Below are 55907 nucleotides of genomic sequence, written 5' to 3'. Positions count from 1 at the left end.
ACGCTGCGGAGATTCAGCGGTTGCGCAAGGCGATCCGGGTGCATCCGTGCCATGCGTGTGAAGACCGCGAGATTCACGCTGTTGCTGCGGCGAAGATTCTGCGCTTGGAGCGGGAGTCGCAACGGGTGGAGGCGTCGGTGTTGGGGCGCGCGAATTCGCTCGGTGTGCAGTTTGATCACGTCTGCGATGTGCTCACGGAGTTGGGATACCTCGACGGTGAGGAGCTCACCGAGGCTGGGCAGATGTTGCGACGCATCTACAACGAGCTCGACCTCGTCGCGGCGGAGGCGATTCGTCGCGGGATTCTGAATGAGCTTGACCCGGCGCAGCTCGCTGCCGTGCTGAGTTCGCTGGTGTACGAATCGCGCCCTGGCCGCGACGCGGAGCACCCCCGCATGCCCGACGCGGCCAGCGAGCGCACCCAGAGCGAGCTTCGGAATCTGTGGCGTGAGGTGGGCATCATCGAGCGGCGCCACCGTCGCGATCGTGCTCGCGACCTCGACATTGGTTTCGCGTCTGCGGTGTGGCGCTGGGCGAGCGGCCAGGAACTGGCGAAGGTGCTGCGCAACTCGTCGCTCGCGCCGGGCGACTTCGTGCGCTGGGTGCGCCAGGTGATTGACCTCTGCGGCCAGGTGGCTCAGGCCGCCGGCCCCGGCGACCTCCGCCGCACCGCCCGCCTTGCGATCGACCAGATGCGCCGCGGCGTCATCGCCGCCGAGATGGGCGACGACTGACTGCCGTTTCAACCGGTGATTGAGTAGCCCGCGTAGCGGGCGTATCGAAATCACCCACCTTGAACTTCAAAATCCGTACGCAGATTGATCTAACACCCCTAAATCAGGCCCTTCATCGCATCTGCGTACGGATTATGAAGTTTTTTCGCGCGGCACGCCCCGATACGGCCCTTCGGGCCTACTCGACGGTCGGGTGTTGGCCGCCCCCCGGTGATTGAGTAGCCCGCGTAGCGGGCGTATCGAAATCCCGTCTCGCAATGACGACAGCCACACCACCTTATCGGCGGGGGCGCTACGTTATTCCCCATGGGTGTTTCCGTGCGCGTGATTCCTTGCCTCGACGTTGATGGCGGGCGTGTAGTCAAAGGTGTGAACTTCATGAACCTGCGGGACGCGGGTGACCCCGTCGAACTCGCTGCCAAGTACAACGACGAGGGCGCCGACGAACTCATTTTCCTCGACGTCTCAGCCTCCTCCGAGGGGCGCAGCACCACCCGCGATGTCGTGCAGCGCTGCGCGGAGAACGTCTTCATCCCGCTGGGTGTCGGCGGTGGCGTTAGGTCCGTGGACGACGTCGACCAGCTCTTGCGCTGCGGAGCCGACAAGGTGAGTATCAATACCGGCGCGCTCGCCCGCCCCACCGTCATCGACGAGATCCGAGAGCGGTTCGGCCGGCAGGTGCTCATCCTCTCGCTCGACGCCCGACGAGATCCCCCCATGCCGTCGGGATTCGGCGTCACCACCCACGGTGGCACCAAATCTGCCGGCATCGACCTGCTCACCTGGGCGCGCGACGCGGCCCGTCGCGGCGTTGGAGAGATCCTGCTCAACTCGATGGACGCCGATGGCACGAAAGACGGCTTCGACATCGAGATGATCAAGGCGGTGCGCGACGTCGTCACCTGCCCCATCATCGCCTCCGGCGGCGCTGGCACCGTCGAGCATTTCGTCGACGCAGCCCGTGCCGGAGCCGACGCCGTGCTCGCCGCAAGCGTGTTCCACTTTGGCACCTTGCGCATCACTGACGTCAAGGAAGGCTTGCGTTCGGCAGGCTTCGAAGTTCGCTGATCGCCTCTCCGCCCGGCGATAGGATGGCAGCATGGATTGCCTGTTTTGCAAAATCATCGCCGGCGAGATTCCGTCGAAGCTCGTCCACGCCGACGAGCACGCCGTCGCCTTCCTTGACATCGCGCCTTGGCAGGTGGGGCACACGCTGGTGGTGCCCCGTCGCCACAGCACCGACGTGCTTGAAGACGACGCCGTGCTCGCCGAGATCGCCCCGACGGTGGCTCGTGTCGGCGCGCTGTTGAAGCAGCGCCTCGGCGCGACGGCGGTCAATGTGCTGGCCAACGCGGGCGCCGACGCCGGCCAGGAGGTCTTCCACACCCACATCCACGTCATTCCGCGCTACGCGGATAACCCCGGAGTCCCCGCCATGCGCGGCGAGGTGACAGAATCCGTCGACGACACCCACCGCCGCATCGTTGATGGCGCTGACAGCGGCGAACTCGTCGGCAAATGGTCCACATCCTGAGACATGGTTGACGATGATGATGGTCATGCGCGAGAGTTGCCGCATGACCACTCGTCACCTCGTAATTATCTAGCAGCGCTTCGCCCGAAACGATCGAAGCGCTCCCTCGTGTGCCACCTGGCCTCGGGGGTTTTTTATTAGGTGACACAAGCAGAAGGGAATCCCATGGCTAAGCAGGACGGTGAACTGCTCACGGGTGCGCAGGCACTTGTCGAGTCGCTGGAGCGCGTGGGCGTACAGGTAGCGTTCGGCATTCCTGGGGGAGCCATTCTTCCCGCCTATGACCCGCTCATGGATTCCTCAATCCGCCACATCCTCACCCGGCACGAACAGGGTGCTGGGCACGCTGCGGAGGGCTACGCCATGACCTCAGGTGAGGTGGGCGTGTGTATCGCGACGTCGGGGCCGGGCGCGACGAACCTCGTCACTCCCATCGCCAACGCCTACATGGATTCGACGCCGCTCGTCGCGATCACGGGGCAGGTGAACTCGGCCGCAATTGGCACCGACGCCTTCCAGGAGGCCGACATCCACGGCATCACGATGCCGATCACCAAGCACAGCTTCCTCGTGAAGCGCACGGAAGACATCCCGCTGGCCATTCAGGAGGCGTTCCACATCGCGAGCACGGGACGCAAGGGGCCGGTGCTCGTCGACATTGCCAAGGACGCGCTCGCGAACACCGCGGAATTCCGCTGGCCAGAAGAAATGGACCTGCCGGGCTACAAACCGACGGTCACCCCGCACGGTCGTCAGATCCGAGCAGCAGCAAGGCTGATCTCCGCGTCCAAGCGCCCGGTGCTCTACGTCGGAGGCGGAGTTATGGCCGCCAAAGCCTACGACGAGCTGGCTCAGCTCGCTGAGATGACTAACATTCCGGTGGTCACGACGCTGATGGCTCGCGGCGTGTTCCCGGACAGCCACGATCTCCACATGGGTATGCCGGGCATGCACGGCACCGTCGCAGCGGTGGGGGCGCTCCAGAAGGCCGACCTCCTCGTCGCGCTCGGCACCCGGTTCGACGACCGCGTCACCGGGCTCGTGTCCAGTTTCGCACCGGGGGCGAAGGTCATCCACGCGGATATCGATCCGGCGGAGATTGGCAAGAACGTTCCCGTCGACGTGCCCATCGTCGGCGACGTGAAACTCACCCTGCAAAGCCTGATCGAGCAGCTGCGCACCCAGAAGGCCCCGGACACCTCCGCGTGGGTGGCGCTTCTGCGCGGGATGAAGGAGCGCTACCAGCCTCGCTGGGATGAGCCCGCCGACGGCAAACTCTCCCCGCAGGAAGTGATTCAGCGGCTTGGGCAGCGCGCACCGGACGACACGATTTTTGTCACGGGCGTGGGGCAGCACCAGATGTGGTCCGCGCACTTCCTGCCGCACGAGAGGCCTCACTCCTTCCTGAACTCCGGCGGCGCGGGCACGATGGGCTTCTGCGTTCCCGCCGCGATGGGTGCGAAGGTGGCCAACCCCGACCGCACAGTCTGGGGCATCGACGGTGACGGGTGCTTCCAGATGACCAACCAGGAGCTCGTCACCTGCGCGGTGAACCAGATTCCGGTGAAGATCGCCGTCATCAATAACAACGTGCTGGGCATGGTGCGGCAGTGGCAGAGCTTGTTCTACGAGGGCCGCTACTCGAACACCGACCTCCTCACCGAGAACTGGCCCAACTTCCCGATGCTGGCCGAAGCGATGGGCTGCGCCGCGTTTCGTGCCACCAACGAGGAAGAGATGGAGGACGCGATCAGCAAGGCGATGGAGATCAACGATCGCCCCGTCGTCGTCGAATTCGTCGTCGAGAAGGACGCCATGGTGTGGCCAATGGTGCCTGCCGGCGTCAGCAATGATGAAATCAAAGTGGCGCGTGACATGGCGCCCGAATGGGAAGAAGAGATCCTGTGAACACGCACACGCTCAGCATCCTGGTGTCAGACCGCCCGGGCGTCCTGACGCGCATCGCCGCGCTGTTTTCCCGTCGGGGGTTCAATATCGAGTCTCTCGCCGTCGGCGAGACCGAGCGCGAAGGGATTTCGCGCATGACGGTCGTCGCGAATGTCGACGACGAGGCCGCGCTCGAGCAGATCGTGAAGCAGCTCAACAAGCTGATTGAGGTGCGTAAAGTGCTCGAACTCGAATCCAACGCCGTGCGCAGGCAGATGATCTTGGTGAAGGTGAAGGCCGACGTGACGAGCCGCAGCCAGATTATCGACGTCGTGGGCCTCTTCCGCGGCAAGGCTGTGGACGTGTCCAACGACTCCATCACGATCGAGGCCACGGGCAGCACAGACAAACTTGAGGCGCTGCTCAATATGCTGGCACCGCACGGCATTCAAGAGCTTGCCCAATCCGGCCATGTCGCGCTGGGGCGCGGCGCGAAGGCCATGTCCATCAAGTCCCACAAATAAGTTAGGAAACACACATGGCAGAGATGTTTTACGACGACGACGCTGACCTTTCGGTGATCCAGGGCCGCCACGTGGCCGTCATCGGCTACGGTTCGCAGGGTCACGCTCACGCGCTCAGCTTGCGCGACTCGGGCGTGGACGTGCGTGTCGGTCTGCGTGAGGGCTCCAAGTCTGCGGCGAAGGCAGAAGCCGAGGGACTCCGGGTGCTCCCCGTCTCGGAGGCCGTTGAGGAAGCGGATCTCATCATGGTGCTCGCTCCCGACCAGGTGCAGCGCACCCTCTACGCGGAAGAGATCGCCCCGCACCTCGCGGAGGGCGACGCGCTGTTCTTCGCGCACGGCTTCAACATCCGCTACGACTACATTCAGCCCCCGGCCGGTGTGGACGTGTGCATGGTGGCGCCGAAGGGCCCGGGCCACATCGTGCGTCGTGAGTACGTAGATGGGCGCGGTGTTCCGGCCATCATCGCTGTTGAGAAGGATGAGTCGGGGAACGCTTGGCCGCTCGCGCTTGCGTACGCGAAGGCCATCGGTGCTCTCCGCGCTGGCGGCATCAAGACCACCTTTACTGAGGAGACCGAGACGGACCTCTTCGGCGAGCAGGCTGTGCTGTGCGGCGGCGCGTCGGCGCTGGTGCAGGCCGGGTTCGAGACGCTCGTCGAGGCTGGATACCAGCCCGAGATCGCCTACTTCGAGTGCCTCCACGAGCTCAAGATGATCGTCGACCTCATGATCGAGGGTGGCATCACCAAGCAGCGCTGGTCGATCTCTGACACAGCGGAGTACGGCGACTACGTCTCCGGCCCGCGCGTCATCGACGATCACGTGCGTGAGAACATGAAGGCCGTGCTGGCGGACATCCAGTCGGGCGCGTTTGCGAAGCGCTTCATCGACGACCAGGACGCCGGCGCCCCTGAGTTCAAGAAGCTTCGCGAGGAGGGCCAGGGCCAGCAGATTGAGTCCGTAGGCCGCGAGCTGCGCAAGCTCTACTCCTGGTCGAAGGTCTCCGACGATTACAGCGAAGGCGAAGCCGGCCGCTAAGTGTCGTCGAGAGCCGTGACCGGCTCCCAATTAACCCGATATCCACACGCGTTTGTCGAAACAGCTCATTTTGGGCCGATTTCGCAAACGCGTGTGGATATTGGGTTACACAGCCTCGTGTACCCCGGCGGTGTGTTCACCGTTCGTGACACACTGAGCTCGTGAACGACGAGGTGAACGAGGGTGTGATCCCATGGTGCGGATGATCGACGTCGCGCAGGAAGCGGGCGTGTCAGTGGCGACCGTCTCGCGCGTGCTGAACGGCGCGAACGTGCGGCCGGAAGCCCAGGCAGCAGTGCGAAGCGCCGTCGAGAAGCTTGGATACGCCCCGAACCGTGCCGCGCGGACGCTGCGACGACGCACATCGGACGTGGTGGGCCTCATCGTCGCGGATATCGAAAACCCGTTCTTCACCACCTTCGCCAGAACCGTGGAAGACAAAGCCCACGAGCAGGGGCTCTCCATCGTGCTGTGCAACTCCGACGAGGATCCTGCCAAGGAAGCGCGGTACCTCCAAGTGGCCATCGATTCGCAGATGGCGGGAGTGATCGTCTTTCCCGCGTCCGACTCCACCGACCTGCGGCCGCTTGTGGAGCGCGGCATGGCCGTCGTCGCCGTCGACCGCGAGCTGCCGGGGGAGTACCCGTCGGTGCGGTTCAACAACCGAGAACTTGGAACAGTGGCGACGAACCACCTCGCCGAGGCGGGTTGCACACGCATCGCCTGCGTGACTGGCCCGTCGAGGCTCTCCACGGCGGAGAAGCGTGCCGAAGGGTGGCGTGAAACTCTGAAAGAGCGTGGCTACCTCGTCGACGGTGACTTGCTCATCCATGCCGACTTCCGCGTCGAAGGCGGACGCCACGCCGCGGCGCAGCTGCTCGACCTTCCAAACCCACCAGACGCCATTCTCGCGACGAATAACCTGGCCGGGGTTGGGGTGTTGAGGGAGCTCGCTGCGAGAGGGGACTCCGACACCATTGTTGGCGTCATTGGGGAGTTGCCGTTTGCGACGTCGATGTCGGGTCAAGTGCAAATCACGCCGCTACCCGTCGGTGAGTTGGCGCGCGAAGCGTGGTTGCTGCTGCAAAGCCGGATGACGTCGGGTGGCGACACTGCAAACACCGTGATTATCGACACGCCGGCACCCCAAATGTGGGGATGATTCGGCACCCAACCTTGTAGCTGTAATCGATTTCTGTCATGATTGCAGTGAGTGAGTTCTCGGCTTGCTGTATCGCTGCCGTCGAGAACTCGACGCGAACGGAAGAGGTATCACATGTCTGCACCAGCCACGAAAGCAGCCACGGGTTCGTTCGACGACGCCGTCGCCGCCGCCCAACGCGCCATCGAGATTGAGATCGCCACGCTGCAGCGGCAGATCGATCCGCTCAAGGCGGTGCTGCCGCAGCTGCTCGAACTCATCGTCGGCATGCGCGGCAGGCTCATCATGACGGGCATCGGCAAGTCGGGGCACATCGCCTCGAAGATGGCCGCCACCTTCGCGAGCACCGGCACCCCGTCGTTCTTCGTGCACAGCACGGAAGCCCTGCACGGTGACGCAGGCATGGTGACGGAGGATGACGTGGTCATCGCCATTTCCAACTCCGGCAAGACCGCGGAAGTCGTCCGCTTCGTGCAGGTGCTGAACCACCGCAACATTCCCGTCGTGGCCATCACTCGCGACGAATCCTCGCCGCTGGCCAAGGGTGCGCAGATCACCATCAAGCTGGCCATGGACACAGAAGCCGACCCGCTGGATCTGGCCCCCACCGCATCCACGACGGCAACCCTCGCGATCGGCGACGCGCTCGCTGCCGCACTCATGACCCACAGCGGCTTCACCAAGGACGACTTCGCCCTGCACCACGTCGGCGGCTCGCTCGGCCAGGCGCTGGATGCCGACGATCTCGTCCCCGGGAGCAAGGCATGAGCGACGTTTGCATCGTGGGGTCCTTCATGATGGACCTCATCGCCCGCACCCCGCGATTCCCCAAGCCGGGGGAGACCATCACCGGTTCTTCGTTCACGATGACGCCCGGTGGCAAGGGCTTCAACCAGGCCATCGCGGCGGCGCGTGCGGGTGTCTCGGTGGCGATGGTCGGACGAGTCGGCGACGACGCTTACGGCGAGGAGTTCCGCACCTGGCTGGAGCGCGAAGGAGTAGACGCGTCCGGGGTGAGCATCGACGGCGAGGTGGGCACCGGTGTCGGTTTGCCGATGGTCGACGACGAGGGGCAAAACTGCATCGTCATCATCCCGCGTTCGAACCTCGAGCTCCACGCTGAGCAGGTGCAGGAGCAAGCGGAGCAGATTCGCGCGGCGCGCGTGGTCGTGATGCAGCTGGAGGTTCCAGACGACGCGAACCAGGCCGCCGCGCAGATTGCGCACGATGCGGGCAAGACGGTGATCCTCAACCCCGCGCCCTTCCGCGAGATCCCCGTCGAGATGCTTGAGCACGTCGACCTCCTGCTGCCGAATGAGAGCGAACTCGCTCAGCTGGCCGAGTCGATCGGCATCAGCACGAAGTGCAGCATCGACGAGGTGGCGCAGGCTGTGCACGCGAAGATGAACCTGGACCTCATCGTCACGCTCGGTGAGGAGGGGGCGCTCGTCGTCGACGACGAGGGCACCCAGACGGTCCCGTCGCTCAAGGTGAAGGCCGTGAACACCGTCGGCGCCGGCGACACCTTTACTGGCAACCTCGCGGCGCTGCTCGCGCAGGGAATGCCGCTTCGCGAGGCCGCTGCGCGCGCAAACGTGGCCGCGGCGTGTTCAGTGACGCGTGTGGGCAGTGCGGATTCCGCGCCCCGGCACGACGAGCTGGACGCGTGGGTCGCGTCCCTGACAGCGGACGCACAGTAATGCTGCGGGGGATAGACCCGGCCATCAGCCCGGACTTGTTGCACATCCTCGCGCAGATGGGTCACGGCGACGAGCTCGTGATCGCCGACAGGAACTTCCCCTCCTACCGCATTGGTCAGCGCGTCGTGGATGCACGCGGCTACGACGCGCCGCAGATGGTTGCCGCCGTGTGTTCTCTGCTGCCGCTCGACGTCGCCGTCGATCAGCCGGCGCTACGGATGGCGACGACGGAGGGCCCCGACGACATCCCGCCGGTGCACGCGGACGTGATCGCTGCAGTGCAAAGCTACCTGGCCCCGGGGCAGTCGGTGGGCACCATCGAGCGTTTCTCGTTCTACGATCGCGCTGCGAAGGCATTCGCCGTCGTGGTCACCGGTGAGCAGCGCCCATTCGGCGACTTCGTACTGGTGAAGGGCGTGCTCTGAGTTCTGCCTGCACCGTCGCGTCGACGCGTTGGCCGCGTGGCCGATATCCTTGCTGAGAGAGAAGGAGACGGCCATGGCGATTTTCCTGACGGTTGGCATCGTCGGTTTGGTGATCGTCGCGGCGTCGCTGCTGTTCGGCGAGATCATCGAAGGGGTGTTTGACCTCGATTTCCTGGGCGGCGATCTCTTCTCCGTCCCCAGCCTTGCGGCGTTCCTGGGTGCCTTCGGGTTTGGGGGAGTGATCTCTCTCAGCATCGTGGACATCACGGGAATTGCCGTCGTCGTTGGCATCATCGCTGGAGTGCTGGCGGCGTGGGGTGCGACGGCGCTTACCCGTGTGTTGAAGCGAGGGGAGAACGCCGCCACGTTCCGCTCGGATTCTCTCGTCGGTGCCACTGGGCGCGTCATCACGGACATCCCGGAGTCAGGCTACGGCGAGGTGCGCATCTTCGGCACCGGAGGTTCGCGTAAGCGTTCTGCTCGGGCCGATACGGCGATCCCCGCGGGTACCGAGGTCTGGATTTCGAGTGTCCTGTCGCCCACGGCTGTCGAAGTCACCTCGGTCGAAGAACTACCACCGCCACCATCCATCGGCTCCGGCCCTCACCCTGGTTAAGGAAACACTATGCCCGAACTTCCACCGATCGTCTTGGGTATTGGCGGCGCAGTGCTGCTCGTCGTGCTCATCCTCTGGCTCATTGCGAGCCGCTACAAGGTATCTCGTCCCAACGAGGCCTACATCATTACTGGTCAGAAGGGTAAAGCAGTCACGAACCCCGAGACGGGCTTGGTCTCCACCGACCTGTCCGGCCAGAAAGTCATCATGGGTGGCGGCGTGTTCGTCATCCCGTTCGTGCAGCGTCTACACGTGCTGGACTTGTCGTCGCGCCGCATCATGGTGACGATCCGTAACGCCGTGTCCGGGCAGGGCATCAAGCTCAACGTCGACGGCGTCGCGATCGTCAAGGTTGGCGGCAATGAAGACTCCATCCGTGCCGCAGCGCAGCGCTTCCTCATGCAGCAGGAAGAGATCGAGACGTTCACGCAGGAAACCCTCGCAGGTTCGCTGCGCTCTATCGTGGGTTCGCTCACCGTCGAGCAGATCATCCGTGACCGCGCCGCCTTCGCGCAGCGGGTTGCCGACGAATCTGAGGCGTCGCTCACAGGTCAGGGCCTGGTGCTCGACACCTTCCAGATTCAGGACATCACCGACGACGGCACCTACCTCTCCGACCTCGGTCGCCCCGAGTCCGCGAGGGTTGGCCAGTTGGCTGCCATCGCCGAAGCCGACGCTCGCCGTGAGGCGGAGCAGGCGCGCATTGCCGCGTCGCAGGAGATCGCCATCTCCGAGCGCGCTCTGGTGCTGAAGGAAGCCGAGATTCAGGCCGAGACGGACGCCGCGAAGGCGCAGGCCGCGGCATCCGGCCCGCTGGCCCAAGCCGACCGTGACCAGGCCATTCTTACCGAGCAGGAGAAGGTGGCCGTGCGGCAGGCTGCGCTGAAGGAGCGCCAGCTCGACACCGAGGTGCGCAAGCCTGCGGACGCCAAGCGTTACGAGATTGAGACGGAGGCGCAGGCGAGGCGCCAGGCGTCCATCTACGAAGCGGAGGCGCGCAAGGCCGCGTCGATCGCTGATGCTGAGGCCGATGCCGAGCGTCAACGCCTCTCCGGTGAGGGCGAGCAGTCTCGTCGCCAGGCGCTCGCGACCGCCGAGGCATTCGAGGGTGCGAAGCGCGGTGAGGCTGAGAAGGCTCGGCGTATCGCGGAGGCCGAAGCTGTGCGCGCCGAGGGCGAGGCGAAGGCAGCTGCGGTTGCCGCCGTCGGTACCGCGGAAGCGGAAGCCATGGACAAGCGCGCCGAAGCCTTCGCGCACTACAACGAGGCAGCCGTGCTGCAGATGCTCATCGAGGTGCTGCCGCAGGTGGCGGAGAAGGTGGCCGCGCCGCTCAGCTCCATCGACAAGCTCACCGTCGTATCCACCGACGGTGCCTCCGCGCTGCCCAAGACGGTCAACGACAACATGTTGCAGACTGTCGAACTGGTGAAAAACACCACCGGCATCGATCTGCTGGACGTGTTGAAGCAGCGCGTTGGGAAGGCCGACGTCGTGGCAGGCGAAACCGAGTAGCCAGGCGCAGCGCTTCGATGCGCGGGTGCACCTCGAGATGGCGCTTCTAGGGGCGTAACAGTGTCGGCGGAGAAGGTTGATGTGGCAGGCGCAAGCGGCCACGGAAGGACCGTTGGTTACTGAGGCGAGGGAGCATTCGCATCGAGTTGGAGAGTTTGTTCCTGAGCCTGCGACAGCAGCTGCCCGGTGGGCTGTTGCCGTTCGCGGGGTGGTCGCATCGAGACCATGCACAAGACCATCTATCTCTAAGCCAGAGGCGGGTTGAAGCGTGAGTTGCAGACCGTGACTCGGCCTTCCTCATCCTTGGATGGTTCGACCGGAGTTTGAATCCGGTCGAAGCCACTCAGAAGACTCTCATCGAGAGGCTCGGGGCGCGCTTCCGGCATCACTGCGCGCGAGGCTGACTTGGAATCGAGGGGAAGGAGATGACCACTCATCGCAACGTGAGCGTCCCTACTGGCATTGAGGTCTACTTCGCGGCCCGGCACTTGCGCTGGTAACGAGACAGCAACGAAAACACCAACAGCCTGCTGCGTCAGTTCTTCCACAAGGGCACCGACCTCAGCCGCTACAGCCAATAAGACCTTGACTACGTCGCCGACCAATTGGACCGCCGACCCCGCAAAAGCCTCGAATACGTCACCCAACACGAAGTACTGTCAACCCACCGGTTGCGATGATCCTATGAACCTGAGCCGGGTGGCGGCCCTATGAACAGCTGGTCGGCAACGTAGCGCTCTTGGCTAGCCCTGGCGATGCTGTCGAAGCTTGCTGATCGCAAACCAGAGCGTGTAGCTGATTGTTACGAGCGCTAGCAGCAGCCATACGGCGATCAAACACCATTCTATCGTCGACGGCGCACCGCTGATTTGCAATCGATCTGCTCTGTCCATGGCTTGGTTCAACAACACTGAAAGTATGCATCCGAGTGCAATGAGGGCAGCCCAGAGGCCCAAGCCGATCTTGCGTCGTGTATCCACGGGAGCGCATCCTTTCTAGCTGGGGTTACACCCAGCGCGAACAGTTGCTGACTAGTCTACGTTTGGCTTCCCAGGGCCCATACTCCAAACCGACCTGAGTGGTAACGCAACGCGCATCAAAGTGGCAGGCGAAACCGAGTAGTCAGCCGCGGCTCGCCTGCTACGACGTGGCGACCGGGCGCACTTCGAGATATTCGATCATTGCCTCGGGCGTCGCGTCGACGGCGAGTCGGACGAGATCGGCGATGGCGCCCGGGCGAATGTACTTGTCCTGCCGGTACGGGTTGCCGTCGCGCTCCTGCATGGCGCGCTGCATGTCGGTGTCGACGCGTCCGGGGTGGATCGAGGTTACGCGAATGGTGCCGCGTTCCTCCTCGCGCAGCGCGTCGGTGAAGGCGCGCAGCGCGAACTTCGAGCCGCTGTAGAGTGCGCCGTTCGCTCGGGAGCGTATGCCCATGCCGGAGTTGATGGTGAACACATGGCCGCGGGCTTCCCGCAGCTTGGGCAGCAGCAGCGTGGTGAGCTGGGCGACGGCGAACAGATTGATCTCGAAGATCTGCCGGAAGTCGTCGCGCGTGGTCTCCGCGATGGGCTTGGACGCTTCGATGCCGGCGCTGTGGATGAGCACGTCGCAGCGCTCCACCTGCTCCGCAGCCGCGGCGAGTGCGGCGTCGTCGTTGAGGTCGGCGACGAACGGCGAGGCGTCGTCCAACTCGTCGACGACCTTCAGCACGCTCTCGGGGTTGGTGCCGCCGACGAAAATGTGGTGCGTGCGTACGAGTTCGCGGGCGATGGCTGCGCCGATGCCGCGCGAGGCTCCGGTGATGACTGCGACGGGTTTCATGCGATCCTTCCTGCGATGCGGTCGCCGACCTCGGTGGTGCGCACCGGGCCTGCTCCGCGTTCGCTGATATCTTCTGCGACGGCGGCTTGCACGCGCGCCGCTTGTTCGTGTTTGCCCAGGTGATCGAGCAGCAGTGCCATCGAGGAGATGGCTGCGGTCGGGTCGGCGATGCCCTGGCCTGCAATGTCGGGTGCCGAACCGTGGACGGGCTCAAACATGCTCGGGAATTCGCGCGACGGGTTGATATTTGCGCTGGCGGCGAGCCCGATGCCACCGGTGACGGCGGCGGCGAGGTCGGTGACGATGTCGCCGAACAGGTTGTCGGTGACGATCACGTCGAACTGCGCCGGATCCTTCACCAGCGCGATCATGGCCGCGTCGATGTGCAGATAGTTCGTCTCGACGTTGGGGAACTCCTCGCCGATCTCAGCGACGACACGGTTCCAGAGCTTGCCCGCGTTGACGAGCACGTTGTGCTTGTGGAGCAGCGTCAGCTTCCCCCGACGACGGCTGGCCCGCTCGTACGCGTCGCGCACCACGCGCTCCACACCGTAGGCGGTATTCACGCTCACTTCGGTGGCGATTTCATGCGGCGTGCCGACGCGCACCGCGCCGCCGTTGCCGCAGTACAGGCCCTCGGTGCCCTCGCGCACCACCACGAAATCGACCTGTTTGCCTTCCACCACCTCGGGTGCGAGCGGCGTCGGCACCCCCGGATAGAGGGTGGAGGGGCGCAGGTTCACGGCGTGGTCGAACGCGAAGCGCAGGCGCAGCAACAACCCGCGTTCCAGGAGCCCCGACGGGATCGCCTTCGATCCGGGAGCCGCGCCCACCGCGCCCAGCACGATCGCGTCTGCGCCGCGCAGCTCGTCGAGCACGGAGTCGGGAAGCACCTCGCCGGTGCGCTGCCAGCGCTCCGCGCCAAGGTCGTAGTGCGTGCAGTTGAATGCGTCAGGCGCTGCGGCGTGCAGCACCTTGAGTGCTTCGGTGGTCACCTCGGGGCCGATGCCGTCCCCGCCAATCACTGCGATGTTCTTGCGCGTCATGCCTGCCACACTAGCCACCGGCGCGCCGCCTGCCCACGCCGTTTCATCACCTGGGCGATCTGGCCAGCGATGGTCTACCGTTCGAGGCATGCCCAACTCTTCCCGCAGCGCATCGCCGCACATCACCGTGCTGGAACTCGACGAGCTCTGCCCGCTCGACCGGTTTGAACCCTGGCTCCGCATAGGCGCGAAGCTCGACGTGCGGCGCGTGTGGGAGCAGCTCGACGCGTTCCAGACCGAGCTCGCGGACGGCCTCATCGTCCTCGGAGGCCGAGCGAACGCCCTCGACGATGCTGCCTCGCCCTGGCTGCCGATGGTGATGCGCATGCTGCGGCGTGCGGTCGACGCGGACGTTCCCACACTCGGTATCTGCCTCGGGCACCAGATCCTCGCCCGCGAGTTCGGTGGCGAGGTGCAGGCGCCTGCTGCCGGGCGCGACGAAGAAGGCGCGGCGGAAGTTGTCTGGAGCGAGCAGGCAGTGTCGGACCCGCTGGTGGGCGAGCTCGCACGTGCCGGCGCGAGTATCGTCGCGGAATCCCACAACGACGCCGTCACACGCATCCCCGACGGCGCCTCGCTGCTTGCGTCGTCGGCGCGCTGTGCAGTGCAGGCGATGCGCATCGGCTCGGCTGTCGGTGTGCAGTTTCATCCCGAGGTGTCGCCCGAGCGTATGGAACTGTGGACGAACGGGCATGGCGGCGACGGCGCGGCGATCCGGCGCGAAATGGAGGCCGTGGATGCGCAGGTGGCGCTCGCCGGGCGGCGCTTGGCCGAGCAATTTCTCGTGGCTGTGGCTGCACGCGCCGGGACGATAGGCTGAGCCCATGCGCATTGCACGATTCACCCGCGACGGTATGGAGCCCACTTACGGCATCATCGAGTTGGCGGTCGACGACGGCGACCATCCCGACACGATCGCCTCGCTCACCGCAGACCCGCTAGCCGGGGTGCCCGTGAACTACACGGGGGAGCGGTTCCACCTCGACGACGTACGCCTGCTCTCGCCGGTGATTCCGCGTAGCAAGATCATCGGCATCGGCAAGAACTACGCCGATCACGTGCAGGAAATGGGCGGCGAGGCACCGTCGGAGTTGTTGGCATTCTTCAAGCCGAACACGACGGTGATCGGCCCAGGCGAGAGCATCATTAAGCCCGCCGGCTGCGCCGAAATGAGCTACGAGGGTGAGCTCGCGATCGTCATTGGTCGGTTCTGCAAGGAAGTGCCCGCGGAGCGCGTGAAGGATGTCATCTTCGGGTACACCATCGCCAACGATGTGACCGCCCGCGACTGGCAACGCAGCGACAATCAGTGGTGGCGCGCGAAGGGAGCCGACACGTTCCTGCCACTCGGCCCGTGGATCAACACGCACCTCAGCATTGAGGAGGCCTCGCAGCTCAGCGTCCAGACCGTCGTCGGCGACGAGCTTCGCCAAGACGGCAACACACGCGACATGATGCGCGGCATCACCGACATCGTCGTCGAGCTCACGAAGTCGATCACCCTGCTGCCGGGTGACCTCATCCTCACCGGCACCCCGGCAGGCGTCGGCGATATGCACGCCGGCGACGAGGTCAGCATCACCATCGACGGGCTCGGCACGTTGAGTAATCCGGTCGCCGACGAGTGAGTCACCCCAGCCAGGCCCCGACGCTGCTGCACCGCGGGGCACCGGAAGATCCGCCGTCCGACGTGCCTTACGCGCTCGCGCTGCAGCCTGTCGAGCCGTTCCGGGCGATGATGGGCATCCTGTTGGCGTTTTGCGGCTACGTGGTGCTGCTCCCGGTCGTGCAGCAGGTGGTGCTCTTCGTCGGCGCTCGGGCTCGTGGCGTGCACGATTTTGCGACGTATGCCAAGTGGGCGCGCGCCTATGAAATCCCGGAAGGGCTGCTCGCCGGACATCTCGCCCTGGCCTCGCTCACGCTCGTGGCGCTGGTGGTGGCGCGGTTCGTGCATGGTCGAGCGGGGGAGTGGACTTTCTCCGTGCAACCGGGCATGCGGTGGCGGTATTTGCTCGCGACGTTCCTCGTCGCGGTGGTGCTGCTGAACGCCATGCTGTGGGCGTCGTTTCTCTGGCAAGGCATGCCGCAGTTCAACTCAGGGCAGTCGAACGCGGGTTGGTTCGTGCTCGTGGTGCTGTTGTCGTCTCCACTGCAAGCACTCGCGGAGGAGGTGTTCTTCCGCGGCTACCTGTTGCAGGCGTTCGGCTCGATGGCGGGGAGGGTGTGGGTTGGCGTGGTGGCCTCGTCGCTGATCTTCGCCTTCATGCATGGGCTCCAGAATCCGGCGCTGTTTGCGCACCGGCTGGCCTTCGGATTGGTGTCTGGGGTGCTCGTGCTGTGGACGGGCGGCTTGGAAGCGGGCATCGCGGCGCACGTCGTGAACAATTTGGGGGCGTTCGGATACGCCATTTTCACTACGAGTGTGGCCGAGATTCGTGCGGTGCAGGAGATCACCTGGGCCAAGGCTGGGTGGGACATGTTGACCTTCGTACTATTCGCGCTCGTCGCCGGGTGGATAGCTCGTCGTATGCACCTCGCGACGCGGACTCCGTGATGTTGCATCGCCGCGATTTCGTCGTGTAGAGTCTGTCGACGTGCCAACGCACCAGTAACCTAGGGGTATGGGGTAATTGGCAGCCCGACTGATTCTGGTTCAGTTAGTCCAGGTTCGAGTCCTGGTACCCCTGCGGAGAAGCGATTCTCCACCTGCTTCGGCCCCGTTGTGTAGCGGTCCAGCACGCCGCCCTCTCAAGGCGGTAGCGCGGGTTCAAATCCCGTCGGGGCTACCAAGCAAAATGCCTAGCCAATCAAGTTTGGCTAGGCATTTTGCTTACTCAGGTTCAATCGCCGGTGCCAGAGCGTTTCAGCACCTCGCTCAGGCGCTCGGCGGCGGCCATGACAGCTGCGCCGTGGAGCCGGCCAGGGTAGCGGGACAGGCGCTCGATTGGCCCGGAACACGAGACTGCGGCAATGATTTTTCCCGACGGAGCCAGCACCGGGGCGGAGACGCTCGCCACCCCTGGCTCTCGCTCAGCCACCGACTGGGCCCAGCCGCGACGTCGGACGGTGTGCAGCATTGACTGGGTGAAGCTCGCACCCTCGAGAAGGGCCTGAATGCTCTCTGGGTTTTCCCACGCCAGCAGCACCTGAGCGGCAGACCCAGCCTTCATGGAGAGCTGGGCGCCGAGCGGCACGGTGTCGCGCAGGCCTTGTGGGCGTTCGACGGCGGCCACGCACACGCGCACGTCGCCCTGGCGTCGGAACAACTGCGCCGATTCGCCGGTGATGTCGCGCAGACGGGTGAGGATGGGCCCGGCGGTAGAGAGGAGAGGATCTTCCCCGGCGGAGTCGGCGAGTTCCATGAGTCGAGGGCCGAGTACGAAGCGGCCCTGAAGGTCGCGGCCCACGAATCGGTGGAATTCGAGCGCCACGGCGAGCCGGTGCGCGGTGGGGCGCGCGAGACCCGTCGCCGTTACGAGGCCCGCCAACGTGAGGGGCTGGCGTTCGAGGGCGCTCAACACGGCAGCTGCCTTGTCGAGTACGCCCACTCCACTGCTAGTTTCGTCCATATGCTGAGACTAGCTATATCAGGATACGGACTGCAAGTTTGCGCCGCCTACCGTTAAGTAACAGTAGTGGTGTACGCGTTATCGGAAGGTGATTTCATGGGCAAGACTCTCAGCCAGAAGGTGTGGGACGCGCATGTCGCGCGTTCCGTCGATGACGAGCCAGATCTGCTCTACATCGACCTTCACCTGGTGCACGAAGTGACCAGCCCCCAGGCATTCGAGGGGCTTCGCCTTGCTGGGCGCAAGGTGCGACGTCCCGACCTCACGCTCGCCACTGAAGATCACAACACGCCCACGGTGGACATCCTCAAACCCATCGCGGATCCGACGAGCCGCACCCAGGTTGAGACGTTGCGGCGCAATGCGGAGGACTTCGGCGTCCGGCTCCATTCGTTGGGGGACAAAGATCAGGGCATCGTCCACGTCGTCGGGCCTCAGCTTGGGCTCACGCAGCCGGGCATGACGATCGTGTGCGGCGACTCGCACACGTCGACGCATGGCGCGTTCGGGGCGCTCGCATTCGGGATCGGCACGTCGGAAGTGGAGCACGTGCTCGCCACCCAGACGCTGCCGCAGAAGGCACTCAAGACGATGGCCGTGAACATCGACGGAGAGCTCCCCGATGGGGTCACCGCGAAAGACATTGTGCTCGCGCTCATCGCGAAGGTGGGCACCGGCGGTGGTCAGGGGTACATCGTCGAGTATCGAGGTTCGACGATCGAGTCGCTGTCCATGGAAGGGCGGATGACGATCTGCAACATGTCGATCGAGTGGGGCGCGAAGGCGGGCATGATCGCGCCCGATGAGACGACGTTCGAGTACATCGCGGGCCGCCCCCACGCCCCTGAGGGCGCGGAGTGGGATGCGGCCGTCGAGTATTGGAAGAGCCTGCGCACTGACGACGACGCCGAATTTGACCGCGAGATTCACATCGACGCCACCAAGCTCACGCCGTTTGTCACCTGGGGAACCAACCCCGGGCAAGGCGTGGAGCTCGGGGGAGCGGTGCCGTCGCCGGAGGACTTCAAGTCCGAGATCGACAAGACGACGGTGCGCCGCGCCCTCGATTACATGGACCTCACGCCCGGTATGAAGATGCGCGACATCAAGGTCGACACCGTCTTTCTCGGTTCCTGCACCAACGGGCGCATCGAGGATCTTCGTCTGGCTGCCGAAGTGCTGAAGGGGCGGAAGATCAGCGACGACGTGCGCATGCTCGTCGTTCCCGGCTCTGCGCGCGTGCGTCTGCAGGCCGAAGAGGAAGGGCTCGACAAGATCTTCCTTGAGTTCGGCGCGGAGTGGCGTGCCGCAGGCTGCTCGATGTGCCTGGGCATGAATCCCGACCAGCTCGCCCCGGGGGAGCGCTCCGCATCCACGTCGAACCGAAACTTCGAGGGCCGCCAGGGCAAGGGCGGACGCACGCACCTCGTGTCGCCAGCTGTCGCCGCGGCCACCGCAGTGACGGGCCACCTGTCCTCGCCAGCCGATCTCTGAGAAGGAAACACCCATGGACAAGTTCTCTACCCACATCGGCGTCCCCGTTCCGCTGCGCCGCAGCAACGTCGATACCGACCAAATCATCCCGGCCGTCTACCTGAAGCGCATCACCCGTACCGGCTTCGAGGACGGGCTGTTCGCCGCGTGGCGCGACGACCCCGACTTCGTCCTGAACCAGGAGGCGTTCAAAAACGGCACCATCCTGATCCCAGGACCAGACTTCGGCACCGGCTCGTCGCGTGAGCACGCCGTATGGGCGTTGCAGAACTACGGCTTCAAGGTGATCATCGGCTCCCGCTTCGGCGACATCTTCCGAAACAACGCGGGCAAAGCCGGGCTCGTCGTCGGCGTCGTCCCTGAGGAGACTGTGCAGGATCTGTGGAGCTGGATTGAAGCCAACCCGGGCGCCACGATCGAGGTGAGCCTCGTCGACCGCACACTCACCGTCGGCGATGAGGTGATCGAGTTCGAGATCGACGACTTCACGCGCTACCGCCTCATGGAGGGGCTCGATGACATCTCGATGACCCTCCAACACGACGCAGACATCGCGGCATATGAGGAACGTCGGCCGGCGTTCAAGCCCGCGACGCTTCCTGCCAAGGTGGTCGACTGACGCGGGCTTATGGCTCAGAGTGTGGGCAGGAACTTGCCGATGTATTGCTGTAAGCCCAGATCAACCGCGTGGATGAATGTGCCTTTGATGCCACGGGTCAGTAACACCGTGTAGATGTTGGTGATGTACCGAAACAGCATGTCGTCAGTTGTTTCGACACCGGCCATGGTGTTGTTGCGTTTGCCTGCGACGTCGAAGTAGCTGTTTCTATCGATGAAGAGTTGCTTCGTGTCCGCGTCGTAGCGCAAATCACGTCCGATGATGACGCCCGCGTAGTTGAGGTCATAGCCCTGAATGGTGTGAATAGAGCCGGCTTCATTCACAGACGTTGGGGAATTCACCCAATCAACCGGGGTTGTGTTCCACTGCCATGTTGCGCCGGGGCCGAGATCGATATCGAACTTGGTGTTGTCTTTCTTGCTGATCCATGGCCAGGCATAACCTGCAACTACTCTCGCTAGGCCGGCTTCCCTCTCTTTCTGGGTGATGAGTTGTTGGAGCTGAGCCGGATCATCAACGAGACCCACTTCGTAGTCTCCGAAATCTAGGCGTTGCGGCGGGGGAGTGTGTGAAAGAACCTGCCGGACGTAGTCGATGTAATCGGTGAATGAGAGCGACTGGGTCCGGGAGCCGGCCATGCCCACGCGGATCGCGGGATTGGTCATGGAGTACGTGGTGGTGAAACTCATGCGATCACCTCGAACCACATCTCCGAGCCGTCGTCGAGCTGGTGCACGTCCAAGAACCGGCTCCCGTCGACGTGCATGCAGCATGACCGCGAGCGCAGGCCCAGCTCACGCAGCACGGGGTACTCGTCCGCTGCATGTAGGACCCTGCGAGGCGAATCCGCCGTCCTCTTGCCCGAGTCGACGATGATCTCCACGGCCGTCGTCGCGAGGTACATGTGGAACCGGGACCGATCGGCCCGGCCGATCTGATGCAGCGCATGGGCCATGAGCCGGTGCGCGTCGGGGGAGAGGAACGCCCCCCGCATCGCTTGGTCGATCGTGCGGATGACCTCGTCGTGGCGATCCCTCCGCATCAGATGCGTGACGCGCCCGTGCCAGTCTTTGCGGCCACTGAACGTGTCGTCGGCCTTGGTTACGTCGTGCAGTTCCCGCAGCGTGATGGCGGCGGGCAAGTCGAGGTAATTACTGAAAGCAGTGCCGACGCGCGTCATCGGGGCCTCGATCCGTCGTTGTACTCGCCCCAGAACCGCGACGCGGCGGCGCTCTCCTCGGTGGCGTTGTAGTCCTCACCGGTCGCGACCATGCGGGAAGCTGCGGAGACGGTGCCCTCGTTGGCCGAGGCCAGCATGTGGTGCCAGTGCCGCAGGATGTACTGGTGGTGGCCGGCGAGCGCTGCGGCCGTGTCGGACTCTCCGTCACGAGGGACGAAGACGAGCATCGCCAGTACTGCGGCGATCAGGATGATGAAGCGCTTGCGCTTGAACCACGGCTTCCTCGGCGTGGGCGCCGAGGGCGCGTAGGGCGTTGGGCCGCACGTCGGAGGCTGTTGGGCAGGACCGACGCTGGGCGCGCCGGATCAACGCGCGGACGGGTGTTGTGTCACGGTTATCCCCTGGTTTCGACCCGGCCGTCCCGGGATTCGGGATGGCCACGACGGGCGGTGGCTGGAATCCCAGCACGTCGTCCAACGTGATTCCAAGGTAGAAGTCACCTCTGACAAATTTCGTACACCGCGACTCGGAGCGGTGGTGACGCTTCGATCAGGAGAGCAGCTCGCGCCGCGACGTCACGCCCAGCTTGCGCAGGACATTGCGCGCGTGGGTCTTCACCGTCGTCATCTCGATAGACAGCGCCTCCGCCATCTGCGCGTTGGTCAGCCCGTCGGCCATGAGTGCGAGGATCTCTCGTTCCCGTTCCGTGAAGGTCTCACGCGTCGCGACCAGTTCGGGTTTCGTGGCACCGGACTCCAGGTAGATGATCGGCTCGCTATGGCCTGCCCCGCGAATCGCCGCCGTCATGACGTCAGCCGGGGCCGACTTGTAGATGATCGCGTCGGCGCCGGCCAGCAGCGCGAGGATCACGTCGATCTCACGTGCGAACGACGTGAAGATCACGACGGCGCAGCCGCCACGCTGCTTCAACTCACGGCACAGCGAGATGCCCCGTCGGGCACCCGAGATCCGAAGGGGGAGGACCGCGACGGTGGGTTCCACGGTCATAGCGGTCGGCACGACGTCCTGCCCCCGCTCGACGGCGGCCACCAGCTCCATGTCCGCCTCCTTCCCGAGCATCGCCTGCAATCCTTCGAGGACGACAGGGTGGTCCTCGGCGATGAGGACTCGGATGGGAGCCGGAACGGGTCGGAGCATAACCAGCATTGTCCCCCATCAAGTGGCAATGGGGACGATTGTCCGACCAGCGCACAACCTTTGGACAAGTTCCTCCCCAAGGGATGAGGTCACGGGCACCATTTCGCGCATAGTCTCCTCGAATGCTTCGACACAATGCCTTGGAAGCCGACTGCCTCGTCGTCGGCGCCGGCGTCGTGGGCGCCAGCATCGCCCAACAGCTCGCCCGCGCCGGCCGCGACGTCGTTGTCGTGGACGCGGCCGACGACATCGGCGGCGGCTGTTCCTACGCCAATGCCGGCATCCTCGCGCCCGACCACGTCGGACCGCTCGCCACTCCTGCGCTCCTGCTGGAAGCACCCCAGCAGATGCTGCGTCGCCCGCCTGCGGTCACCGTCGGGCTGGACCCCTCGCTGGTTCCCTTCCTCACCAGTCTGATGTTGTCGGCAGCCCCGGCGCGCGCTAAGCGCGGTTCCGAACGGTTGCGCCAATTGGCATGGACCAGCGTTCGCATGCACCAGGAGCTCGCGGACGCGGGGCTCTCGCCGCACCTCACGAAGACGGGCGCGCTCAACATCTACACCACGCACCAGAGCCCGCGGCCCGGACTGATCGACGGCGACGCAGTCAGCGAGCTCGAGCCTGCAGTGGTCGGCGCGTGCGCTGGCACGGTCGAGCAGGAGGAGTGGACGCTCGGACCGCGCGGCTACATCAAGGCCATGCTCGACGACGCCGCACGCCACGGCGCTGATCTGCGACAGTCGACGCGCGTGACGAAGCTCGCGAGCGACGGCGGCCGCGTGGTCGAGGCTCACACCGAGCAGCACATCATCCGGGCTGACCACGTCATCCTCGCGACTGGTCTTGGCGGGATCGCGCTGGCCGCGCAGGTGGGGATCCGGCTGCCCATCCGCGGCGGTCGTGGCTACATCGTCGACCTGGAAGTGCCCGACGGCGCACCGCGCATGCCCGTCCGATTCCAACACCACCGCGTCGTCGTGACGCCGATCCTGGACCGTGTTCGCGTCGCCGGGGCGCTGGAGTTCGGCGACGAGTCAAGGCCGAAGGACCTCAGCCGTGCCGACGACCTCCTGGAGGTCGCCGCGCGCCACATGCCGGTCCTCGGGTCCGCCAAGGTCATCGAGCGCTGGGCAGGCGACCGTCCGTGCTCGAGCGACGGACTGCCCATCATCGGCACGTCGTCGGCATTGCCCAATCTCCACGTCGCAGCAGGGCACGGCATGTGGGGAATGATCCTCGCACCCGTGACCGCCGACATCATCCGCGACGCCGTGATCACCGGCGACGCAAACCCGACGGGGCGCTGGCTGGGGCCTGACCGGTTCCAGCGACGCCTCCTGCCAGGAAGGAACCAATCATGAGCATGCACGAGACCGCGAAGGTCGACGAGCGAACGCTCCCCACAGACGACAAGGACACGCAAGCTGGTGACTCCGAGGACAGCAACGCCTACGGTGTCGAGCTCAGCAAGGGCCGCCAGACCCTGCTGTGGGTGCTCGCCGCCATCGGCATCGGGCTGTCCCTCTACGCAGGCTTCACCACCGGCGAAGGGCCAACCCTGTGGGGCCTGTTGCCGATCATCCTCTACGCAGTGCTGTCGCTGCTCGGCATGGACATCGTCGTCGCCACCGTGATCGCGATCGCCTCCGGCGTGACCATCGCAGGGCTGGGGCCAGCCGAGATCGGCAAGGTACTCGGCGATTCGATGGCAGATCTGATCACCGTCATCGGCCTCATCATCATGCTGGGCGCCGGCGTGGGCGAGATCCTCAAGGTCACGGGAGTGGCAAAGACGATCGTCCGTGGCGTGATGCGCGTCTTCGGCGACAAGCGACGCTGGGCCATCGCCTACGGCATCATGACCTCCTGCGTCGTGCTGGTTGCGAGCCTCGGCACCCTCGCCGGTGCCATCGCGATCGCCTCGCCCATCCTCCTGCCCATTGCGGCACGGATGAAGTTCACGAAGTCCGCCACCGCTATGATGATGTTCATCGGCGGCGCCTCGGGCCTCGCCGTCGCCCCCTTCGCGGGCTCCAATGTCGCAATCATGGAGGCCGCCAACGTCTCCTATCTGCAGTATCTGCAGTACGGCGCCGGGCCCATCGCAATCCTCTCCATGCTGCTGGGGTACCCGGTCGTGCTGTTCATCCAGCGACTGTCCGCCAAGCACGACGACTACTACACTGACGCGGAGATCGGGCTGGCAGACGACGTCGAGATCCCGAAGAACGCCGGCCGCTCGACTGCGGTGTTCCTCCTCGCGCTCGTTGCCTCCGTCGTCTACGCGACGTGGATGGAGGCCGGCACGACGTTCCCGCTGCTGGCGCTGCCATTCCTCGGCCTCGTCACCGGCCTGGCCGGCGGACTGGGCCTGACCGACATCCTCAAGCACTTCTACAAGGGCTGCGCGTCGCTGGTCAGCATCTTCATCCTGTTCTGGATGCTCGCCGCGCTGTTCATCATGATCGACACCCTCGCACCGTTCGACGTGATCCTCGAGACGTACGGCGAGGGCCTCGCCTCCGGCAGCCGGTTCCTGTTCACGATCCTGATCGCACTGCTCGGCTGGGTCGGCATCCCGGGCGCCACCGCCGCCCAGGTCGTCCTCCTCAACGAGGTGTTCGGGCCGCTCGCCACGACAATGGGTGTCTCGGCCGGCGCTTGGGTGGTTGTGCTCCTGTTCGCGTCGAAGGCGGACACCTACGGCCCCTTCCCCAATGGCAACATGATCGGCGTCATGGGCATGGCTCGCTCCAAGAATCTTCGCAACATGCTCATCGGCGGCTGGCTGCTGTTGATCCCCGCGACGATCCTGTACGCGGCAATCCTGTTCGTGGAGGCGATGTGACATGGACCTGCTGATCAAGAACGCGACGATCGTCGACGGCACTGGCAGCGAGCCGTACTTCGGTGGCCTGGCCGTCGACGGCGAGCGCATCGCCGCTGTTTGGCGCGACGGTGAGGATGCACCCACCGAGGCTGCGACCGTCATCGACGCGGGTGGGCGTGCGGTCACCCCGGGCTTCATCGACCTCCATTCGCACGCGGACTTCACCATCCACGGTGCCCCAGCGGCGGAGACGCAGCTTCATCAAGGAGTCACGACGGCGTTGGCCGGCAACTGCGGATCGACACCGTTTCCTGCCAAGTCCGTGGATGTCGTCGCGACGAACCACTCGCACCTCGATCCCCGGTTCGCGGGGGAGTGGCAGGATCTCGCCGGCTATCGCGACGTGACGAGCGGCATCGGCCCGGGCATCAACCTTGCACTCCAGGTGGGGCTGACGTCCATCCGCAGCTTCGTCGTCGGGTTCGAGGAACGACCGGCGAGCCCGCAGGAGCTCGACGCCATGCGCGACGAGATCCGGCGAGCGGCGGAGCAGGGAGCTCGAGGCTTCTCATCGGGGCTCATCTACGCTCCCGGCTCCTACTCCTCCGAGCAGGAAATGCGGGCGCTCGTCGGCGCGGCAGCCGAGGCAGGGCTGCTGTACTCCACGCACATGCGCAACGAGACCGGCGCCGTGCTCGAGGCGGTTGATGAGGCGCTCGGCGTGGCCGAGGCGACCGGTGCGCGACTCGAGATCTCCCACCTGAAGGCCATGGGGCCGGAGAACCACGGCAAGCCCCGACAAGCGCTCGAGATGATCGAGGCGGCCCGCGAGCGGGGCGTGGACGTCATGGCCGACGTATATCCCTACACCGCATCCAGCACGACGTTGACGTCGCGGTTGCCCGGCTGGGCGCTGTCCGGCGGCAAGCCAGCCCTGCTCGAACGGCTGCGGGACGCGAGCGTGCGCCGCGAGATCGCCACGACACTCGCTGCGCGGTTCGGTCGCGACGTCGACCCGGCCGGTGTCGTCATCGCCGAACTTGGCCGTCCGACGAGTGACACTTCGATGGGCTGGACCGTCGGAATGTCGCTGGTCGACATCGCCGAGCACGACGACTGCACCCCTGAGGAAGCCGCCATGCGCGTGCTGGGGGCGCACAGCGCCACCGTCGCCATCGTCAACCACGCCATGAGTGAGGACGACGTGCGCACGGTGCTCGCCCACCCACTGGTCTCCGTCGCCAGTGACGGCTGGGTGCTCACCACGGAAGGTGCCGGTCGGCCACACCCCCGCTCCTTCGGCACGTTCGTGCGCGTCTTGGAACGCTACGTCCGAGACGAGGGACTCCTGACGTTGCAGGAAGCAATCCGCAAGATGACGTCTCTGCCGGCGTCACGATTGGGCCTCGACGACAGGGGCGTGCTGGACGTCGGCAACATCGCTGACGTGGTCGTCCTCGACGCCGCCAACGTCCGCGAGCATGCCACCTTCGAGGACCCGAAGCAGCTCGCGACGGGGGTTTCGCACGTCATCCTCGGCGGGGGGTTGGCGCTCGTCGACGGCGAGGTGACGCCCGATCGGTTCGGACGCATCCTCTGAGACAGGGGTGGGCCATGATTCGAGGTTCCGGCGTCGACGCTGCTACTGTCGAAGACAATGGCCCGCCCAGTCTTGCCTCGGGTCGCCTGCTAGACCTGATGGGCCAGGGAATCGTGGATCTGTCCGCGATCGACATCACCGTCGTCGACGAGGCCGACCACATAGCGGACATGGGCTTCCTGCCCGGCGTGCGTCGCATCGTCAAGGCGACGCCCGAGCGCGGCCAGCGCATGCTGTTCTCTGCGACGCTGGACGCCGGCGTGGCCACCCTCGCGAGCGAGTTCCTGCACGATCCGGTCAAGCACGAGGCAGACTCCGAGCTGTCGCCCGTCGGGACGATGAAGCACCATGTGCTGCGGATCGCACCCGACCAGCGCACCAACGTGCTGGCACAGCTCTCGGCCGCACCCGGCAACACCATCATCCTCACCCGCACCAAGCACGGCGCGAAGAAGCTCGCCAAGCAGCTCATAGGCATGGGCATCGCCGCCGTCGACCTGCACGGCAACCTCAGCCAGAACGCGCGGACACGCAACATGGAGGCCTTCCACGGCGGTCGCGTCTCGACGCTGGTGGCGACCGACATCGCAGCCCGTGGCATCCACGTCGACGATGTCGCACTCGTGATCCACGCCGACCCGCCGGCCGAGCACAAGACGTACCTGCACCGATCGGGCCGTACCGACCGCGCGGGTGCCTCGGGCACCGTCGTGACGCTCGAGACCCCGGCGCAGCGCGGCGAGGTCCGTACCTTGCTGCGTCAGGCCAAGATCTCCGCGACGTTCAACGAAGCCACATCCTCCAGCTCGATCCTCGCCGAGCTCGCCCCGGGCGAGCGCGTCTTCTTGGCGGCGGACGAAGCGGCCGAGCGTTCGGGCATGCATCGCCCGCAGCAGCAGCCCTCGCGCCCGTCGGGTGGGGGCCGACAGCGCAATGGTCGCGACCAGGGTCGTCCGCAACAGGAGCAGCCAGCCTCCGCCGGGCGTGGGTCACGTACTCGTGGACGACGTGGTGGACGCTCAAGCGCACCACAGACGGCATCGTCGGCACCGAAGCGGTCCGTCGCGGACTTCTCCCGCAGTCAACGTTCACGCTGACACTCCAGACATGAACGAGCGCCCCGGTTCTTCGAAGTCCGGGGCGCCTGGGGTCACGGCCCCCGGTAGCGGGGGCTGATCAGCTCTTTAGTGGCTCTTCATAGAAGAGAGTGGATGAGGGGTCTGAATCCGCCGGCGTCGAGTAGGCAGCGCGCGGTGTAGTTGGTGAGGTTCCGGAAGCCTCTGGCGGTGCCGGGGAGGTGTTCTATCAGGGCGTTGGGTGCTTCGGTGGGGCCGTTGCTGGTGCCGGGGTGGTCGAAGAAGGAGGGGATGTCGTTGCGTCGTCGGTAGAGGGTTCGGCCCAGTGTGGGGATCTTCTCGAGCGCTGCTGGCATCCCGGACTTGAGTGTGTCGATGAGGGCGGTCATGATCTGTTTGCCCTCGACGGTGGTGGGAGCCCGATAGGCGTCGATGATGCGTTGGTTGGCCTCCCAGCTAACCGCGAGCGGGGTGTGGCATTCCTGGTCGAAGACGTTCAGCAGCCGGAACCACTGCTTCTTCGTCAGCAGCGCGACGCGGATCCGTGCGATGCGGCGGATCCCGTAGAGCGGGTGTCCACGACCGCCAAGAGCCGGGAAGTGCCGGTGTTGGTCCTTGTCGGGGTCAAGCCGATGACCACGGTCACGAACGTTGCGCCGAAGCGGGTGCGGCGCCACACGTGCTCGTCGACACCGATCGTGGTGACCTCGTCGAGTCGGGTGGGATCGTTGAAAAACAACTCCTCGGCGGCGGCGAGGTTCGCGTCGCTGCAGGTGCTCCACGCGACCCCGAGGATCGCGGCGATCCTGGCGATCGAGAGTCGGTCGATCACGATGTGCTTCACCGCCAACGTGACCGCGTCCCGAGACAGCTTCCCTCTGGTCGGCGCCGCCGCGCGGAGGTCGTGGCGCCACATGCGACCACATGGCCTGCATCGGTACCCGGGGGACCAGGATTTGCAGGATCGTGGGTTTCCAACCGAAGGGCACGTGCGCCAACTTCCGCACCACCGTGTCATGCCGGGCCCCGGGACCGGCGCACGTCGGGCACGGACCTGCTGGCGTTGTTGGGGCGCAGACCAGCACAGAGTGGTCCGGATGCACGATCTGATCCATGACGGTGAGTCCGAGTCGGTCGAGTCGGCAGTACGAATCCAGACATGGTGGGGTAGCGTTTCGCATCAGGGTCCCTGGGTTCTTGGGTGGTGACTAGACACCTTCATCCAAGCAACCCAGGGCCCCCTCACATCACCGCGCCACGCCCAACATCCCAGCTATCGCCGACACCATCACCGGCTGACCACCCACCCTCATCTGTGAAGAGCCCCATTGACGGGGTGAGTCCGGGGATGTTCGCGAATACAGCCTTGATGGATTTCCGCAGTGACTGTTGGGGCACGACGAGGCCTACGCGCAAACCTTCGAAGGCTTACCTGTGACCGGGTAGAAAGAACTCTGAAAACATGGTGTCGCGGTCGACGCTGTCTGCATCGCGTGCGTGTGCGAGATCCACCATGAGTTTCATCAGATAGATTCCCACGACCGTTTTCCCAGTGCCAGGTTCTCCCTGGATCACTGCCACGCTGCGAGGGTGGGTGTGACTCTGGAGGTCAGCGCTGAGTCCCTCCAAAATGTCTTCTACGGCTGCAGCTTGGTCGTGGGTGAGCGACTTGAATGGGGAAAGCTTAAAGAGTGCAGAGTTGATGATCTCCGGAATGGTGCGTTCGAACAGCCCTAGTTGTCTCAGCTCTTCGAAGATCGAGTTGAAAACCTGTCGGTAACGGGGGCGCTCATAGTAATCAGCGTCGACCACTCTGTCGTTGCGGTTGAGCACGGCTCGCGACCCATCGCCGGCTGCAAGTTTGATGAGATGAGATTCCAAGTCGAGGCAGACGGATTTGTTGAAGGTCTCATCAAGGATAACTTCTACGCCAGTCAGTGATTCTTTCTCGGACGAATCGAGATGCTGACGCATGCGGCTGCTCAGATTCAGCGTTTCGCCGATGTACACCTGCCCATTGCAGCGATGCGCCCCATCATGTAGTACATACACCGCAGGCCAATTGCTGAGTTTCTGTTCTCGAACTGGATCTGCGCGCCACGTGTCGTCGAAGCTGAAGCGGCGAATGCTAAAGCTGGTCATACTTGTCCGATCTTCCGTACGCCTTATCCACGGGGTATTTCTGGTCTGTGATGGCGAGCTTTTCCAGCACAAGCTCGCCCGGATCCTCAGAGAGAGCATCGGCTAGTTGATAGGCGTAGGAAAGCACGTCAGCGAGTTCCAATCGGATTGCGGAGTAATCGCTTGGGGCTCTCCACTGGAAACACTCGAGCAGTTCTCCCGCCTCGATCGCAATGGATTTTGCCAAGTTCTCAGGGCTATGAAACTGGTTCCCGTCTCGAGCAGCGTTGAATGCGCGAAGCTGTTCGAGGACCTCATCGTTCTTCACCACATCTGTAGGTCATCGCGTGCGAATCGCGGACCCGTGTCCTTCGGCTAGCTCAAGCAGGAGCGCTCTCTCTCACGACGAGCTCCCAGCCAATGAGCGTGGCGAGTTGCTCTTCGTGTCCTTGAATTTGTCCGAGGAGGTTGTCGAGGATTCCGTCCACCAACGTGTCCAAGTCGGGGCGCACCGTGGTGAGCGATGGCGTGCTAAATTCTCCTTCAGGAATGTCGTCGAAGCCCGCTATTGCCACCTGCGACGGCACATCGACGCCCGCCTCTGCGCAGGCCCTGAGCGCGCCGATCGCCATGACGTCGTTGAAACAAAACACTGCATCGGGCGGTTCTGGGAGGCGCAAGAGTTCGGCCATGGCGTCGCGCCCGGCGCTGCGGGTGTATTCGCTGACCCCTACGATGTACTCCGGACGTTCGGGGAGTCCGGCCGTAGCGAGGGCGGAACGGTAGCCAGCGAGACGAACTGACGCCGTCCCTTGCACCGATTCCACACCGATCGCGGCGATCCTTTCTCGCCCTGCTTGAATGAGGTGTGCGACGACGGCGTTCGCCGCCGCGACCGAGTCGACGGCCACGTGGGGGAACCCGTCGGGGATGCCTCGCTCGCCGAGCAACACCATCGGTGTGGCATCTGTGCGGTGGCGGACATCGGCGGGTGAGAGCGACAGTGGGGAGAAAGCGATGCCGTCCACGAGGTGGCTTTGCTGACCGGCGAGTACCGCGAGTTCAGCTTCACGGGAACCCTGCGTCGATTCCAACAGCGTGACCCACCCCCGCTGGAGTGCCTTCTGAGTAAATGCGCTGGCAAGCGTGGAGAAATAGGGTGAATCGATCTGGGGCACGACGAGCGCCAGGAACCCCGAGCGTCCGTATCGCAGTTGTCGGGCAGTAGCGTTGGGGCGATACCCGAGCGCTTCGATAGCCGCCTCGACGCGTTCCCGGGTGGCTGGGCGCACCACGGGACGGTTGTTCACGACGTTCGACACCGTCTTAATCGAGACCCCGGCTTCCCGGGCGACATCTTGCAGCCTGACCGCCATGCGACCAATCCTATTCTGACTCATTCTTGTGCCTGACAAGGGCCTAGTCCACTGCTTTGTGAACATTCATGATGCCCTCTTGTGCCGAGTTTACCTCCGTTGTAATATTGCGTGCATCCGGGATTTGCTCCCGTTGTAACCGCAGAGTTGCGAAGCACGAAGGAGTGGCTTTATATGGGCAAGGCGAACGCCGTGATTCATCCGGCTTGGCATCACGGGCCAGTGAACCCACGCGTATTCGGGTCGTTTGTCGAGCACATGGGGCGGTGCGTTTACACAGGAATTTTTGAGCCAGACCACCCATCGGCCGACGAACACGGGTTCCGTAAGGACGTCGCCGAGTTGGTGCGAGAAATGGGAGTCACTCTCGTTCGTTATCCGGGCGGAAACTTCGTCTCGGGCTACCGTTGGGAAGACGGCGTAGGGCCGAAGGAAGAGCGCCCCACCCGCCTTGACTACGGTTGGCGCTCCATCGAGCCCAATGAGGTGGGCACCAACGAGTTCCTTGCGTGGTGCGAGCGCATGGGCATCGAGCCCATGCTGGCGGTGAACCTCGGTTCACGCGGCATGGCCGAAGCCATGGAATATCTCGAGTACGTCAATGGAGAGCAAGGTACTGAGCTTGCCGACCGTCGTGTCGCCCACGGATACGAGCGGCCGTGGAACGTTGGCATATGGTGCCTGGGCAACGAAATGGATGGCCCGTGGCAGGTAGGTCACAAGACAGCCCACGAATACGCGAGGCTCAGCCAGGAAGTGGCCAACGTCTTCCACCGCTTCGACGACACTCTCGAACTCGTCGCCTGTGGATCGTCCAATCGTCAGATGCCAACCTTCGGCACCTGGGAACGAGAAGTGCTCGAACACACCTTCGACTACGTCTCAAACATCAGCGCACACGCCTACTACGAGCCCATTGAAGGCGACGTGGTGAGCTTCCTGTGTGCCGCGGAAGACATGGATCGTTTCATCGCATCCGTTCGTGCTACTGCTGACCACGTTGCTGCGGTGAAGCAGTCCACCAAGCGCATCACGGTGAGCTTCGACGAATGGAACGTCTGGTACCAGTCGCGCTTCGGCGGCGAGAACTCCATCGAGATCCAGCACGCCCCGCGCCTCATCGAAGACACATACTCCGTGCTCGACGCGGTGGTCGTCGGGTCGTTCCTCATCACGCTCGTGAACCGCAGCCGTGACGTAGGTATGGCTTGTCAGGCGCAGCTCGCCAACATCATCGCACCCATTCGCTCCGAGCCGGGCGGTCCCGCGTGGCGGCAGACCATCTTCTACCCGTTCGCGCTCACGAGTAAGTACGCCAAGGGCACGGTGCTCGACATCGCGATGGAGTCGCCCATCATCGACACCCCGGCATACGGCGAGGTTCCGCAGCTCTGGGCAACCGCCACGCTCGACGACGATGGCGAGCTTGCACTCTTCGTCGTGAACCGGAGCCTCGACGATGCCTGCGAGCTGAATCTCGACTTCTCCGCACTAGGTGACGTCACACTCGTGGAGCATCTGCTCCTTCACGAAGATGACCACAGCATCGTCAACGACCAGGAGCATCCCGACGCGGTGCAGCCCCGCATGGGTGAGGCGCGCGTCGAAGGCGGATGCCTCACGGCGGATCTTCCGGCGGTGTCCTGGCACTGCATCCGACTACAAACCTCTCAACGCTGAGAACCGAAAGGAAACACATCATGCGAACCATGTCTCGACGAAACCTGCTTGGCGTCTCTGCCGGCGCGCTCGCTCTCGGTGGGCTCTCCGCTTGTGGCGGCGGTAAATCTGCGACGGACCAAGGCGGCGGCAATAACGAAGCCAGCGGCGACGGCGGCAAGGGCGGATACGACGGCCCCGCTGTCACGCTCGCGTTCTGGAACGGGTTCACCGGCGGTGACGGCGCCTACATGAAGAAGATTGTCGACGCATTCCACAAAGAGCACGACAACATCAAGGTTGAGTTCAACACCATGCAGTGGTCTGACTTCTACACGAAGCTTCCCACCGCGGTGTCTTCTGGTAAGGGCCCCGACATCTGTGTGATGCACGTCGACTCCGTCGCTACGAACGCTGCTAGAAACGTGATCCAGCCGCTCGACGACGTCGCGAAGGCACTCGATCTCAAGGGCGACGACTTCGCTGAGGTTCCTTGGCAAGCAGGTATCTACAAAGACAAGCGCTACGCACTGCCGCTCGATGTGCACCCGCTCGGGTTCTTCTACAACAAGGCCGTCATGGAGAAGGTCGGACTCGACCCCGAGCAGCCGCCAATGACCTTCGACGCCTACATGGACGCGCTCGACAAACTGAAGGGCAAGGGCATCAAGGGTCACTGGGCAAGTCCGCACTTGTTCACGGGTGGCCAGTCGATGCAATCGCTCATCTACCAGTTCGGCGGCTCCATGTACAACGACGACGCCACGGAGGCGACGTGGAACTCGCCCGAGGCAGTGAAGGCGTTCGAGTGGTGGCTAGGCCTTGTGAAGGATGGGCACAGCCCGTCGAAGGTAGCCCAAGACGCCGACTTCATTGCTCTGCAAAACGGCGAGTGCGCCTTCAACTGGAACGGCATCTGGGCGATCAACACTCTCGGCGAGAAGAAAGACCTGGAGTGGGACGTGGTCCGACTCCCGAACATCGGCGGTCAGGATGCCGCGTGGTCGAGCTCCCACCAGATGGCGCTGCCCGTGCAGAACAAGCCAGATGAGAATAAGCAGCAGGCTTCGCGTGTGTTCTTGAACTACGTCTCCGAACAGTCCGTCGAATGGGCGAAGGGCGGCCAGGTGCCTGCCCGTAACGAGGTGCGTGAGTCCGAAGAGTTCAAGAAGCTCGAACACCAGCCGAAGTTCGCCGAGCAGATCGATGTGCTGCACTTCCCGCCCACCATCCCAGGCATTGGCGACGTTGGCGCCGAGTTCGACAAGGCGCTCAACAACGTGATGCTTGGTGGCAAGGATTTGAAGTCGGAGCTGGATGCGTCGGTGAGCCGTGCGAACAAGCTCCTTGAGGCGAACCGGAAGAAGTACGAAGGCTAATGTCTCGATCCCGATCGAAGCATCCCAGGGCGAGCCGGGTACACGGTTCGCCCTGGGTGGCAATTGCTTTCCTCGCGCCGTATCTGGTGCTGTTCACGATGTTCATCATCGTGCCGGCTATTTACGGCCTGTGGATCTCGTTGCACGAGTGGGACTTCAGCTTGCCTGGCCGCCCCTTCGTTGGTCTGCAAAACTACGCTGATCTCTTCGACGGAGAGTCGCTCACGGCGCAGCCGTTTTGGAACGGCATGAAGAATACGCTGATCTTCACGGTGATCAGCGTTCCGTTCCTCCTTACCGTTCCGCTGGGGCTGGCGCTGCTGCTCCACCGAAAGTTCCCCGGACGCACGTTCTTCCGGGCGGCGTTCTTCGCCCCGTACGTCCTGGGCGTCTCTGTGATCGGTGTGCTGTGGAGTTACCTGCTCGACGGCAACTTCGGTCTGGTCAACGCCCTACTCGGAGTCGAGATCCAGTGGACGACCGACCAGCCGTGGGCATGGATTTCTCTCGTCGGCGTCACAGTGTGGTGGACGGTGGGGTTTAACGCCGTCATCTACATGGCCGGCCTTGCCGAGATCCCCAAGGCCCAGTACGAGGCTGCAGAACTCGACGGTGCTACCGCCTGGAAGCGTTTCGTCCACATCACCATCCCTGGGTTGCGGCCAGTGCTCATCTTCGTGCTCATCACCACGACGCTGGCCAGTGCCAACATGTTCGGCCAGGCTTACATGATCACCAATGGTGGCCCGGCTGAATCGACGAGGACAGCCATCATGGTCATGACCGACCTCGGCTTCAACCAGGGGCGCGCCGGTGCTGCAGCCGCGCAAAGCTACATTCTGGCCATCTTCTTGGCGATTATCTCTGTCATCAACTTCTGGCTCGTGCGAGACAAGGACGCTGCGCGGGAGAGGAAGCAGGCCAAGGCAGCTGAGAAGGCATTCTTGGCCAAGCAGAAGCGGGGGAGCGTCGCATGAGTCGCACCATTTCCAAGATCCTGTTCTGGATCATGATCGTGCTGTTGGCGTTCATCTTTTTCGCGCCCATCGTGATGATGATCCTCACCAGCTTCAAGACGGCGCTCGAGGGTCGCGCGATGCCGCCGACGATCGTCCCCGAACAGTGGACGCTCCGGGCGTACTACCGGCTCTTTTTCGAAGATGCCTCGTCGCCCGTGTTTCGCTGGTTCGCGAACTCGCTGATCGCCGCGACGCTACACGCCACGCTGGTGGTTGCCGTCGCGTCCATGGCTGGCTACGCCTTGGCGCGCCTGTACTTGCCGGGCAAGAACGTACTGTTCGGGTTCATCCTGCTCACCATGTTTGTGCCGGGGTTCGTATTCTTGATGCCGAACTTCGAGCTGATGAGCAAACTCGCATGGCTCGACAGCTTGCAGGCTCTCATCGTGCCTGGAGCTGCCGGAGCGTTTGGTGTGTTCTTTATGCGCCAGTTCTTCCTGGCGGTACCCAAGGAACTCGAAGAGTCTGCCCGTATTGATGGTGCCGGTCCGTTCCGAACGTTCTTTAGTGTGATGTTGCCAAACGTTCGGGGAGCAGCCCTGACGCTGTTCATTCTGAGCTTCTTGGCGAACTGGAACGACTTCGTCTGGCCGCTCTACGTCATGTTCAGCGACGAGATGCTGACGCTGCCTATCGGCTTGTCGCGGCTGCAGGGCGCCTACACCATCGACTACCCGGTCATCATGGCTGGCGCGTGCTTGGCGGCCGTGCCCGTCCTCATTATTTACACCATTCTGCAGCGCTACATCATCGAAGGCGTCGCCACGTCCGGCCTGAAGGGCTGACCGTCGCCGAAAGGAGACCCCCATGCGACGCATCAACCACCGAATCGGAGCCTCCGCCGCAGCGCTGATGCTCGGCATCGCCGGTTCCATCGCACACGCCGACACCCCCGGTGCCGAACCGGGGACGTACACCAACGCCGTGTCCCAGCCGTTCGCGGACACTTACGCGGACCCTGCGGTCATTGATGCCCAGGACGGCTGGACCTACGCCTACGCGACGGCCGACCCGCTGCGTGCGGGAGACCCGCCGGGGATCGGTCACATCGCGCGCACCCGTGACTGGATCGAGTGGGAGTACCTCGGGCCCATCTTCACCGAGAGCAACCGACCGAGCTGGGCGACGTCGAGCGCTGGTCTGTGGGCGCCCGACGTGCGTTACATCGACGGTCAGTACGTCATGTACTTCACCGTCACGGACACCACCCTGAACACCGACGACTGGGACCCCGCCATCGGCGTGGCCACGGCTGACTCGCCGGCGGGACCGTGGACGCCCACGGAGGAGCCACTCATCGCCCCCAGCCAGGGTGACGACGGACGATTCCTCAACACGATCGACCCCGCGGGCTTCACCGACACCGAAGGCAGGAACTACCTCTATTGGGGCAACTACTTCGGTGGCATGCATGTCATCGAGCTGGATCACACCGGCCTGCAGACGGTGGGGGAGTCGAACCTCGTCGGTGCCTGGGACCGGTACGAGGCCGCCTACGTGACGCATCGTGACGGCTGGTACTACCTCACCGGATCGAGCGCCAACTGCTGCGCCGGACCCTCGACGGGGTACTCGGTGTTCGTCGGGCGCTCGCGTTCCCCTCGGGGACCGTTCCTGGACAAGGAAGGACTCGACATGACCGCCTCCGTCACCGGCGGTTCCGTGTTGCTCACGCAAAACGGCAACCGTTGGATCGGCGCCGGACACCACGCGATGATGACGGACGCGTCCGGCAAGGACTGGATCGTCTACCACGCGATCGACCGAGACGAGCCGTGGCTGACCGAGCCGTACGGCATCAACCGCCGGCCGATGCTCATCGATCCCGTCGACTGGATCGACGGCTGGCCCGAGGTGCGCGCCGGCCGCGGCCCGAGCGAGGGCCCGCAGACCGCACCCGTGACCGCGTCGCTCCTGGACGCGACGCCGTGGGCTCCCGCGGACGGCTTCCGCAACATGGCCGCGGGCAGCGATCCCGCAGGTGGCGACGTCGGTGTGGTCAAGGGCAACGCCCGCTCCACCACGGATCTTCCTGCGGGTGATGTGCGAGTGAGTGTCGACGTCCTGCTGGGCGACGATGCCGTGACCCTGGATCTCGGCCATGGCCTCACCGCGACGCTGGACCCGACGTCGGAGAACTTCCGCGTGAAGGCCCGAGGCGACCACGGCGAGACCGCCCTGCGCGCCACCGACGGCTGGCGACGCGTCACGGTCACCGTGCGCGGCGACGAAGTGGTGGCTGAGGTCAGCGAGGGCGGGCAGTCCAATGCCAGCTCGCACGTGAGCCTCACGGCCAAGAACCTCAAGCGCGAGGCGCGTCCGCTGTCCATCAAGGGTGCCGGGCTCGTCGACAACGTGAAGGTGGCCAAGCCCGCCGTCGAGCCCACGGAGCTCGCCCCGCAGCCCGAGCCCACCGCCGAGCTGTGGCGGGAGGACTTCACGTGCGGCGTCTCGGATCGCTGGCAGTGGGTCCGCGAGGACGAGGCAGTCGAGGTGCGCGACGGCAGCCTGCACTGGCCGCTGCGCGCCGTGGATCTCGCCGAGGCCAACAACTCCGCCCCGCTGCTGCTTACCGAGGCTGGCGAGGGCGACTGGATCATCGAGACCGAGTTCACGCTCGATCTCGGCGAGGACGACGTCCGCAACCACCAGCAGGCCGGCCTCATCGCTTACAACGACGACGATGACTTCGCCCGACTGTCCGCCGTGGCGATCTGGGGCACCCGTACGGTCGAGTTCGGCCGGGAGCACCGGGTGGCCGAGGACGACGACCGCACCATCTTCGGCGGAGCGATCGTCGGTCCCACTGCCCCCACGATGCGCATGCGGCTCGCGCACCACATGAACGATGCAGGTGAGCACCTGTACCGCTCCGCGATCAGCCGCGACGGCGGCGAGACCTGGATCTGGGGCGCCACTTGGGTGCTCGACGAGGGCACCTCGCCGCTCGTGGGCCTCCACGCCGGTGGCGGCGCCCAGCCCGAGGCCGCCGCGGAGTTCCACTGGGTCTCGATGTCCGAGGCCACCTGGCCGGAGGACGAATGATGCGCAAACTCCTGACGGTCGCTGCCGTCGCCGCACTCGTCCTTGCAGGCTGTGGGGCGGACGGCAGTGCTGAAGGCTCCCCGGTCACACCGCAAGCGAGCGAGTCGTTAGCACAGACAGCTAAGGAAGAGCAGATGGGATTCACGAACCCGGTCTACGCGCACAATTTTCCGGATCCGCAGATCTTGAATACCGACGACGGGTATATCGCCATCGCCACCAACGGCAACGGTATGAACGTCCAGGTGCTCACCAGCCCGGACATGGTCGACTGGTCGCAGTCGGTCGACGCCATGCCCACATTGGCCTCGTGGACGAGCGCGGGCAAAGTCTGGGCCCCCGAGGCCATCGAGTGGGACGACGGCACCTACCGCATGTACTACACCACCAAGGCGCCAGACCCGCAGTGGCAGTGCATCGGAGTTGCCACGTCGGAGCAAGCCGCAGGGCCGTACGAAGACACTTCCGAGGAACCCATCATCTGTGAAGTCGAGGAGGGCGGTTCTATCGATGCTTCGCCGTTCATCGCCTCTGATGGGTCCAAATGGCTGTTCTGGAAGAACGACGGCAACGCCATCGGCGTCGATACCTGGATCAAGGTAGCCAAGCTGTCCGACGACGGCCAAAGGATAGAGGGCGAAACGAAGAACCTCTTCAAGCAGACGGAAGACTGGGAAGGCAACCTGGTCGAGGGGCCTGCGGTGGTCGAGGTCGACGGTGTGTTCCACATGCTGTACTCCGCGAATGACTACGGCTCGGAGGACTACGCGATGGGGCACGCCGTCGCGGATGCTCCGGATGGGACGTGGCGCAAGGATCCGGAGCCGGTGATGATGGCCAACGACGTCGCGGCCGGCCCTGGCCACTGCCAGTTTGTCGAAGCCAATGGTCAGTGGTGGATCGCCTACCACGCTTGGGTTCCGGGTGAGGTCGGCGACGAAGTAAGCGGGCGCCAACTGTGGTTGTCGAAGGTGACGTTCGACGGCGAATCGATCGACGTGCAGGCTCCGACGGTGGAGCACCCCGATAAGCCCTGAGGAGGCTGCCGCGTACACTCCTTCGTATGGAGCGACCATCGTTGATCGTTTGTGCACCTGATTCGTTTAAGGAGTCGATGACGGCTGCGGAAGCGGCTGGGGCGATGGAGCGGGGTGTTCGGCGCGCGTTGGGTTCGTGTGATCCGGTGCTGGTACCGCTGGCCGACGGTGGTGAGGGCACGGGGGAGGCCTTGCGCTTGGCGCTGGGCGGGGAGTTCGTTGAGGTGCGGTGCCACGATGCGCTGGGTCGGCCTATCGTCGCCAACATCGTGCACGTGCCTGAGCGGCGGTTGGCCGTCGTGGAGATGGCGGCTGCGGCCGGTTTGGAGCTGCTCAAACGCGACGAGCGCGACGCGCGGCGCGCCACCTCCTTTGGGGTGGGCGAGCTGTTTCTTGCGGCGCTGGATTTGGGTGTCGACGAGATCCTCGTCGGGTTGGGTGGCAGTGCTACGAATGATGCCGGCGCGGGCATGTTCGCCGCGCTGGGTGTGCGGTTCCTCGACGAGCATGGCGCGCCGTTGCCGCCCGGCGGTGCGGCGCTCGCGAGGCTGGCCGCCGTCGATACCGAACGTATCGATCCTCGGCTTCGAGACGTGCGCATCACCATCGCGAGTGATGTGACGAACCCCCTGCTCGGCGCCAATGGCGCCAGCCACATCTTCGGGCCGCAGAAAGGTGCGGATTCGCAGGCCGTCGCGGAGCTGGATGCTGCGCTGGGGCGGTGGGCGGACATCGTCGAACCCGCCGTTGGCAAGGGTGTTCCTGACGTGCCTGGGTCGGGTGCTGCGGGTGGCCTGGGTGCTGGTCTGCTTGCGTTTACGAACGCCACCATCCGCTCGGGTGCTGAGTTCATCATGGATGCGGTCGGACTTGACGCGCTGGTCAGTCGAGCGTCGCTCGTGCTTACCGGCGAGGGCACCTGGGATACGCAGTCGGCTGCTGGGAAGGTGCCGGCAGCTGTCGCGACCCGAGCGGCAGCGCATGGGGTGCCTACCGTGATGTTCGCTGGGCGCGTGCAGGACGCCAACACGCCACTACCCGACGGTGTGCTCGCCGCCGTGCCCATCGTCAACCCTGCGACAGACCTCGACACAGCGCTCGCCGAAGGCGCCCACAACCTGGAACACGCCGTCGCCGAAACCCTGCAGCAACTGGACTTGCCGCCTCGATACTCGCGCCCCTGATACCCCGCCAGCTGTGTCTGGATGCGGGGGCTAGACTCGAGTGCGTGCTGGAAGTGCTCGCGACGTTGGCTGCTGCGTTGAGACTCGACCCGGCGATCTTCCAGCAACCTGACAGTCTTACATGGCAGATCGCCGCCTGGGTGGCGCTTCTTGCAGGTTTGTCGTCGATGCTCGGGCACGTCGCCGTGCTCAAGATCAACCACATCGCGGGTCTCAGACTCCTCACGAGTGTGCTCGTGAATGCTCTGCTGCTCGTCTCGCTCTATGTGATTCAAGCGGCGATGATCTGGTGTATCGGATCGCTGGTGCTAATGCGCGCCATGCCGTTGGTCCCGCTCATCGAAGTGGCGCTCCTAGCGCTTGGGCCACACGTGTTCGCATTCATCACTGCCATGCCGCACATCGGGCTCGGGATTGGGCGTCTGCTCGAGGTGTGGAGCTACCTCATCATCTGGGTCGGCACCCAGCACGTGTTCGGATTAGGGCGCTGGTCGGCGCTGGCCATCACCATCGCTGGTTGGCTCGTCATGCAGCTTCTATCCAGGTTGCTCGCCGAACCGATCAACTGGGTGGTGGGCCGGCTATGGACGCTCGCGTCGGGCAGACCGACGTTCGTGCAGTCCCGCGACATCCTCGCTGGCACTCCCATGGTTCCCGTCGGACAGCATAAGGAGCCCACGCGATGATGAGCTCACTGATCTGGGGCGCAGTGCTGATCGTGGTGCTGTTCGTACTGTTGTCCCCACTGGAGTCACTGAACTGGTGGGCCGATCGCGGCGAACGCGAAATAGCGCACACGATGGAGCAACTCGCGTTGGAGCCGTCGTCGGAAACGTCCTCCGAGCACTACCTCGTCTACTTATCTGGCGTGGGCACGCTGGGCGGCGAGCTGTCTCGTCGAGAGCAAGCGTGGCTGGACGAATTGGCGCGGCGGATGCCCGGCGTGCGTATCGTCGACGACGTGTTCCCCTACGCCGTGAACAACCAGGGCCTGCTGCAACGCACTACGGCCTGGCTGTGGGGGACGCTCGACAAGCTGCGCCGCGGGCGATTCCCCCTGATGTTGCCGATGCTGATCAACCTGCGCAACGTGGCGCAGGTGCTCGTCTCCGCCGACCCGCGCTACGGCCCAACGTTCAATATCGGCCTGGCGCAGGAGATCTGGCGTTCACTCCAACGTAAAGGTTACGTCCGGGGCAGCGGCGTGCCCGTCACACTCATCGGGTTCTCCGGCGGGGCGCAGATGGCGCTCGGTGCCGGCTGGTTCCTCGACCGCTTCGACATCCCCGTCAACCTCATCTCCATAGGAGGCATCTTCGGCGACGACCCCGGCCTCGACAAGATGCAGCACGTGTGGCACCTCACCGGCACCGGCGACCGGCTCCATTACATCGGCAACGTCGCATTCCCAGGGCGCTGGGTCACGGCGCCGCTCTCGCCATACGGGCGCATTCGGCGCTCCGACCGGTTCGAGCACCGCACGATCGGCCCCATGGAACACGCCGGCGCGAAAGGATATCTAGGACGACGAGAACACGGCCCCGATGGGCGCTCGTACGCGCAGATCACCACCGACGAGATCTGCGGGATCATCCAAGCTGACAAGGTCTAGCTGGACTGACCGGAGACGTTGATTGGGTGGGTGATGGAGTATTTTCCGTTGCATTTTGTAACTACTGGTGTGTACAGTCGGAGTATGGACACGAGGACACGTCTTGTGGATGCAGCCCAGGAGCTGCTGTGGGAGCGGGGTTACGCAGCAACCAGCCCGAAGGAGATCTTGAGCCGAGCCGACGCCGGACAAGGCAGCATGTACCACCACTTCTCGGGGAAACAGGCTCTCGCTGTGGCTGCACTCGAAGCCAGTGCGGAAGCCATGCGGGAGGACGCGGATGCCCTGCTTCGTGGCGAAGGGACGGCCACAGAACGTCTCGTCGCCTACCTTGAACGTCAACGTGATTCGCTCCGAGGCTGCCGCATGGGTCGTATGACGTATGACGCCGACGTGCTCGCTACACCTGAGCTGCTTCAGCCGGTGTCCGAGACCTTGGCGTGGTTGGTGGAGATGATCGGGGCAGTTGTCAGCGAAGGGGTTGAGGCAGGTGAGTTCCCGCCCGAGACTGACGCCCACCAGTTGGCCTCGTTGGTTGTGGCTACAGTGCAAGGCGGTTATGTCCTGGCTCGCGCGCAGCAAGATCCCGCTGAGTTTGACGCAGCCGTCCACGGTGCAAAGACTCTCCTGCGCACTTGGAGTCGAGGATGACCCCTGGAGTACCGAAGGGCACCGTCGACTCTGAGTGTCTACGCTGTCACGTTCGTCGCTGAGCGCGCACCCGCCGGCAAACCCTCCGAGGTACGGCGGCTCTGCGTCACGGACGGCGTTGCCCCGGCCCACGTCGAAGGACAACCACTCCGGCACCTGACCGAGGGCGAGTCCGTCTGGAGTGATGCCGGCCAGCGGCACTGGTCTGGCTCTATAGCCGAACAGTCGATGGTCTGTCGACTGTTGACCGGAAGGAACCCGTTACTCCCACGACCGAATGCCACGCAATCAACAATCAAGGAGAATCACTGATGTACGCCATGCAATACCAGGTCACTTTGCCCACCGACTATGACATGCAGATCATCCGCGATCGTGTCACTCGGACGGGTCATCTCATGGACGGCTACCTCGGACTGGAGTTTAAGGCCTACCTCATCCAGGAGAAGGCCAAGGGCGCGCCTCAGAACTCCTACGCTCCCTTCTACATCTGGCGCGACATCGACGGGATGCGCCAGTTCTGCTGGGGAGAACCCGGCTACTCGGCCATCGTGCGCGACTTTGGTCGCCACTCGATCCACGACTGGACAGTCCACCAGCTCGTCACTGGCCCGGCCGACTATTCCAACGCCCGCAGCCTCACCGTCAAGACCGTGCCGCTGCCGGCCAGTGCCGCGCCGTCCGACTGCATCAAGGGCACCACCGCCGACTTCCTCGCCACGAACACTGATTTAACCGTGGCCCGAATCGCCGCCGTCGATGTCACCACCTGGGATGCCATCCTCGTCGAGCTCAGTACTCATGAAGCGGACGAGGGCTCCACCGATGTCACCGCCTACGAGGTATTGCACGTTTCTGCTGCCGCCTGAGCCGCCAACGATTCAGCCGCCCGCCTGTGGTTGAACAACGTTCCCGGTCGGTGCGCCTGCAACTGGGGTGAGTGCTTGTTGCATGGGCCATAAAAAGAACGCAGCACCGGTACCCCGCGACTCCGGCAGGAGTGCGGGGTACCGGTGTGGTGAGTGGGCGTTACGCGGCTCGTGCCCAGTCGGGTGGGGGTTCGTCGACGGGTGGCTGCGGCGGCAGCTCCGGGATGGGCGCGATGGGCACGTCGGGCACCTGGGTGCAGACGCTGCCCCGGCCCGTCACCAGATATTGGTAACCCAGTGGCGACGTCCAGTGATAGACACCGGGTTCGGGCTGCTGCAGGTGCCAGTGGCCAGCGGTTTTCATGCGGTGTGCACGCCTGTCGAGGGGGCCGAGGTTGGACATGCTCGTGGCACCCGCGTCGTGGCTGGGGGAGTAGGCGACGGTGTGGTCGACGTCGCAGTGCTTCGCCTTCGTGGCGGAGAATGGAAACACCGAACGCGGATTGCGAACCTGCAAGGCGCAGAGCTGACGGCTGCTCGGTGTGCTGCCGGGTGCATCTGGAATCAGGTTCGGGTCCAGTACGGGCCGTACCGTGACACTGGAGCCGGAGAGGAACTCCGGCAGCGTCGACGTGAGCAAGTGACCCCAACCTTCGACGTAGGCCGCCGACCCGAGTGGCGCCTGGCCGTCGGCTGCCGGAACAGACGTCCCGGCGGAGTGCTCCGCCGGGACGTGCACCACCATCTCTACGCTCATCAACGACTCTTGACCGACGGCCTGCTGCGCGAAGACGCCGAAGGCGGCGGCACGGCGCTGGCCACGGATGAAGGAAGCACGCTCGTGCGCTTCGAGTTCGTCGGGAACTTCGGGCTCGGGGAGCGTGGCGGCGATCTGATCGAGAGCCTGATCGAACAACACGCCGTCGGCTGCAGCCACCTTGCCGAAGATGCCGACGTGCTCGTCTTCGAAGCGCCCAACGTGCACGAAGCGCTCTTGGGCTGCAATTCGGGCTCGACGCCGGGCGCCCTCAGCATCGGCTTCGGTAACCCACACGGGCAGCTGCTCGAACAGCGTCCACACCGAGTTGATCCCCAGCCAGTGCGAGGCGCGGCGATCGACATCCATGGCCGCCGAACAAGGCAACTTCTGGGTGGCTTCCTCAACCTTGAGGGCCATCCACCACTGAATACTGCCGGAGATGAATAACTGCCAGATGCGCGGATGCCGAGCGCGAATGCTGAGTGCCTGGGAGACGCGCTCGCGCATGCCGGAAAAGCTCATGCCGGTAGCAGCGCTCGCTTCAAGGACGAACGCTTCCGACGGACCGCGCACTCCGTCGCGCCCGGAGGAGAGGCGTTTGATGCGGAGGGCCTTGGGTAGCGTCATGTCTTCTTCGAGCACGTAGGTGTCGGACGCTTCGAGGAGCGCGACGATTTCTGCAACTTCAGCGGCGCGCGCGGCGTTGCGCGCGTGAACCATGGCGGCGAATGCGAGAGGTGCTGCGTCGGACATCATTGTTCTCCTTCAACACCACCAATCATACCGAACAAACGTTTGAAAACAAAGGGGTTGTGCAAAAAATCTCCAGTAAATGTGCGACCCAGACGCGGGACCGCCTGGGTCGCGCACGGTCGAGTAGAGCGAGGCCAGGGCAGTACAGTGGCCCCATGCCGAAGCCCGAATCTGCGCCCATCGTGTACAGAAGCCTGGTGGGGTTTGTGCGGTGCTTCCTGCCGCTGCTGGTGACGCGGAAATGGCGAGGTCTGCATCGTGTTCCCAAGCAGGGCGGGGTGCTCGTCATCAGCAATCACACCTCGAACTTCGACACCGTCACGTTGGGCGACGCGCTCGTCGCTGCGGGACGCTGGCCGAGATTCTTGGGCAAGTCAGACATCTGGAAGGTGCCGGTGCTCGGATGGCTGGCTGTGCAATGCCGGCAGATTCCCGTCGAACGACACACGGCGCGGGCCAAGGACTCCCTGCGGCACGCCGCCGAGGCACTGGAGCAGGGCGACTGTGTCGCCATCTTTCCCGAAGGCACCATTACGCGCGACCCGCGAGGCTGGCCCATGGTGGCGCGCAATGGTGCCGCGCGCCTGGCCCTCACTACGGGGGTGCCGGTGCTTCCCATCGCTCAAGAAGGGTGCCAGGAGGTGCTCGGTGGGCGGTATCTACGGCTGCGCAAGCTGTTCTCACTGCGCAGGCGGCCTATTCGGCTAGCAGTGGGGGAGCCCGTCGAGCTCACTGATCTGCTGTCCGACACACCGAGCGACGACGACGTCCGCGAGGCCAACCGTCGCATCACCGAGGCGCTCACGGACGTGTACGCATCCGTGCGCGGAGAGCCCGCGCCTGAGTTGATCTGGAACAGCTGGAAAGAGGAATACGTCAGCCGAGCTGAGTGATCGCATCGACGACGAGCGTCTCGTCCTCCACGTGAAACCGCACGTTGTGGCCCGCGAATGCAACACCGTAAGCACGCCCGTCGCGCTGGTATGCGGGCCGCGGGTCTTCGCTCAGTAACCCGACGAGCGCCTTGCGCTTCGCTTCGGGCACCAGGGCGAGGAGCTCGTCGGGAATCTGTACTTGGAGCCGGTAGCTGGCATTTCTGGAGAGAAACCCGTAGCGGGCGTCGGGTTGCGCATCAGCAGGCACGTACGGCTTGATATCGAGGATGGGGGTTGCGTCGACGAGGTCAGCGCCCGCGACGACGAGCTCCGGGCCAGGATCGACGCGCACCAGGCGCACGCAGGACAGCCCGATGGGGTTCGGGCGAACGGGCGCGCGGGTTGCGAACACGCCCATGCGCTCGTTGCCGCCGAGCCTGGGTGGACGCACCGTCGGCGACCATTCGGCAGGCGACTTCGAGAGCAGCCACACCAGCCAGATGTGCGAGAACCCCTCCAGCCCGCGCACCGCGTCGGATGAACGGAACGCAGGCTGGAAGATCACGCGTCCCTCGAGCTCAGGCACCAAGCCGGCTTGCCGAGGCACGCCGAACTTTTCGGGAAAATCGGTGCGGATCGTCGCGATGGGTTCCATGCAGCCCACTGTAGGATGGCGGGCGCAGTTGTTGAGGAGGCATCACCATGTCGGAACGCACCAAGGTGGCCCTGGTGTTCGGCGGCGTCTCGCCCGAACACTCCATCTCATGCCTAACCGCCGCGAGCGTGCTCGGTGCCATTGACCGATCGCGGTACGACGTCGTCGGCATTGGCATCGCGAAATCGGGACGCTGGACGCAGGTGCCGCTCGACGTGCTGGCCGCCTACGCCATCATCGACGGCGTTGCCCCCGAGGTGGCCGAACCCGACGAAGACGCGGTTTGGATGAGCACCGTAGACGGCTGCCAGATCGCCACCCGTAGCGGTGAACATCTGATCAACGTGAACGACGTCGACGTCGCCTTCGCGCTGCTGCACGGCCCGTTCGGTGAAGACGGCACCATTCAGGGACTCTTCGAAATGATGGGGATCCGCTACGTTGGCTGCGGAGTCACATCGAGCGCGGTCGGCATGGACAAGCACTTCATGCGGCAGACATTTGAGGCTGCGGGGCTCGCCGTCGGGCCGTACGTCGTCGCCACTGACCGCCGCTGGCGCCACCATCGCGACGCCGTGCTCGCCGAATGCAATGCCCTCAGCTACCCGCTGTTTGTGAAGCCGTGCCGCGGTGGCTCGTCGTTGGGTATCACCAAGGTCGACGACCCCACTGGGCTGGTGGAGGCCATCGAACACGCCCGCGAGTTCGACCCCAAGGTCATCGTTGAGGAGGGGGTGCGCGGGCGCGAGATCGAGTGCGCGGTCCTCGCCAACCCCGACCTTCCCGACGGCTGCGAGGCATCCCCGCTGGGCGAGGTGCGCGTGCTCGACGAAAGCGGGTTCTACGACTACGAAACGAAATACTTCGACGAGAAGGGCGCCGCGCTCGACATTCCCGCCAAGGTCGACGAGCCGCTCGTGAGCCGGATTCAGGAGCTCGCGAAGCAGGCCTTCAACGCACTGGACTGCGAAGGGTTGGCGCGCATCGACTTCTTCCTCACCGATGACGGCGAGGTGCTCATCAACGAGGCGAACACCATGCCAGGATTCACGCAAATCTCCATGTTCCCATCGCTGTGGCAGTCCACTGGCATGAGCTACGCGGAACTCGTCGGGCGGATCGTCGACGTGGCAGCCGAGCGCAAGGTGGGCCTTCGATGAACGACGAGTTTGAGCTCATCGCGAACCTCACCCGTGACCTCCCCGCCAACGAGCATGTCGTGCTCGGGCCCGGCGACGACGCGGCAGCCCTGCGCTTTGATGGAAACGCCGTCGTCAGCACGGATATCCTTGTCGAGAACGTGCATTTCAAGCGTGCCTGGAGCACTCCCGAGCAGGTGGGCAGGAAAGTCGTCGCGGTCAACGTTTCGGATATCGAGGCCATGGGGGCGCTGCCGGTGGCGGTCGTCGTCGCGCTGGCGTTTCCTCAAGACCTGGACGAGGCCTGGCTCGGGGGCTTTGCCGACGGCGTGCGCGCCGAGTGCGAGCTCGCTGGCGTGTCGCTCGTCGGCGGCGACCTCTCTCGCTCCGACCTCATCGTCTGCTCCGTCACAGCCATCGGCGACCTCGGGTCGCGCGAAGCCGTGACGCGTTCGGGCGCGAAACCAGGGGATGTCGTCGCCACATTCGGCAAGCTCGGCTGGGCTGCGGCTGGCCACGCGGCCTTGTCGCGCGGCTTCCGCTCGCCCAAGGACGTGGTGCGCCTCGCGCTGCAACCCGAAGTGGCCTACGGGCAGGGCATCATCGCCTCTGCTGCGGGTGCCACCGCCATGATGGATGTCTCCGACGGGCTCATCCAAGACCTCGGCCACATCGCCACCAGCTCCGGCGTGGCCATCGACGTCGACAGTGACGCGCTGGAGGTTACCGACCCCATGACCCGCGTGGGCGCAGCGACGGGGAAAGACCCGCTCACCTTTGTACTGGGCGGGGGAGAGGACTACGCGCTCGTGGCAACCTTCCCCGACGCCAGCCATGTCCCCGACGAGTGGCGGATCATCGGCCGCGTGACACCTGGCGAGGGGATCACCGTCGACGGAGCGCCCTCGGAATTCAGCGGCTGGAACCACTTCGCCTGATGCCGGCGCCCTCGCAGGCGGCGCGCAAATGACGGGAAAAGGGGATGCCCCGGGCGTGGGAACCTAGCCACCTGCGAACCTGCCTCTAGAGTTGGGCCCATGGCGTCCCGCGTTTCTTCCTCGTCGCGGAGCGGCTCCAAGTCGAGATCCTCGAAGGGTTCGACTCGTTCCTCGGCGCGCACCAAGGCACCCACACCCAAGGCAAGCCAAGGCCCCGGTGTGGGCACTGCGATACTCAAAGGCATCGGCAAAACCTTCGGGGCGCTCGCGAGCGGCCTCGGTTGGCTCGCCCGCTCCATCGGCGGCTCTGCGAAAGACATCGACCCGAAACTCCGTCGCGACGGCCTCGGCCTGTTCCTGCTTGCCCTTGCCATCGTCGCGATGGGGGGCGTGTGGTTCTCGCTGCCAGGAGTTTCGCACTGGCTATCCATCGGACTCACGACGGTATTCGGCTCCCTGGCGATTGCCGTGCCTGCGGTGCTGCTCTACGCCTCCTGGAGTGTACTGCGCAACCCGCGCGACGTGGAGCGCGCACCCCGGCTTGGTTTGGGGTGGATACTGCTCATTTTTGGTGTGCTGGGCCTGCTCAACATCTCCAAGGGGCTGCCGCGCCCCGACAACATGGACGCGTTGCGCGATGCCGGCGGCATCCTCGGCTTCCTCTCATCGTCGCTGCTCGTCGACCTCATGACCGCCTGGGTGGCGGTGCCAATCCTCATACTCGTCACTCTGTTCGCCGCGCTCATCATCATCGGGCGCCCCCTCGTCGAGATCATCGACGGCGTGCGCGCCGTGTTCGCGACTCTCGTCGAAGGCTCCGACGAGGAGATCGCCCACCGTCAAGAGCGCAAGGCAAAACGCGATGAACAGCGCCGCCAGCGAGAAGCGAACGACAAGCTGGAATACGGCGTCGACAAGCCCTACGACACGCCGTTGCTGGAAGACGAAGTGGACGATCCGGAGGTATTCGACGACGTCTACGACTTCGAGGCTGAGACGCAGATCACCCCGCGCGTCGACGACGAGCCTCCCGCCACACGCATCCAGCCCGCCTACACCGACGAAGCGCCGTCGAAGCCCGTGACGGCGGGCAAGCGCCAGCCCGACCCCATGGCAGGCGTGCAAGTGGGGCAGGTCGAATCCGCGCCGGCGCCGAACGCCGTCGAACCCCCGCGCGGCGAGCAGCTCATGCTCTCGGGTGACGTGGTCTACCACCTGCCCGAGCAGTCGCTGCTCGCGCCCGGCTCGAAGCCCAAGGCCCGCACCGAAGCCAGCGACAGGATCGTGCGCCAACTCACCGACGTGCTCAACGAATTCGAAGTCGACGCCACCGTCACCGGCTACACCCGCGGCCCGACCGTCACCCGCTACGAGATCGAACTGGGTGCCGCGGTGAAGGTCTCCAAAATCACCGGCCTGCAAGACAACATTGCCTACGCTGTCGGCTCCAACGAGCTGCGCATCCTCACGCCCATCCCCGGCAAATCCGCCATCGGAATCGAGATCCCCAACGTCGACAAAGAAGTGGTCTCGCTCGGCGACGTGCTCCGCTCGCCCAAGGCGCAAGGCGACCACCATCCGCTCACCGTCGGCCTGGGCAAGAACGTCGACGGCGGATTCGTCGTCGCAAACATGGCGAAGATGCCGCACCTGCTCGTGGCCGGTGCCACCGGATCCGGTAAATCGAGCTTCATCAACTCGCTCATCACGTCGATCATGATGCGCGCCACTCCCGACGAGGTGCGCCTCATCCTCGTCGATCCGAAGCGTGTGGAGCTCAACCAGTACGAGGGCATTCCGCACCTCATTACGCCCATCATCACCAACCCGAAGAAGGCATCCGAAGCGCTCGCGTGGGTGGTGCGCGAGATGGATATGCGCTACGACGACCTGGCGAACTTCGGGTTCCGGCACGTCGACGACTTCAACAAGGCCGTGCGTGCCGGCCAGGTGAAGGTACCCGAGGGTTCCGAACGGAAACTCGAACCGTACCCCTACCTGCTCGTGGTGGTCGACGAGCTCGCCGACCTCATGATGGTCGCCGCGCGCGAGGTGGAGGACTCGGTCGTGCGCATCACGCAGCTCGCCCGCGCCGCAGGCATTCACCTGGTGCTCGCGACGCAGCGCCCGTCCACCGACGTCGTCACCGGCCTCATCAAGGCCAACGTTCCCTCGCGCCTCGCATTCGCCACGTCCTCGATGACCGATTCACGCGTCATCTTGGACCAGCCGGGCGCAGAGAAACTCGTCGGCAAGGGCGACGGCCTCTTCCTCCCGATGGGAGCTGGCAAGCCCATTCGTGTGCAGGGCGCGTGGGTGAACGAGTCCGAGATCCGCGAGGTCGTCGCCCACATCAGCCAGCAGCTGCAGCCCGAGTACCGCGAGGACGTGACCGCTGGTGCAGCCACCGAGAAGAAGGTGGTCGACGACATCGGCGACGACCTCGAGCTCGTGCTGGACGCCTGCCGGCTCGTCGTCGAACTGCAGCTCGGTTCGACGTCGATGCTGCAGCGCAAGCTGCGCGTCGGCTTTGCCAAGGCTGGGCGGCTCATGGACATTCTCGAGTCACGAGGCGTCGTCGGACCGTCGGAGGGCTCGAAGGCGCGTGAGGTACTAGTCAAGCCGGAGGATCTCGACGAGGTGCTCGCCAATCTCGCCGAAGGATAGACTGAGTCGGTCATGACCATGCACTCCGTTCACATCGCATCCCTTGGATGCGCCCGCAACGACGTTGACTCCGAGGAGCTCGCCGCCCGTCTCGAAGCAGGGGGCTTCGAGCTCGTCGATGACCCCGCGTCGGCCGAGACCGTCGTCGTCAACACCTGCGGCTTCGTCGAACAAGCGAAGAAAGACTCGATTGACACGCTGCTCGCCGCGTCCGATATGAAGCACGACGGCACAGTGAAATCCGTCGTGGCGGTGGGCTGCATGGCGGAGCGCTACGGCGTCGAGTTGGCCAAGGAACTGCCCGAGGCCGACGCGGTGCTGGGATTCGATTCCTACACCGACATCGCTGATCGCCTCCGCTCCATCCTCGACGGCGAACGCCCGGCCTCGCATGTGCCCAGGGACCGCCGCAAGCTGCTGCCGCTGGCCCCGGCTGCCCGACCGGTCGCGGCCCGAGACTTGGCGGTGCCGGGCCACGCATGGCTGACCCACCGTCGGCGACTCTCGGATGCGCCGTGGTCGAGCCTGAAGATCGCCTCGGGCTGCGACCGTCGCTGTGCGTTCTGCGCGATTCCGAGCTTCCGCGGCTCGTACCTGTCACGCCCCAGCGAGGAGATCATCGCCGAGGCGAGGTGGCTCGTCGAACAAGGCGTCAAAGAAGTGTTCCTGGTGAGCGAAAACACCTCGAGCTACGGCAAAGACCTCGGCGCCGACGAACGACTCGAGACCCTCGTGGCCGACCTCTCGATGGTCGATGGGCTCGAATGGATCCGTGTCAGCTATCTGCAGCCGGCGGAGATTCGCCCGTCGATGCTGCACGCCCTGCTGCACACCGACAAGGTGGTGCCCTACTTCGACTTGAGCTTCCAGCACGCGGCACCGGGGTTACTGCGCAGGATGCGACGGTTCGGCGACCCCGACAGCTTTCTCGCCCTCACCCAGCAGATCCGCCACTACGCGCCGCAGGCGGGCATCCGCTCCAACTGCATCGCCGGATTCCCCGGCGAGACCGAGGCCGACGTCGAGCTACTCAAACAGTTCATCATCGATGCAGAACTCGACGTCATGGGCGTGTTCGGCTACTCCGACGAAGAAGGCACGGAGGGCGCGACCCTCGACGGGCATCTCGACGAACAAACCATCGAGCAGCGCCGCGCGATGCTCGCCGACGTTGCCCTCGAGGTGTCCGAACATCGCGCGGCGGAACGCATCGGCGATCCGCTGCGCGTTCTGGTGGAATCGAACGAGGACGGGCAAGCGGTTGGGCGCGCCGAACACCAGGGCCCGGAGACCGACGGCGTCGTCATCCTCGACGGCGAGTACCCTGTGGGTACCTTTGTCGACGCGGTAGCCGTCGACGCTGAAGGCATTGATCTCATCGCGGAGGCATCATGACCGAGCACAAAGCCGCTAGAGCGGAGACGCCGGTGAGCAACTGGAACGTCCCCAACGTGCTCACCGTCGTCCGCATCATCCTCGTGCCGGTGATGGTGGTGCTGCTGTTCATCAACCCCGCGAGCACCGCCATGCGCATCGCCGCGACGGCCGTGTTCGCCGTCGCGATGATCACCGACTTCCTCGACGGGACGATCGCGCGGAAATACAATCTCATCACCGACTTTGGGAAGCTGTGGGACCCCATTGCGGACAAGGCGCTCACCGGTGCGGCCTTCATTTCGCTCAGCATCCTGACGCACAGTGACGGGCAACCTGAGCTGCCGTGGTTCTTCACCATCATCATTCTGATTCGCGAGTGGGGCATCACGCTGCTGCGCAGCCGGTTGAAGAAGCGCGGCATCATCATGGCGGCGAACAAGGGCGGCAAGACGAAGACCGTTACGCAGACCGCCGCGCTGCTGCTGTTTTTACTCAACCTGCACCACCTGCCCGGCTGGCTGCAGGTGGTGGGCTGGGTGCTCATGTGGGCCGCGCTCATCCTCACCGTGATCACCGGTTTCGACTACCTTCGCGCAGCTTGGACTGCCACGCGTGAGGAGCAGCCTGCTGAGGAAAATCCCGCTGAGGAACAGCCCGCTGAGGAGGGGGCTCCCGTCGCTCCGCGTCGGGCGGCCCCGGAAGACTGATGGCAGATCCAGCCGCGATGCTGATTGCGCGCCTGGCCGGGCGCGGCTGGACGCTCGCGACCTGCGAATCGCTCACCGGCGGAATGCTCGGCGCCACGCTCACCGCAGTGCCCGGGGCGTCGACGGTGTACCGCGGTGGGCTCATCACGTACGCGAGCGATCTCAAAGCCACACTCGCCCAGGTGGACTCCACATGGATTTCGCAACACGGTGTCGTCAACGAGCGCACGGCAGCGCAGATGGCCGACGGGGCTCGCCGAAGCTGCGAGGCGCATTGGGGCATCGCCACGACCGGAGTTGCGGGGCCGACGATGCAGGACGGCCAGCCCGTGGGCACGGTGTGGATCGGCATCACTGGGCCGGGCTTGGAACCGTTCGCGCAACGCTACCTATTCGACGGCGATCGTGCCGCCATTCGCCGTGCCACCGTCGACGCAGCGCTGGCGCTGTTGCTCGAAGTCAGCGGGCGGGAATAATCCGTTGAGCCTGACCGTTATAGCTCCAGACGCAGGCGACGGCCCTGCGAGTTTGGTAGGTCACTATGAAGGGCATTGTCTTGCGGGAGATCATCGGTCAGACGCTGCGTGAGCTTCGCGGTGATGCAGGAATGACGCTCCGGCAAGTCTCCACCGCCTCGGTGGTGTCGCTGGGGTACCTTTCGGAAATCGAGCGGGGGCATAAGGAAGCCTCCAGCGAGGTGCTGGCCTCTATCTGCAAGGCCATGGACATTCCGCTGAGTGAGGTACTGAGCCTCGTGACTTTGAAAGTGCATGCAGCCGAGATGGCGCAGGAAGGTATCGCTATCGCGGCCTGATGCACCGTCGGCTGTGTTGCCCAGGGTTACTCGACGACGATCACTTCCACGCCGAGCTCCCGGAAGCGGCGGAGCATTTTCATCGACGCCCCGTCGTCGGTGATGAGTACATCGACGTTGCGCATCTCGAGAATCGGTGCCTTCGTAACGTGCCCGATTTTGCTTGAATCGAGCGTGGCGATCACCCGCGCTGCGCGCTGCACCATGGCACGGTTCGTGCGGGCTTCGATGTCGTCGTGCGTGGTGAGGCCATATTCGACGGTGCATCCGTCGGCTCCGACGATGGCGGTGTCGATGTGCACGAGGTTCATCGTGGACTCAGTGAGCTGGCCGCCCAACTCGAGCGAGTTGGGGCGCAGCACACCGCCTGCGATGAGTACTTTCTCCATGCTGAGCTCGGCGGCCTGGAGCCCGATGCTGATCGAGTTGGTGATGACGGTGAGATCTGTTCGGTCGCTCAGCTCCCGGAGTACCGCAGCCGTCGTGCTGCCGCCGGTGAGCGCGACGGCGTGTCGCCCTGCCGGGATTTCCAGCGCCGCACGACGCCCAATGGCGCGCTTCACCTCCACCTGTCGCGCATCGCGAAGATGAAAGGGCAGTTCCCCATCATCCGACGCCGTTGCGCGCACGCCGCCATGCGTGCGCTCCACAAGCCCCTGCGATGCGAGGGTCGCGACGTCGCGGCGGATCGTCGCGGGGGAGGCCCCGAGCTGTTGGGCGAGCTCGACGAGCGACATCGCCCCGCGGTCGTGCACCATGTCGAGCAGTGCAACGAGGCGGTCGGAGCGCTTCTTCGACGAGCCACTATGCATGCAGTGAAATATACTTGGCCGGGTGCGTGAGGTTGAGTTGTGGGCAAGGTTGAATGACGTGCTGGGGCACGACTACGCCCCCGTGTGGGCGGAGAACACGGTGCTGGCGCAGCTGGGCTCCCGCACGGTCGTGCAGGCCATCGCTGACGGCATCGACAGCAAGCGCATCTGGCTCGCGGTATGGGAGCAACTCGAACTTCCCCAACGGTTACGGTGATGTGTGATGAAGCGCGTGTCGCGCACGCAATCGAACAGATGTTCGGTACGCTGGGTCTAGATAGTTATCCACAGGTCAACGCGTCGTTGCAATTTTGTCAGTGCTCGCTGACAAAGTACTGGACGTAACGCTTCGCCGTCTTTCAATTGAGAAGAGGAACATCCATGGCAGCAGTCGCAGATCGCGAGAAGGCGCTCCAAAACGCACTCGCCCAGATCGAGAAAACCCACGGTAAAGGCTCCGTCATGCGCCTTGGCGCAGAAACGCGGCTCCCCGTCGACGTGATCCCCACCGGGTCAGTGGCACTCGATGTCGCGCTCGGTATCGGGGGGCTTCCGCGCGGGCGCATCGTCGAAATCTACGGTCCGGAGTCGAGCGGTAAAACCACCGTGGCCTTGCACGCCATCGCGAATGCGCAGCGGGAGGGCGGTATCTGCGCCTTTATCGACGCCGAGCATGCACTTGATCCAGACTACGCGCAGAAGCTCGGGGTGAACACCGACGAGCTGCTCGTGTCCCAGCCAGATAACGGTGAGCAGGCGCTCGAGATTGCCGACACACTCGTGCGTTCTGGCGCGTTGGCGCTCATTGTCGTCGACTCGGTGGCGGCGCTTACCCCACGCGCCGAAATCGAGGGTGAGATGGGCGATTCGCACGTTGGCCTCTGTCTCTTATACACATCTGACGCTGCCGACGACTCCTTACGTGTAG

General features: G+C 64.4%; 55 protein-coding genes, 2 tRNA genes and 1 pseudogene (1 of these 58 running past the window's edge). 43 read left to right on the top strand and 15 right to left on the bottom strand.

What is annotated here, in order from left to right:
• From Q0X68_RS01925 to Q0X68_RS01870, 12 genes are all read left to right on the top strand, one after another.
• A protein-coding gene (locus Q0X68_RS01925; protein ID WP_297746763.1) for an RNA helicase crosses the window boundary here: on the top strand, positions 1 to 734 show its final stretch. The gene continues 1996 nt to the left of window position 1, outside the view; only the last 734 of its 2730 coding nucleotides appear in the window; its start codon lies beyond the left edge, outside the window; its stop codon occupies positions 732 to 734.
• Between the two features lie 306 nt (positions 735 to 1040).
• Positions 1041 to 1802 (top strand): imidazole glycerol phosphate synthase subunit HisF, encoded by a 762-nt coding sequence (gene hisF, locus Q0X68_RS01920; RefSeq protein ID WP_297746760.1) that lies wholly within the window; start codon positions 1041 to 1043, stop codon positions 1800 to 1802.
• A 31-nt stretch (positions 1803 to 1833) separates the two neighbouring features.
• The gene (locus Q0X68_RS01915) at positions 1834 to 2268 is read left to right on the top strand and encodes an HIT family protein (RefSeq protein ID WP_297746757.1); all 435 of its coding nucleotides are present in this window, start codon (positions 1834 to 1836) and stop codon (positions 2266 to 2268) included.
• 165 nt (positions 2269 to 2433) lie between these two features.
• Positions 2434 to 4176: an acetolactate synthase large subunit gene (locus Q0X68_RS01910; protein ID WP_297746754.1), complete on the top strand. Its 1743-nt coding sequence runs from the start codon at positions 2434 to 2436 to the stop codon at positions 4174 to 4176.
• Positions 4173 to 4679, top strand: a complete 507-nt coding sequence (gene ilvN / locus Q0X68_RS01905; protein WP_108872248.1) for an acetolactate synthase small subunit — start codon at positions 4173 to 4175, stop codon at positions 4677 to 4679. The genes Q0X68_RS01910 and ilvN overlap by 4 nt, the downstream gene beginning before the upstream one ends.
• A gap of 14 nt (positions 4680 to 4693) precedes the next feature.
• Complete coding sequence (gene ilvC, locus Q0X68_RS01900) at positions 4694 to 5719, top strand: ketol-acid reductoisomerase (RefSeq protein WP_297746748.1); 1026 nt, start codon at positions 4694 to 4696, stop codon at positions 5717 to 5719.
• Between the two features lie 193 nt (positions 5720 to 5912).
• A complete protein-coding gene (locus Q0X68_RS01895; RefSeq protein ID WP_297746746.1) occupies positions 5913 to 6881 on the top strand; it encodes a LacI family DNA-binding transcriptional regulator in 969 nt (322 codons plus the stop codon).
• A gap of 114 nt (positions 6882 to 6995) precedes the next feature.
• A complete protein-coding gene (locus Q0X68_RS01890) occupies positions 6996 to 7649 on the top strand; it encodes an SIS domain-containing protein (protein ID WP_297746743.1) in 654 nt (217 codons plus the stop codon).
• Complete coding sequence (rbsK, locus tag Q0X68_RS01885; RefSeq protein ID WP_297746740.1) at positions 7646 to 8581, top strand: ribokinase; 936 nt, start codon at positions 7646 to 7648, stop codon at positions 8579 to 8581. The genes Q0X68_RS01890 and rbsK overlap by 4 nt, the downstream gene beginning before the upstream one ends.
• Positions 8581 to 9006 carry an RbsD/FucU family protein gene (locus tag Q0X68_RS01880; protein ID WP_297746737.1) on the top strand — a complete coding sequence of 142 codons (426 nt, stop codon included), beginning with the start codon at positions 8581 to 8583 and terminating at the stop codon, positions 9004 to 9006. Before rbsK ends, Q0X68_RS01880 begins: the two co-directional genes overlap by 1 nt.
• Positions 9007 to 9079: 73 nt before the next feature.
• On the top strand, positions 9080 to 9622 hold the full coding sequence (locus tag Q0X68_RS01875; protein WP_297746735.1) for an NfeD family protein: 543 nt from the start codon (positions 9080 to 9082) through the stop codon (positions 9620 to 9622).
• Between the two features lie 9 nt (positions 9623 to 9631).
• Entirely contained in the window at positions 9632 to 11134 is a 1503-nt protein-coding gene (locus Q0X68_RS01870) for a flotillin family protein (RefSeq protein ID WP_297746732.1), read from the top strand.
• 245 nt (positions 11135 to 11379) lie between these two features.
• On the opposite strand, the gene Q0X68_RS01865 is transcribed toward Q0X68_RS01870, so the two are convergent.
• From Q0X68_RS01865 to Q0X68_RS01855, 3 genes are all read right to left on the bottom strand, one after another.
• The gene (locus Q0X68_RS01865; RefSeq protein WP_297746729.1) at positions 11380 to 11781 is read right to left on the bottom strand and encodes a hypothetical protein; all 402 of its coding nucleotides are present in this window, start codon (positions 11779 to 11781) and stop codon (positions 11380 to 11382) included.
• 493 nt (positions 11782 to 12274) lie between these two features.
• Complete coding sequence (locus Q0X68_RS01860; RefSeq protein WP_297746726.1) at positions 12275 to 12958, bottom strand: SDR family oxidoreductase; 684 nt, start codon at positions 12956 to 12958, stop codon at positions 12275 to 12277.
• Positions 12955 to 14004, bottom strand: a complete 1050-nt coding sequence (locus Q0X68_RS01855) for a 3-isopropylmalate dehydrogenase (RefSeq protein ID WP_297746722.1) — start codon at positions 14002 to 14004, stop codon at positions 12955 to 12957. Before Q0X68_RS01855 ends, Q0X68_RS01860 begins: the two co-directional genes overlap by 4 nt.
• 88 nt (positions 14005 to 14092) lie before the next feature.
• Between Q0X68_RS01855 and Q0X68_RS01850 the strand changes: the two genes are divergently transcribed.
• The 5 genes from Q0X68_RS01850 (at position 14093) to Q0X68_RS01830 (ending at position 16793) form a co-directional block, all read left to right on the top strand.
• Positions 14093 to 14824, top strand: a complete 732-nt coding sequence (locus tag Q0X68_RS01850) for a type 1 glutamine amidotransferase (RefSeq protein WP_297746719.1) — start codon at positions 14093 to 14095, stop codon at positions 14822 to 14824.
• Between the two features lie 4 nt (positions 14825 to 14828).
• A complete protein-coding gene (locus Q0X68_RS01845; protein ID WP_297746716.1) occupies positions 14829 to 15632 on the top strand; it encodes a fumarylacetoacetate hydrolase family protein in 804 nt (267 codons plus the stop codon).
• Positions 15629 to 16558: a CPBP family intramembrane glutamic endopeptidase gene (locus Q0X68_RS01840; protein WP_297746713.1), complete on the top strand. Its 930-nt coding sequence runs from the start codon at positions 15629 to 15631 to the stop codon at positions 16556 to 16558. The genes Q0X68_RS01845 and Q0X68_RS01840 overlap by 4 nt, the downstream gene beginning before the upstream one ends.
• Before the next feature lie 61 nt (positions 16559 to 16619).
• A tRNA-Gln gene (locus tag Q0X68_RS01835) sits at positions 16620 to 16691 on the top strand.
• A gap of 26 nt (positions 16692 to 16717) precedes the next feature.
• Positions 16718 to 16793: transfer RNA gene (locus tag Q0X68_RS01830), tRNA-Glu, on the top strand.
• A 51-nt stretch (positions 16794 to 16844) separates the two neighbouring features.
• On the opposite strand, the gene Q0X68_RS01825 is transcribed toward Q0X68_RS01830, so the two are convergent.
• A complete protein-coding gene (locus Q0X68_RS01825; RefSeq protein ID WP_297746710.1) occupies positions 16845 to 17573 on the bottom strand; it encodes an IclR family transcriptional regulator in 729 nt (242 codons plus the stop codon).
• Positions 17574 to 17669: 96 nt separating this feature from the next.
• Here Q0X68_RS01825 and leuC point away from each other — a divergent pair, with 96 nt between their 5' ends.
• Together leuC and leuD are read left to right on the top strand one after the other, a co-directional pair.
• Positions 17670 to 19067: a 3-isopropylmalate dehydratase large subunit gene (leuC, locus tag Q0X68_RS01820; protein ID WP_297746706.1), complete on the top strand. Its 1398-nt coding sequence runs from the start codon at positions 17670 to 17672 to the stop codon at positions 19065 to 19067.
• Positions 19068 to 19080: 13 nt separating this feature from the next.
• Positions 19081 to 19686 carry a 3-isopropylmalate dehydratase small subunit gene (leuD, locus tag Q0X68_RS01815; RefSeq protein WP_297746703.1) on the top strand — a complete coding sequence of 202 codons (606 nt, stop codon included), beginning with the start codon at positions 19081 to 19083 and terminating at the stop codon, positions 19684 to 19686.
• 14 nt (positions 19687 to 19700) lie between these two features.
• Here leuD and Q0X68_RS01810 read toward each other — a convergent pair whose 3' ends face one another.
• The 4 genes from Q0X68_RS01810 to Q0X68_RS01795 all read right to left on the bottom strand — a co-directional run bounded on the left by Q0X68_RS01810 (position 19701) and on the right by Q0X68_RS01795 (position 22024).
• Complete coding sequence (locus Q0X68_RS01810) at positions 19701 to 20375, bottom strand: DNA/RNA helicase domain-containing protein (RefSeq protein ID WP_297746700.1); 675 nt, start codon at positions 20373 to 20375, stop codon at positions 19701 to 19703.
• A complete protein-coding gene (locus Q0X68_RS01805) occupies positions 20372 to 20866 on the bottom strand; it encodes a hypothetical protein (RefSeq protein WP_297746697.1) in 495 nt (164 codons plus the stop codon). Before Q0X68_RS01805 ends, Q0X68_RS01810 begins: the two co-directional genes overlap by 4 nt.
• Complete coding sequence (locus Q0X68_RS01800) at positions 20863 to 21093, bottom strand: hypothetical protein (RefSeq protein WP_297746694.1); 231 nt, start codon at positions 21091 to 21093, stop codon at positions 20863 to 20865. The genes Q0X68_RS01805 and Q0X68_RS01800 overlap by 4 nt, the downstream gene beginning before the upstream one ends.
• A 322-nt stretch (positions 21094 to 21415) precedes the next feature.
• Entirely contained in the window at positions 21416 to 22024 is a 609-nt protein-coding gene (locus tag Q0X68_RS01795) for a response regulator transcription factor (RefSeq protein WP_297746691.1), read from the bottom strand.
• A 122-nt stretch (positions 22025 to 22146) separates the two neighbouring features.
• On the opposite strand from Q0X68_RS01795, the gene Q0X68_RS01790 reads away from it, so the two are divergent.
• The 4 genes from Q0X68_RS01790 to Q0X68_RS01775 are packed head-to-tail and all read left to right on the top strand — an operon-like array spanning position 22147 to position 27551.
• Entirely contained in the window at positions 22147 to 23385 is a 1239-nt protein-coding gene (locus Q0X68_RS01790; RefSeq protein ID WP_297746688.1) for an FAD-binding oxidoreductase, read from the top strand.
• Positions 23382 to 24872, top strand: coding sequence for a Na+/H+ antiporter NhaC family protein (locus tag Q0X68_RS01785; protein WP_297746685.1), 1491 nt, complete (start codon positions 23382 to 23384; stop codon positions 24870 to 24872). Before Q0X68_RS01790 ends, Q0X68_RS01785 begins: the two co-directional genes overlap by 4 nt.
• Position 24873: 1 nt before the next feature.
• The gene (locus Q0X68_RS01780; protein WP_297746682.1) at positions 24874 to 26454 is read left to right on the top strand and encodes an amidohydrolase family protein; all 1581 of its coding nucleotides are present in this window, start codon (positions 24874 to 24876) and stop codon (positions 26452 to 26454) included.
• 14 nt (positions 26455 to 26468) lie between these two features.
• Positions 26469 to 27551, top strand: coding sequence for a DEAD/DEAH box helicase (locus Q0X68_RS01775; RefSeq protein WP_297746679.1), 1083 nt, complete (start codon positions 26469 to 26471; stop codon positions 27549 to 27551).
• Between the two features lie 98 nt (positions 27552 to 27649).
• Here Q0X68_RS01775 and Q0X68_RS01770 read toward each other — a convergent pair.
• The 4 genes and pseudogenes from Q0X68_RS01770 to Q0X68_RS01755 form a co-directional block, all read right to left on the bottom strand.
• A pseudogene (locus Q0X68_RS01770) lies at positions 27650 to 28711 on the bottom strand (transposase).
• A 247-nt stretch (positions 28712 to 28958) separates the two neighbouring features.
• Positions 28959 to 29672 (bottom strand): GIY-YIG nuclease family protein, encoded by a 714-nt coding sequence (locus Q0X68_RS01765; RefSeq protein WP_297746676.1) that lies wholly within the window; start codon positions 29670 to 29672, stop codon positions 28959 to 28961.
• Entirely contained in the window at positions 29659 to 29982 is a 324-nt protein-coding gene (locus Q0X68_RS01760; protein WP_297746674.1) for a nucleotide pyrophosphohydrolase, read from the bottom strand. Before Q0X68_RS01760 ends, Q0X68_RS01765 begins: the two co-directional genes overlap by 14 nt.
• A gap of 49 nt (positions 29983 to 30031) precedes the next feature.
• Positions 30032 to 31027 carry a LacI family DNA-binding transcriptional regulator gene (locus Q0X68_RS01755; RefSeq protein WP_297746672.1) on the bottom strand — a complete coding sequence of 332 codons (996 nt, stop codon included), beginning with the start codon at positions 31025 to 31027 and terminating at the stop codon, positions 30032 to 30034.
• A gap of 174 nt (positions 31028 to 31201) precedes the next feature.
• Here Q0X68_RS01755 and Q0X68_RS01750 point away from each other — a divergent pair, with 174 nt between their 5' ends.
• The 11 genes from Q0X68_RS01750 to Q0X68_RS01700 all read left to right on the top strand — a co-directional run bounded on the left by Q0X68_RS01750 (position 31202) and on the right by Q0X68_RS01700 (position 43482).
• Positions 31202 to 32707, top strand: coding sequence for an alpha-N-arabinofuranosidase (locus Q0X68_RS01750; protein WP_297746670.1), 1506 nt, complete (start codon positions 31202 to 31204; stop codon positions 32705 to 32707).
• A gap of 20 nt (positions 32708 to 32727) precedes the next feature.
• The gene (locus Q0X68_RS01745) at positions 32728 to 34065 is read left to right on the top strand and encodes an ABC transporter substrate-binding protein (RefSeq protein WP_297746668.1); all 1338 of its coding nucleotides are present in this window, start codon (positions 32728 to 32730) and stop codon (positions 34063 to 34065) included.
• 56 nt (positions 34066 to 34121) lie between these two features.
• Positions 34122 to 35042 carry a carbohydrate ABC transporter permease gene (locus Q0X68_RS01740; protein ID WP_297746666.1) on the top strand — a complete coding sequence of 307 codons (921 nt, stop codon included), beginning with the start codon at positions 34122 to 34124 and terminating at the stop codon, positions 35040 to 35042.
• A complete protein-coding gene (locus tag Q0X68_RS01735; RefSeq protein ID WP_297746663.1) occupies positions 35039 to 35869 on the top strand; it encodes a carbohydrate ABC transporter permease in 831 nt (276 codons plus the stop codon). Before Q0X68_RS01740 ends, Q0X68_RS01735 begins: the two co-directional genes overlap by 4 nt.
• A gap of 22 nt (positions 35870 to 35891) precedes the next feature.
• Positions 35892 to 38129 carry a family 43 glycosylhydrolase gene (locus tag Q0X68_RS01730; protein WP_297746660.1) on the top strand — a complete coding sequence of 746 codons (2238 nt, stop codon included), beginning with the start codon at positions 35892 to 35894 and terminating at the stop codon, positions 38127 to 38129.
• A complete protein-coding gene (locus Q0X68_RS01725; protein WP_297746658.1) occupies positions 38126 to 39166 on the top strand; it encodes a glycoside hydrolase family 43 protein in 1041 nt (346 codons plus the stop codon). Before Q0X68_RS01730 ends, Q0X68_RS01725 begins: the two co-directional genes overlap by 4 nt.
• Before the next feature lie 26 nt (positions 39167 to 39192).
• Complete coding sequence (locus Q0X68_RS01720) at positions 39193 to 40350, top strand: glycerate kinase (RefSeq protein WP_297746655.1); 1158 nt, start codon at positions 39193 to 39195, stop codon at positions 40348 to 40350.
• A gap of 44 nt (positions 40351 to 40394) precedes the next feature.
• A complete protein-coding gene (locus Q0X68_RS01715) occupies positions 40395 to 41036 on the top strand; it encodes a hypothetical protein (protein WP_297746652.1) in 642 nt (213 codons plus the stop codon).
• The gene (locus Q0X68_RS01710) at positions 41033 to 41962 is read left to right on the top strand and encodes a hypothetical protein (protein WP_297746649.1); all 930 of its coding nucleotides are present in this window, start codon (positions 41033 to 41035) and stop codon (positions 41960 to 41962) included. Before Q0X68_RS01715 ends, Q0X68_RS01710 begins: the two co-directional genes overlap by 4 nt.
• An 84-nt stretch (positions 41963 to 42046) precedes the next feature.
• The gene (locus tag Q0X68_RS01705) at positions 42047 to 42613 is read left to right on the top strand and encodes a TetR/AcrR family transcriptional regulator (protein ID WP_297746646.1); all 567 of its coding nucleotides are present in this window, start codon (positions 42047 to 42049) and stop codon (positions 42611 to 42613) included.
• A 311-nt stretch (positions 42614 to 42924) separates the two neighbouring features.
• Positions 42925 to 43482, top strand: a complete 558-nt coding sequence (locus tag Q0X68_RS01700) for a DUF4865 family protein (RefSeq protein WP_297746643.1) — start codon at positions 42925 to 42927, stop codon at positions 43480 to 43482.
• Positions 43483 to 43642: 160 nt separating this feature from the next.
• On the opposite strand, the gene Q0X68_RS01695 is transcribed toward Q0X68_RS01700, so the two are convergent.
• Positions 43643 to 44998 carry a DUF222 domain-containing protein gene (locus tag Q0X68_RS01695; RefSeq protein ID WP_297746639.1) on the bottom strand — a complete coding sequence of 452 codons (1356 nt, stop codon included), beginning with the start codon at positions 44996 to 44998 and terminating at the stop codon, positions 43643 to 43645.
• A gap of 152 nt (positions 44999 to 45150) precedes the next feature.
• Between Q0X68_RS01695 and Q0X68_RS01690 the strand changes: the two genes are divergently transcribed.
• A complete protein-coding gene (locus Q0X68_RS01690) occupies positions 45151 to 45888 on the top strand; it encodes a 1-acyl-sn-glycerol-3-phosphate acyltransferase (RefSeq protein ID WP_297746636.1) in 738 nt (245 codons plus the stop codon).
• On the opposite strand, the gene tsaA is transcribed toward Q0X68_RS01690, so the two are convergent.
• The gene (gene tsaA, locus Q0X68_RS01685) at positions 45872 to 46525 is read right to left on the bottom strand and encodes a tRNA (N6-threonylcarbamoyladenosine(37)-N6)-methyltransferase TrmO (RefSeq protein WP_297746633.1); all 654 of its coding nucleotides are present in this window, start codon (positions 46523 to 46525) and stop codon (positions 45872 to 45874) included. The genes Q0X68_RS01690 and tsaA overlap by 17 nt on opposite strands.
• A gap of 47 nt (positions 46526 to 46572) precedes the next feature.
• Here tsaA and Q0X68_RS01680 point away from each other — a divergent pair, with 47 nt between their 5' ends.
• From Q0X68_RS01680 to Q0X68_RS01650, 7 genes are all read left to right on the top strand, one after another.
• Complete coding sequence (locus Q0X68_RS01680) at positions 46573 to 47685, top strand: D-alanine--D-alanine ligase family protein (protein WP_297746630.1); 1113 nt, start codon at positions 46573 to 46575, stop codon at positions 47683 to 47685.
• Entirely contained in the window at positions 47682 to 48602 is a 921-nt protein-coding gene (locus Q0X68_RS01675; protein ID WP_297746627.1) for a thiamine-phosphate kinase, read from the top strand. The genes Q0X68_RS01680 and Q0X68_RS01675 overlap by 4 nt, the downstream gene beginning before the upstream one ends.
• 99 nt (positions 48603 to 48701) lie before the next feature.
• The gene (locus Q0X68_RS01670) at positions 48702 to 51269 is read left to right on the top strand and encodes a DNA translocase FtsK (RefSeq protein ID WP_297746624.1); all 2568 of its coding nucleotides are present in this window, start codon (positions 48702 to 48704) and stop codon (positions 51267 to 51269) included.
• Between the two features lie 12 nt (positions 51270 to 51281).
• Positions 51282 to 52664, top strand: a complete 1383-nt coding sequence (rimO, locus tag Q0X68_RS01665; protein WP_297746621.1) for a 30S ribosomal protein S12 methylthiotransferase RimO — start codon at positions 51282 to 51284, stop codon at positions 52662 to 52664.
• Complete coding sequence (gene pgsA / locus Q0X68_RS01660) at positions 52661 to 53353, top strand: CDP-diacylglycerol--glycerol-3-phosphate 3-phosphatidyltransferase (protein WP_297746618.1); 693 nt, start codon at positions 52661 to 52663, stop codon at positions 53351 to 53353. The genes rimO and pgsA overlap by 4 nt, the downstream gene beginning before the upstream one ends.
• Positions 53353 to 53829: a CinA family protein gene (locus tag Q0X68_RS01655; RefSeq protein WP_297746615.1), complete on the top strand. Its 477-nt coding sequence runs from the start codon at positions 53353 to 53355 to the stop codon at positions 53827 to 53829. The genes pgsA and Q0X68_RS01655 overlap by 1 nt, the downstream gene beginning before the upstream one ends.
• A 65-nt stretch (positions 53830 to 53894) precedes the next feature.
• Entirely contained in the window at positions 53895 to 54167 is a 273-nt protein-coding gene (locus Q0X68_RS01650) for a helix-turn-helix domain-containing protein (protein WP_297746613.1), read from the top strand.
• A gap of 26 nt (positions 54168 to 54193) precedes the next feature.
• Here the strand turns inward: Q0X68_RS01650 and Q0X68_RS01645 are convergent, their stop codons facing one another.
• A complete protein-coding gene (locus tag Q0X68_RS01645) occupies positions 54194 to 54979 on the bottom strand; it encodes a DeoR/GlpR family DNA-binding transcription regulator (RefSeq protein WP_297746610.1) in 786 nt (261 codons plus the stop codon).
• Between the two features lie 22 nt (positions 54980 to 55001).
• Between Q0X68_RS01645 and Q0X68_RS01640 the strand changes: the two genes are divergently transcribed.
• On the top strand, positions 55002 to 55196 hold the full coding sequence (locus Q0X68_RS01640) for a DUF3046 domain-containing protein (RefSeq protein WP_297746607.1): 195 nt from the start codon (positions 55002 to 55004) through the stop codon (positions 55194 to 55196).
• Positions 55197 to 55907: the final 711 nt, after the last annotated feature.

The sequence above is a fragment of the uncultured Tessaracoccus sp. genome (assembly GCF_947286155.1).
Lineage (GTDB): Bacteria > Actinomycetota > Actinomycetes > Propionibacteriales > Propionibacteriaceae > Arachnia.
The sequence above is the reverse complement of the archived record's forward strand: the minus strand, read 5'-3'. Positions and strand labels throughout refer to the sequence as shown.

Excerpts from the sequence above, each read along its gene's own strand:
- Q0X68_RS01825 (WP_297746710.1), bottom strand. The coding sequence starts at position 17,573 with ATGGACGAAACTAGCAGTGGAGTGGGCGTACTCGACAAGGCAGCTGCC.
- Q0X68_RS01875 (WP_297746735.1), top strand. The coding sequence starts at position 9,080 with ATGGCGATTTTCCTGACGGTTGGCATCGTCGGTTTGGTGATCGTCGCG.
- Q0X68_RS01910 (WP_297746754.1), top strand. The coding sequence starts at position 2,434 with ATGGCTAAGCAGGACGGTGAACTGCTCACGGGTGCGCAGGCACTTGTC.
- Q0X68_RS01845 (WP_297746716.1), top strand. The coding sequence starts at position 14,829 with ATGCGCATTGCACGATTCACCCGCGACGGTATGGAGCCCACTTACGGC.
- Q0X68_RS01690 (WP_297746636.1), top strand. The coding sequence starts at position 45,151 with ATGCCGAAGCCCGAATCTGCGCCCATCGTGTACAGAAGCCTGGTGGGG.
- Q0X68_RS01655 (WP_297746615.1), top strand. The coding sequence starts at position 53,353 with ATGGCAGATCCAGCCGCGATGCTGATTGCGCGCCTGGCCGGGCGCGGC.
- Q0X68_RS01735 (WP_297746663.1), top strand. The coding sequence starts at position 35,039 with ATGAGTCGCACCATTTCCAAGATCCTGTTCTGGATCATGATCGTGCTG.
- Q0X68_RS01870 (WP_297746732.1), top strand. The coding sequence starts at position 9,632 with ATGCCCGAACTTCCACCGATCGTCTTGGGTATTGGCGGCGCAGTGCTG.
- Q0X68_RS01645 (WP_297746610.1), bottom strand. The coding sequence starts at position 54,979 with ATGCATAGTGGCTCGTCGAAGAAGCGCTCCGACCGCCTCGTTGCACTG.
- Q0X68_RS01785 (WP_297746685.1), top strand. The coding sequence starts at position 23,382 with ATGAGCATGCACGAGACCGCGAAGGTCGACGAGCGAACGCTCCCCACA.
- Q0X68_RS01790 (WP_297746688.1), top strand. The coding sequence starts at position 22,147 with ATGCTTCGACACAATGCCTTGGAAGCCGACTGCCTCGTCGTCGGCGCC.
- Q0X68_RS01730 (WP_297746660.1), top strand. The coding sequence starts at position 35,892 with ATGCGACGCATCAACCACCGAATCGGAGCCTCCGCCGCAGCGCTGATG.
- rbsK (WP_297746740.1), top strand. The coding sequence starts at position 7,646 with ATGAGCGACGTTTGCATCGTGGGGTCCTTCATGATGGACCTCATCGCC.
- Q0X68_RS01750 (WP_297746670.1), top strand. The coding sequence starts at position 31,202 with ATGGGCAAGGCGAACGCCGTGATTCATCCGGCTTGGCATCACGGGCCA.
- Q0X68_RS01725 (WP_297746658.1), top strand. The coding sequence starts at position 38,126 with ATGATGCGCAAACTCCTGACGGTCGCTGCCGTCGCCGCACTCGTCCTT.
- Q0X68_RS01675 (WP_297746627.1), top strand. The coding sequence starts at position 47,682 with ATGAACGACGAGTTTGAGCTCATCGCGAACCTCACCCGTGACCTCCCC.
- Q0X68_RS01695 (WP_297746639.1), bottom strand. The coding sequence starts at position 44,998 with ATGATGTCCGACGCAGCACCTCTCGCATTCGCCGCCATGGTTCACGCG.
- Q0X68_RS01700 (WP_297746643.1), top strand. The coding sequence starts at position 42,925 with ATGTACGCCATGCAATACCAGGTCACTTTGCCCACCGACTATGACATG.
- Q0X68_RS01805 (WP_297746697.1), bottom strand. The coding sequence starts at position 20,866 with ATGACGCGCGTCGGCACTGCTTTCAGTAATTACCTCGACTTGCCCGCC.
- Q0X68_RS01705 (WP_297746646.1), top strand. The coding sequence starts at position 42,047 with ATGGACACGAGGACACGTCTTGTGGATGCAGCCCAGGAGCTGCTGTGG.
- Q0X68_RS01800 (WP_297746694.1), bottom strand. The coding sequence starts at position 21,093 with ATGCTCGTCTTCGTCCCTCGTGACGGAGAGTCCGACACGGCCGCAGCG.
- ilvC (WP_297746748.1), top strand. The coding sequence starts at position 4,694 with ATGGCAGAGATGTTTTACGACGACGACGCTGACCTTTCGGTGATCCAG.
- Q0X68_RS01670 (WP_297746624.1), top strand. The coding sequence starts at position 48,702 with ATGGCGTCCCGCGTTTCTTCCTCGTCGCGGAGCGGCTCCAAGTCGAGA.
- Q0X68_RS01745 (WP_297746668.1), top strand. The coding sequence starts at position 32,728 with ATGCGAACCATGTCTCGACGAAACCTGCTTGGCGTCTCTGCCGGCGCG.
- Q0X68_RS01775 (WP_297746679.1), top strand. The coding sequence starts at position 26,469 with ATGATTCGAGGTTCCGGCGTCGACGCTGCTACTGTCGAAGACAATGGC.
- Q0X68_RS01755 (WP_297746672.1), bottom strand. The coding sequence starts at position 31,027 with ATGGCGGTCAGGCTGCAAGATGTCGCCCGGGAAGCCGGGGTCTCGATT.
- Q0X68_RS01880 (WP_297746737.1), top strand. The coding sequence starts at position 8,581 with ATGCTGCGGGGGATAGACCCGGCCATCAGCCCGGACTTGTTGCACATC.
- Q0X68_RS01915 (WP_297746757.1), top strand. The coding sequence starts at position 1,834 with ATGGATTGCCTGTTTTGCAAAATCATCGCCGGCGAGATTCCGTCGAAG.
- Q0X68_RS01860 (WP_297746726.1), bottom strand. The coding sequence starts at position 12,958 with ATGAAACCCGTCGCAGTCATCACCGGAGCCTCGCGCGGCATCGGCGCA.
- Q0X68_RS01795 (WP_297746691.1), bottom strand. The coding sequence starts at position 22,024 with ATGCTCCGACCCGTTCCGGCTCCCATCCGAGTCCTCATCGCCGAGGAC.
- Q0X68_RS01710 (WP_297746649.1), top strand. The coding sequence starts at position 41,033 with ATGATGAGCTCACTGATCTGGGGCGCAGTGCTGATCGTGGTGCTGTTC.
- hisF (WP_297746760.1), top strand. The coding sequence starts at position 1,041 with ATGGGTGTTTCCGTGCGCGTGATTCCTTGCCTCGACGTTGATGGCGGG.
- leuD (WP_297746703.1), top strand. The coding sequence starts at position 19,081 with ATGGACAAGTTCTCTACCCACATCGGCGTCCCCGTTCCGCTGCGCCGC.
- Q0X68_RS01890 (WP_297746743.1), top strand. The coding sequence starts at position 6,996 with ATGTCTGCACCAGCCACGAAAGCAGCCACGGGTTCGTTCGACGACGCC.
- Q0X68_RS01895 (WP_297746746.1), top strand. The coding sequence starts at position 5,913 with ATGGTGCGGATGATCGACGTCGCGCAGGAAGCGGGCGTGTCAGTGGCG.
- Q0X68_RS01810 (WP_297746700.1), bottom strand. The coding sequence starts at position 20,375 with ATGAGTTTCACCACCACGTACTCCATGACCAATCCCGCGATCCGCGTG.
- Q0X68_RS01780 (WP_297746682.1), top strand. The coding sequence starts at position 24,874 with ATGGACCTGCTGATCAAGAACGCGACGATCGTCGACGGCACTGGCAGC.
- Q0X68_RS01765 (WP_297746676.1), bottom strand. The coding sequence starts at position 29,672 with ATGACCAGCTTTAGCATTCGCCGCTTCAGCTTCGACGACACGTGGCGC.
- Q0X68_RS01680 (WP_297746630.1), top strand. The coding sequence starts at position 46,573 with ATGTCGGAACGCACCAAGGTGGCCCTGGTGTTCGGCGGCGTCTCGCCC.
- leuC (WP_297746706.1), top strand. The coding sequence starts at position 17,670 with ATGGGCAAGACTCTCAGCCAGAAGGTGTGGGACGCGCATGTCGCGCGT.
- rimO (WP_297746621.1), top strand. The coding sequence starts at position 51,282 with ATGACCATGCACTCCGTTCACATCGCATCCCTTGGATGCGCCCGCAAC.
- tsaA (WP_297746633.1), bottom strand. The coding sequence starts at position 46,525 with ATGGAACCCATCGCGACGATCCGCACCGATTTTCCCGAAAAGTTCGGC.
- Q0X68_RS01720 (WP_297746655.1), top strand. The coding sequence starts at position 39,193 with ATGGAGCGACCATCGTTGATCGTTTGTGCACCTGATTCGTTTAAGGAG.
- pgsA (WP_297746618.1), top strand. The coding sequence starts at position 52,661 with ATGACCGAGCACAAAGCCGCTAGAGCGGAGACGCCGGTGAGCAACTGG.
- Q0X68_RS01855 (WP_297746722.1), bottom strand. The coding sequence starts at position 14,004 with ATGACGCGCAAGAACATCGCAGTGATTGGCGGGGACGGCATCGGCCCC.
- Q0X68_RS01650 (WP_297746613.1), top strand. The coding sequence starts at position 53,895 with ATGAAGGGCATTGTCTTGCGGGAGATCATCGGTCAGACGCTGCGTGAG.
- Q0X68_RS01850 (WP_297746719.1), top strand. The coding sequence starts at position 14,093 with ATGCCCAACTCTTCCCGCAGCGCATCGCCGCACATCACCGTGCTGGAA.